Source organism: Paenibacillus sp. FSL K6-1318 (assembly GCF_037976905.1).
GTDB classification, from domain to species: domain Bacteria; phylum Bacillota; class Bacilli; order Paenibacillales; family Paenibacillaceae; genus Paenibacillus; species Paenibacillus amylolyticus_A.
Window position 1 is genome coordinate 6,428,614 of the sequence record NZ_CP150270.1, and the last position, 57,671, is coordinate 6,486,284.

A 57,671-nucleotide genomic window follows, 5' to 3' on the forward strand; every position below is an offset into this window, starting at 1 on the left:
TTGATGATTTTGACATAGCCGCCACCCGCATCGGTAATCTGCCACTGTTGACTGGCTGTTCCCCCATCTGCTCGCTGCTCCAGATCTGCACCGTTGGCGGAAGAACCCCCGATGACATTTAGCAACTTGTTACTTTTACGGCTAATCAGCTGATATGAGGCATTCGGGTCCCATACATCCGGTGTACTCACTCCGGTCACAGTCCCTGTTGCTGTATCAATCGTAATACTGCTGGCCCAGTTCATCGCCAGACTGGTTGCACTCGGGAATGAAAGTGGCAGCCAGACATACTTGGAATCCTGCACCGGTCCGCTCCATGCACCAGCCCAGCGATCACCCATGTAGAGATAGGATGTGGTCTGTGAACCCTCTACCGGAACAACATAGGTCGATTGGGAACCATACGTTGTGCTGTCTCCAAAGTTGCTGAGGCCGCTCCATGTGCCTGTAATGCTGGTGGCTGTGGCATATTTGGCCTGATTCGGATTCCAGCCGGTCGCACCCGAGGTGATCAGGAAGTAGACGCCGTCTTTTTTGAATAGGGCAGGTGCTTCACGATATTGTCCGGGCCACAGCGTTGTGACTAGGGATTCCACACCCAGGAAATCCGGGGTCAGTTTATATATATTCAGATCTGCATTCACTCTGGTCGCGGAGATCAGATAAGCGGTTCCGTTATCGTTGTATACCGTCATATCTCTGGAATCATACCCAAGTGGACGATAGCTGCCCACATACGTGTAGTTGCCGTCAACCGAATTCGAAGTAGCTACGGCCACTCTGGCCTCGCCATAATCCAGACCATTCTCTTTATGCATCCACAACACATATTTGCCAGTCGAACTGTTATAGATGACTTTCGGGCGTTCAATGTTGGAGATATTGAGCTCGGTTGCTGAGCTACTGGTCAGCACATCATTGCGATACTCCCAGTTCTTCAGATCCGATGAACGATACACGGATACCGCCTTGAACGTTCCATTCGGATTGCGGTTTTCCCCAAACCAGTAATAATACCCATTCGCCTTGATCATCCCGCCCCCATGAGCATGAACGACATTGCCATTGGTATCCTTGAACTGTACCCCGTTCGTTACACTGAGCGGAGCAGCTGAAGCATTCGGTCCAGGTGCGAGCAGCATACCTATTGATTGCAGCGCCAAGAGTAAAGCAAGCAAATAACTCAAGCGACGGGTAAAGCGACGTGATTGTATATTCTTTTTCAACCATCCATCGTTCATAGCCATATCGTAATGCACCTCCATGTTTTTTTGTGAAGCGCTTACATAAAATAAAATCGATATGTCTCATCTGCCTCCGATCGATGATGCATTTTAGCATTAGAATTCTTGGCAAAACTGGCTGGCATTCACCTCCCTGACTCTGATTGTATCCGCCACGTTCCTGCTCGCATAGTGAACAATCCGGCGGAAGATGTACAATTTCATACTCACTCTCTCTCCATAGACAGCAAAAAGACGCTTCCCCCGAAGCGTCCTCTGCTATACCTGCCCTGTCCTCCATGATGTGAATATCGCATGCTGTGTGTGACTTATCGTGGGCAGGTTCGTTATATGATGTGTTATCTGCATTACTCGCCTTTATTACTCAATCTTCGTCGTCAAAATCCTGGTCGAACGATAACACTTTGCCTGTGTTGGCATCGATATCTACATCTGCTTCACCTTGAGCGGTTCTCAGCTCAATCTCATAGACATAGCGACCGTCATCATGATCCAGCTCGACTTTGGTTACTTTACCACCCGTAACTTGTTTCAACGCAATGTTTGAAGCTTGGGATGCCGTCAATTTGACCTGCTTGGAAGAAGAGGTGTTAGACGTGTTGCCTGTTACATTATCTTGATAATCATCGTCATCATCGTAGTCTTCATCATTCACGACTGCCAGGATTTTACCTGTGTAAGCATCCAGACGAACAACAACATCATTGGTTCCTTTTCTGTCGATCTCAATTTCATAGAACGTTTGGCCGTTTCTGCGCTCCAGATCCACGTCATCCACTTTACCATCGGCTGCTTTCAACGCTAGCGCTTTCGCTTGGGATGCATTCAGCATTTTGCCTGTACTGTTCTGATTCTGTGTTACGGATTGTGTTGTTGACGTTGGTGTAGTTTGTACCGATTGTCCGTTCACATTCCCGCTAGCCGCTACGGCCGATCCACCTAGTAATACTGCTGCTGACAAGCTACCAATCCAAAGTTTATGTTTGTTCATCATCATCATTCATCTCCTCGTTTGTTGTTTCGTTCTCGTCTACATTTATAGAATAACCTGCAGGAATGAGAGATCAGCGAGAGTTAGATTAGAATTTGATGAGAAAATGAGGAGAGTACTCATTTAACGGGTATTCATGGTCCATGTAATTGAAAATAAATGAAAAAGATGACCCCTAAATTAGGAATCATCTCTCTAAAGCGGTTTAACTCTGTATTTGAAGAGTTCCTTCCGAAATGTTAATCCTCGTCCTCATCCCAAGTCACGGAACGAATCGCTCCCGAGATGGCATTCACCTGTACAATGGCCTCCCGGCCATCCTCCAGATCAATCTCGACCAGATAATACGGATTCCCGCTGTTGGTTCCACGCAGCTCGATATCATCCACTTCTCCAGGGACCTCCGCAAGTGCCTTCTGTTTGGCTTGTTTCTCGCTTAGAAACTGAGGCTTGGGATCTTCCTTTGTCGGTTCAGTTGTCGGCGCCGCTATTGTTTTGGAAGATATCGTCTCTCCGGTATATGGATCAATCGTAAGTTCTTCCCGGCTGTTATCCTTCGCCTTCACGACCGCGGTGTAGACCGGACTGCCTTGCTGTTCTACAAGTTCTAGCGAGACCAGTTGGTCATCCGTTTGTTGTTTTAACAACGCCGTTTTGATCTGCTCGCGGCTCCATAACGTCTTCTCTTCCGCTTGCGGGTTCGACTCCAGTCGTTTAATGGAATTCACAGCAGCTGTAACGGCATCCACTTGCACATCATATAGGCCAGTCTCCGAACGGAGCTGCATGATGTATGTCCCGTCCTTCAACGTGGAATTCACAATCTCACCTGGATATTGATCCAACACCGATTGGGCTGCCGCATCTGCCGTAAGTACCACACCAGTCGATTGCCACGGCTTCCACCACACAACGGCTGCCACAATCAGCACAACGAGAAGCCCTGAACCCCACCAAAGTGACCTTCGTGATTTGGCCCATCCACTGTTCGCCTGTTCATGCCGTTTCATCTCCGGTGGTCGCTGCTCATGCTCTGTCATCACGTTTCCCCCTTATAACTCTCCCCATAGCCCGAGTTCATCTGTTATATATTCGGTCTGAGTTCAGTTCCGATGGTTACTAAATAGATTGAACTAATCTTTTACACATTAACGGAGAGGACAGAAAAAACCTGAAAAAGCGAAGCGTTCGCCTTTATCCCCTGATTTTCCCTTTTAGAAGAGGGAATCAAAAAATCTGGGGATAACAGCGATTGGAAGGTTGTTCTGTCATCGTAGTGTCAGTGTGAACAATCTTTAGTTCAGTTTATTTAGTATATAAGAGAAGAATGAGAATTTCATGAGAGCGGACCGTTCTGAACCGATATTGGCAAAATAATTGAAGCCTCGGTGCCTTCACCCTCGGTGCTGGTCAGTTCGATCCGTGCTCCCACTGCACCTGCAAGCTCTTTGGCAAGGGACAATCCCAGACCTGAACCACTTGCGCCTAAGCTGCGTGTTCTGGCCGGATCAACGCGGTAGAATCGGTCAAATACCTTCTCCAGCTCGTCCTCGCGCATACCAATTCCGGTATCCACGATCCGAATACGGCACTCTTCTCCCTTGGCTTCCAGTCTGACTTCAATTGCATCTTCACTATACTTCCGGGCATTATCCAGCAAAATAAACAACAGCTGCTTCAGCTTGCTCTCATCGCTGATCGCCCAGATTGGACCTCGATCTTCACACCGGACTTCGCGGTGATAGGCTTCGCGAAACGCACGTGTGGAGTCTGTTGCAACTCTCGTGATATCTACACGCTCCAACTGCACATTCCATTGCTCTGGCTGCTTCGCAAGCAGTAGCAGTTGCTCGGTCATCTCCCGCATACGAACAGATTCGGACAGAATCGCCTCCACCGCTTCATCGAATACCTCGGGCCGCTCTTTTCCTCGCCGCTGTAGCAGACTGGCATAGCTCTCAATAATGGTCAGCGGTGTTTTGAGCTCATGGGATGCATCCGATACGAATCGCTCCTGTCGTTCAAAGTTGGATTCGAGCAGATCCATCATCCGGTTGAACGTCTGCCCCATCGTTTTCAGTTCATCCTTCGACCCTTCCTCCAGTGGAAGTCGCTTGAATTGGCCGCTGGACTGAATGTCACTCATCGTGCGTGTCATCTGCTGGATGGGCTTGGTCATCCGATTCGCCAGAATCCGGCTGGAGATAATGGCTGGAATGAGAGCAATAATCGTGACCGCCACAAGTACGGTACGCAGTACAGACAGACGATTCTCCGTCTCTGCAATGCTCTCGGTGACCTGCACATTCACCACCTCGCCATCAGGCCAGATGACCGGGACTGACACCCATACATAACCAATCTGTTCAACTTGGGTATACTCCGATTTCTTCTCACTTTCATACTTATAGGGCAGCTTGCTCAGCTGCTCGGAAGCTGCTGTTGTCGTCACCGGGGAACTGGTGCCGTCCTCATTGACGATCCGAAGCATGCCGTTCACAGGCGCGTAGGCCCGCAACAAGTCATCCGGCGGAATGGAGCCGGCAGACTGACGCACGCCTTTGACAATAGACTCGGCCTCCGCTTCCACCCGATTAACCTCGTTATCAATCGACATCCGCTCAAACACGATGTAGACCGACAGATTCACCGCGATTAACAGCACAGCAAATAATACAGACGAATATCCGTAGATTTTACTGCGCAGGCTCATGACTGTTCCTTCAGGACGTATCCAATGCCCCGTACGGTATGTATTAAAGGCGGTGTGAATCCGTTATCCACCTTTTTACGCACATAACGGATATACACATCCACCACATTGGTATCTCCATAATAATCGTATCCCCACACGGCCTGCACAATCTGATCACGACTGAGCACCTGACGTTGGTTTTGCAACAGATACACCAACAGGTCGAACTCACGCGGAGTAAGTTCAATGGGCACGCCATCTCGGGATATCTCTCGCGTTCCTTCATTCAGTCTCAACCCGGCAGCCGTCAACCAGCCTGCCTCAGCCTCATCCTTGTGCTCCAGTGAGTCATTCCCTGCATTAGGTGTGGATGAAGAAGCGGAAGAAGCAACAGACGCGACTGCACTAAGCCGTAAAGCCGCCCGAACTCGGGCAAGCAGCTCTTCAATCTGGAACGGCTTGGTGATGTAATCATTAGCTCCGAGGTCCAGTCCGGATACTTTGTCTTCCACGGAATCTTTGGCGGTGAGCATAATGATCGGAACTGTAGCATCTTTGGCCCGAACTCGCCGCAACACTTCAATTCCACTCAGACCAGGCAACATCACATCAAGCAAAATCAGATCCCATTGTCCTTCTGCATACTTCTCCAATCCTTCTGTTCCACTACCAGCCTTGCCCACCTGATATCCCTCATACTGTAATTCCAGTTCAAGCAGACGTGCTATTTTGGGCTCATCCTCTATGACCAGCACGGCTTCGTTCATGCAGCGCTCCCCCTCATCCCCATCAATTCATTCTCCCGTTATCTTACAATAATATCTATAGTTTGCCCAAGGCATCTTCAACCGGTTGCTCCCCGGCAATCAGATCAAAGGCCATCCGGTACGTCTTCTCTTCCTGTAAGGAAGCCACAATGACACGGGCCACATCTTCACGCGGAATGCTTCCCGGCTTCAGATCTGTTCCAACTGCAATCTTGCCTGTACCCGGTTCATTTTTGAGACCGCCTGGGCGAATAATCGTGTAATTCAGATCACTTGCAAACAGTGCACGATCCGCATAATGTTTCGCCACGTAATAAGGCTTAATGGACTCTGACCATTTCTCCCGTTGATCTGCGCCATACGCACTGACCAGAATATATCTGGAGATTCCTTGCTGCTCTGCGGCTTCCATCGTCTTCACTGCACCGTCGAGATCAATAAGCAGTGTTTTGTCCTGACCGGTAGATCCGCCAGAACCCGCTGTAAACACAATCGCATTATGATCCTTCATTGCCTCAGCCAAGTCCTCCACACTGCCCTCCAGATCACCGATTGCCACATCGGCACCGAGTTCCTTCAGTGCGTCCGCCTGCTCCGGTTTGCGAATCATGGCCGTTACTTTATGCTTGCCTTCCTGTACCAGCTGCTCCACCACAAACTTGCCGATTTGCCCATTTGCTCCTATAACTAATACGTTCATACGTCATTTCTCCTCTCGGTTGGACGGACAGCTTGTTGCTGCTAACCGTTCCTTTAATTTAGAGATGCTCATCCTATAATTTAAACGAAAGCCGGCGCTTCTAAGCGCCGGCTTCCAGGTTCATGTCCATGCAGTACATCTATGAAATGTGAAATCTTCCGTTATCCCATTAATATTCCATATACCCTATGTGGTTTATACGTGGCCTCACATCGACCCCTTCTGCCGCACCTTTTTCACGTCTGCAGAACTGTAATATTTTGTAACATCCACAACAAAAAAGGACGCCCAAAAGGGCGCCCTTGAATGGCATTAAGATTAGTAAGCCAGTGCGAACAAACCGTGAATATGAGCCAGGTAACGGATGTTACTTGCTTCTTTCATCATGGTTGCAGGCAGACCTTTCAGACGAGTCTGGTTGCCACCGATCATGCCGACAGCATCTTTACGACCCAGACTTCCCAGCGTACCGGAGAATACTGGTGTGAAGGATTCCATTGCGCCACCTTTGAACATTACGCCCAAGTTGTGACCGATGGTTTCACCCATTTGCCAAGCCAATTGTGCTGTTGGAGGGTAAGGGCGAGCGCCTTCGCTAGGGAAGACCACTGCGCTGTCACCAGCAACAAACACGTCTTTGTGAGAAGTCGATTGCAGAACTTCCGTAACTTTCGCACGGCCACGATCCACTTCAATTCCGCTGTTAGCAACAACAGCGTTGCCTTGTACGCCACCTGTCCATACGAGTGTGCTCGTAGGGATGGAGCTGCCGTCTTTCAGCAGAACTTCGCTTTCTTTCATCTCAGTAATCGCTACGCCAACGATGAAGTTAACGCCACGTTTCTCAAGACTCGATTTAGCACGCTCAACCAGTTCTGGCGGGAATCCAGCCAGAATGGAAGGACCAGCTTCAACCGTGTGCAGGGATACTTCTTTGAAATCGATCCCTTTTTCTTGACATACAGCAGGAAGCAGGTCAGCGAATTCGCCAACAAGCTCAATACCTGTCAAGCCGCCGCCACCAATAACAAACGTAGCGTCTGCTTTGTTGCCGGACTGTTTGTAAGCATCAAGACGTGCTTCAACGTGTGCACGAATACGGTTTGCATCGCTAACCGATTTGAGCGTGAAGCTGTACTCTTGCAATCCCGGAATTCCGAAGAATGCCGTTTCGCTGCCCAGGGCAACGACAAGTGCATCGTAAGAGTATGTGGAGCCGCTGGTCATCAGAACTTTCTTCTCGTCCGGCTTGATTGTATCCACCGTATCGATTTTCAAGTTCACGTTTTTGCCACGCAGCAATTTTTCGAGTGGAAGAGCAACTGCTTGTTCAGCAATGCTTCCTGCTGCAAGACGGTGCAGTTCCGTGATAATTTGGTGTGTAGGGTAACGGTTAACGACAGTAATTGTCGCTTCTTCCGGAGACAAGTATTGACGCGCAGTCAATGCAGTCAACAGACCGCCGTATCCTCCACCCAAGATCAAAATTTGCTTCGACATATCCATCCTCCGTTCTTCTAAGTCTTAACGTTTCGGTTGTTGACGCTCGTTCAGAATGCTCAAGAAAGATTGAGCAAAACGAAGCGATTGTTGTACGTTTGGATCTTTAAGCATTTTCAGCATAGCGAACAAGCCAACTGAAGTTTGCTCTGTTTGCGCACGATCATTGGCTTCGATGGCAGCAGAAGCTACACCTTTAGCTTTGTCTACAACAGGCTTAGCGAACTCGCCCATTGCGCTCATTGTGTCGCTGATCAGAACTTTGTCTGTTGCTACACTTTGTGCAAAGTCATAAGCTTTTGTCATAGCAGTAACCATTTCAGCCAATTTAGGCAGGTTCTCCACCAGAACGGTTAAAGACTCCTGTACCTCAGGCTTCATCAGTTGATCCAGAACGTCCAAGGACTGGCGCTCGGAAACGTTGGCACCTTCTGTAACTGGCACCTCTTGTTGAGTAGGCGATTGTGACATAAGAGAAAGTCCTCCTTTACTTTGGGATAGAAGTCCGCGACTTTCATGATGCCTGTCAAGCAGAGCCGAACCACAAAATACATTGAATACAACTAAATGTACCAAATTTCACACAATAGGGTGAGCGTAGCTCTGGGCCACTCCCACATCATGCATTGTATCTTGGATCTATTGCGGACAACATGTGTTGACGCACAAAACGACAAGCAGGCCGAAACCGAACTCTATACCCTTATATTACACCTCTTACACATGAACATGAAAAAGAAATTTTTTACACTTGTGAAGATATTGTGAACATTGTAACAAAATCGATTTTTTTGTCAACCCATGAAGGCAGGCTAACGCCGCCGATCCTCCTGTCCAAGATCCGTATTCCTACCACATGTGGTATTAAGACAAGATCTCATATGACCAGATGTGCGATATGTACACAAGGAAGGATTCGTTTATCCAAATGTTCAGGAATTGTTTTCCAATATCACGATAATCATGCAACGAAATTGGTCACTGTCGTTATTATGCAGCGTTGGGCTCAGCCTTATTCCATCATTGGGACATCTTTTCTATTTCAAGTATGAACCTCTTGCGTCACGAATGCAAAACTTGGAACACACCCTATGCGTTTAGAATGCAGACATCCCGGTTAATAAGGACTACACCAGAAACGAAGGAGATGTTCGATATGAGTAATTCAACTAGCGATAAAATTAAAGCAGGCGTAAACAAGGCCAAAGGCGAAGTGAAGGATCAGATCGGTAATGCAACCAATAACAGATCCCTTCAGGCTGAGGGTAAGAAAGACAAAGCCAAAGGTGCTGTACAGGATAAAATTGCCGACGTTAAAAAAGATCACTAAGATCCTTTTAATGAAAGGTCAACAGCACGATGATTTCGTGCAATAGATCGTTACAAACTAGCCTAACTGTCCGTGTTCGGATGAAATCTGAACATGGGACGGAGGCGCAAAAAAGCCAAGGAAGGTGTTACTCAATACACCCTTCCCTGGCTTTTTTTGTGCGTTCTATACGGCTGGAACTGCGTATCTTGCCATATCGATAATGAAACTGCGCGTTTCCCTTGTTGTATGGTATTCACGGCTGAACTGTCTTACCCACTCGGGATGTTCCTGATACCAACGGAAGGTTCTTTCCAATCCTTTTTCCAATGTGGTTTGAGGTAACCACCCCAATTCCGCTCGTAATCTGCCTGAATGCACGACCAGACTGGACCCTCTGGACTGGGTTGGTTCTTGCTCCCGAATCTCTACAGCAGCTAGAGATCGATCCATGGGTTTCAACATCTCCCCGATCTCCTGCATGGTTGTTCCAAGCCCTGTCGATATGTTGTAGACCTGTCCATCTTTGCCTTTCAGCATGATCAGTTCAATGGCCCGGAGAGCATCATCTACATACAGGAAATCACGCACTGCCGATCCCTGTATATCCAGAGGCAGTCCGTCCAGTATCCGACCAAAGTTTCGGGGAATAATACGGTCTGGCAATTGCCATGGACCATAGAGGTTGGTCAAGCGAAAGAGCTTAACTGGAAGCTGATAACATTGAGCGTAGGAGTGAGCAAGCATTTCACAGGCGACTTTGGATGCGGAATAAGGCGAGACGGGCGCATACGGATCGGATTCATGATAGACTCTGCCCCAATCGCCGCCATACACTTCAACAGATGAAGCCAGCAAAACAGGGATGTGATGTTCGGTCGCATATTGTAGAATAGCCTGTGTGCTGAGTGTATTATTACGAAAAACTTCCCCTGGCTGATGATACGAATAATCCACATGAGGCATGGCTGCCAGATGAATAATGTAATCTGTTCCTGAAGGCAGATGAATCCGGTCTGATGCAAGGTCACAACAGATGAACGGCATCTCATGTAGAGGAGAGACATGAACAAGCCTCTGACAATAATCATCCCGATCCACAAGGGTAATTCGATGCCCCTTTTGCGCCAAATACTGTGAAAGATTAAATCCCACAAATCCAGAAGCTCCTGTAATAACAATGTTCACACACGATTCCCCCTTGCGATTTATACAACGAGTGCATTGAAGAGAGTATATGTACTGAGTATAACCTTAAAATGATACATTTTGTATCATTTTACAATTGTTTTTTGTTCGTTCTTGAGGTTATCGGGTAATTTATAGGGAGGTGATATGAGATGAATGAACGGAAACAGGATATAGAGACGTTATTCCTTAAGGAGAACGGTGTAATTCCCAATCATCCGACCCTGCCTGTGCTCTTGTATAAGAACGTATGGGCAGAAGAGGCCCTTCATGCAGAATCGTTGTTGAACCGTAATGGATGGGGAAACAGCTGGTTGAATGGTGTGTTCAATTATCATCATTATCATAGTAATGCTCATGAGGCTCTTGCTGTGGTGAGCGGATTCGTGAAATTGATTCTAGGCGGAGAAAATGGACAGAAAGTTTACCTTCAGACAGGCGACGTTGTCGTGCTTCCCGCTGGAACAGGGCATAAACGTCTGGAGTCCAGCACGGACTTTCGTATTGCTGGGGCCTATCCCGGCGGCATGAGTTACAACACACGCACAGGTGAAGAAGGCGAGCTGCAGAAGGCTCTTCAGGAAATCCGAGAGGTTCCGATCCCGGATACCGATCCGGTCTACGGGGAACATGGACCGCTAATGGAAATATGGAATGGGAAGAAGTCATAACAGATATCATGAAGAGGAAAAAGAACTTTATTAGACAATGCACAGGAGAAAATGGTCCAGTATTCAAGCATGAACAAATAGACTGTCCCCCGGACAAGTAGGAGAATCATGCCGGAGTACAGTCTATATGTTTTTCTTCAATCTCTAATCTATCGCACGCAAGTAACTTTTAGTTCCGCTCCTTACTCGCAAGTCGGACACCATAGTATCTCATCGCATGTGGGATACCTTCCAACTCCAGTCGGCCCTGCAGCACAAGTTGACGTATTCGATATTCAATAAATGCGTCTCCCACAGTTTGTTCTAAATATCCAAGTACTTCACCTACAACACGAGCACATATTATAAATTCATCTGATTGTCTGGTTAATGTAAGATCTCTCACCTTTTGCATAATGAAATCATCAATTTCGTCCTCGGACACGCTATGAATCTTACTATCCTTCATTATTCGCAGATGGCCTTGTTGTTTAGAGAGAGAATCCCACTCTTGCTCCATCTGTTTGCGTTCTTCTGAAGACGCCGGCTCTGCATTTACACAGTGGTTCCACATGGCTAATAGCTTCTCAGAAACAATCTCTCCTGTTCTCCAAACATCATACTCAATCTCAGGGTTATGGAATAACTCCTGATACAGTTCACTTGTCTCGATCAGATAAACAGGACTCTTCCTGTTACGAAGCAAATGAATAGCATACAGAAGACCTGTCGTCTCATGGGCGTTATTAGCATACCAAATGGTTATTCTAGTCTCTTCATCAATGGAACTCATCACGTTATTTAATTGAATCAGTTCATCAATGCCTTTGATAGCGTAATTTCCGTGTTCACTTAAATGCAGTCGCTCCAGCAACCAGAGGTGTCTACGTTGTAGAACTATCTTATCAGTGAGATCCCCTAATGGGCCTATAGCATAGTAGTCATTCATAGAATAAAAACGTCGTCCCACGCGTCCAGGAACACTACCCATGGCAACCTTAATGCTACCCAACGGTGATTCACCAATCGCTAAATGAATTTCACGCGGCTTCTGTGTATCAAGCATTTGCTGCTCAGCTTGCTTCCGATTCCTCTCCTCGCCTAACCCCTCAAATATCCGCTGTACGCTCACCGCAAAATCAACTGAATGTTCTTCTGTCTGATGACTAACTGTCATGTCCGCGCTAAGATAGAGCATACGCAATAATGATCGAAGCTCTTCTTCGTTCATGCGATATAATTCTTTATCAAAATCAAAGACATTTTCAATCATACTAATCCCCCTTTAAAAAAGGTTCATCTCCAGGTAATTCATAAATACCACACAAATATACCACTGTATCCCGAAACTAGGAGGAAATCGATTTGCCAGTTGGTTGATTCAGATCATTCAGCTCTTCACCCTCTGACGATGACCGGGTAAAATGTCGCTCCAGTTTACGGCTTGCCCACAGGGATACCGCAATGAACAGCAATACGCCTACCCAGCGTACAGGATGCTCCAAAAATTGTTCCACATTGGAACCGATATACGTAACAGAGAAGATCATGATCGCTTTACCGCAGCCCACCGCAAGCAGGAAGGATAACAAGCGCATTCGTGCGATACCTGCTGCCACATTAATAATGACAAACGGACCTACCGGGAAGATACTCAGCAGGAAAACATAACCGAACGCGTTCCTCCGAATCCATACCATACTGCGCTGCACACGGGGTTTGCGTGCCCATCGTTCCACAAAAGCGGATTTCCCGATCTCCCGTACGATCAGAAATGTAACGGTGCAACCGAGGACCATGCCGATCCATGAATATAAAAACCCTGCCCACAGACCGTATACCGCACCGTTCACACCCACAATCAACAACGTTGGAAGTGGTGGCACAAATGATTTCATAAACGTAAGCAAAATTCCCGGTAACGGGCCCAGGGAGCGAAACTTCTCCAGCCAGAAACGAATATTTTCTTCCGTAATATAGGACATAATGTCCAATGCTGCCGGGGTCATCTGCATCCATCCAATCTATACAGTCTACCTTCTCAGGTTTGATGTTCACTATACATTTCATCATTCATATGGATGATGAAGCTTCTTTAGCAACTCCCTCCCAGTATAACGTACATCTTCGATGAACACCGTTGTCAATTTGAAGAAATTATTGCACAGCGAACTGACCTCCACTCCAATCAAAATTAAATCAAAAAAAGCACACCTCGACCTCTTGTGGTCTTGGTGTGCTTTTCATATCGAAACCCCGATCCTTCTTTGGGGGTATTTATCCTTCTTCCAGCTGCGCTTCCTGCATGGCCAGTTCAAGCAGTTCTGCCTGATGGGCAGCATTCCACTCAGGAATACCTGAGTTCATGAACTCTTCGGCATCCATAGCTGCTTTGGACTGGTTGCACAGATTACAGGCGCAGACACAGTTAAGCGGGGTGGTATGTCCACCTTTGGCACGCGGTAGCAGATGGTCGATCGTATCTCCATACGATCCACAGAAGTAACAGGTGTAGTGATCCCGGGTCAGAATATACCGCTTGAAATCCTTGTTGCTGAACAATCGGCGAATCGTGTACCGATTGACCACCACAGCAGCTTTTTCCTTGACCAGCGTAACCGCAAGCTCCATGTCCACTTCCTGATGCCAACGACGCCCCTTGTCCGTCTTGCCGCGCATCCGCACCATGCCTTGCCGGTTGGTCCGAAGCGAAGCCGGATCTTCCGGGTCGATGGCTACCGGGGTCGCCGGCGTCTGACGGCGGGGACGGCCGTCCATGCCAGCTGCGTGACTGCGGCTGGCATGCGCGGGTCGCTGCCCGGATGTACCGCGGGCAGCGTCTTCGCCGTTCGCCTTGGGCGCACGCTCCTTGCGCGCTTGGCGCGGCTTGGACCCTGGCGAGCCAGGCTGGCGCACGGGCGCAGGAGGCCCTGCCTCCGCAGCAGCCCCCGGCGCTTGCCCAGGCTCGCGCCTGGTGGCGGCAGGCTGTGCCTCCGCCGCCGAAGGTGCAGCGACCGTGGTGGCATCGCCACGGTCGCTCAGGGCCGGCGCATGGGCCTCAGCAGCTACGCTGCGGGCCTGCCCTGCGCCGGGCGCAAGCGCGGCAGCACGCTTGCGGCGCCGCTTGCGCTTGCGTTTGGCTGCGGTCGGTTGATCCGCAGCCATGGGCTCTGCTGCCGGGCCTTGCGGCGCAGCTGGCAGCAGAGCTTGGGCCGCCGCAGCCTGCTCGGCGGCCTGCACAGCAGCGGCAGCCTGCTGTGCAGTGCCCTTATCATTCGCAGCAGCATCGCTCTGCGAATGCCCTTCCCCACGCCAGCGCTTTACTGGCTGTGGCTCAACCAAGACCTCACCTGCCGAGCCATCATGCTCTAGGCTCGTCTCCGCTTGCTCATTGCCTGTCAGTCCTTCTGAACGCTTGCTCTTCCTCCGTCTTCTCCTCTTCTTCCGATTACCCGAAGAAGAGGCTGGGGAAGTCACCAAGTCAGCATGTTCATCGTCATTCGCAGACATCGAGTCTACTGAAGATTGAGACACCAGACGTCTGTCTGAAGACGACTCGGTAGCAGATCCCTGCTCCATGCCATGAGAGATCCGACCCGCTTCATTTTTCGCAGAGGCAGACGGTCTCGCAGTAACATCACGTGTCTCCAAGCCACCTCGTTGATGCCCCATCCGTTCATTCGTTTGCCCGCTCACGCTTGAACCCGCATCATGATCAGCCTGTCCACCAAGCTGACGACAGCTGCGGCAGGCTCCCCGTCTGGCTCCGGGACCTGCCCTCTTTCCGGTTCTGCGCCGGAATTCGGACATAGGTCGCTGTTGTCCGCAATACATACATGTCTTGGTCAGTCGCGCTTCTTGTTCCGTCTTTCCTTGCCGGAAAGGGGCTGGACCCGTCTCCATGTTGTCACCTCGGTTCCGTATGAATCCGGTTTCTTTCTATTGTATCACATCTGCTCGCGAACACCCTCATGGCCAAAGGCCTGATAATCTTTCGAATTGTACTCCTGAGTCTGTTCACTGCATTCGTGAAGAATGTGTTCCACATATTCCAATATATCTTGCATCGGTCTCCCGCATTTTTCGCATGTTGTCATTATTTTCACCTTAATCCTGTCGTCCATAATGTATTATCGTTCCGCCTTATGATTACCCCTCGTACATATAAAAGAAACACTCGTTCCCCACTTCTCGCATATCTGCATACATAAAAAAACCGCTTCCTGCTCTCCCCTAAGGTCGACCAAGAAACGGTTTATTATTCCTATATTGGAAATGTATCTTAACGAACGTCCAATTGCCCCGAGTTCTGTTGTGGTGCCAGACGTGGTTTCGGTTTTGGCAGATTGCCGAAGATCACCCATGCATATGGAACGAACCTTGCCGTCAATCCAACGACGATCCACGAAGCGATCAGAGCTACACCAAATCCTCCGGCATACCACAGATGCACTAACCAGGACACTCCTGTTTGCGGTGGATAATTCCGATACACCAGCAGGAAGAGCGGATGGATCAGATAGATACCAAAGGACAGTGCCCCAAGCCGATTCAGCGGCTTAACGATCAGAGACGGCCCTTTGCGGTAGAGTAGATAAGCAATCTGGATGAGTACCAGCGCACAAGCGAAGGTATGCACATTCCAGAAGAATTCATACCACAGCGTGTTATACGTTGCGATCTTCAGACGCAGCTGATAGTAGATGTACACATGACCCAGTCCGGCAAAGATCCACACCGCCCAGAGCAGAATCCATGAAGCTACGCGTCCTTTGGTCGCATTGGCGCGACTGATGACGAACCATTGCTTGATTTTAGGGAAATACACCCCGATGAATGCCCCCAGCATGAAATAGGAAAAGTAAGAGAACGCCCAGCTTCCCTTATTGGGTACCTGGAATCCATATTTATTGCTTACGATAAATGCCCATTGAATCAATAATCCAATCGGTACAGACCATTTGACCACGGAAGGATACTTCTTGAGCAGCCATAACACCAATGGGAATAACAGATAGAATTGCATGTTAATAAACACAAAGTACAGATGCGTATAGGCTTTACCCGTAAACAATTTCGTAATGAAACTTACAGCCGATTCGCCAAACGGTCGGCCCTGATAATGCGTGAAATGCAGAATAACAAAATACATCAATGAAAACAGGAAATACGGAAGTAAAATATACACAAATCTTTTCTTGTAAAAATTACTTACGAGTTTCTTGTCCAGCGGACGGGAATAATAGTTATAGAACAGCACGAAACTGCTCATAAAAATAAAGGTTGGCGTACCATATTTCATAAAGATATTAATAAAGTTGTACAGCCAATAATAGCCCGAACCGGTCATGTCCACCGTCGCGTAAGAAGTGGAATGCACGCTCAGTACGCCGATAATCGCCATGGCACGTACCAGATTCAGCTCCGGAATTCGCTCTCTTTTCAGTGTTTCACTCATGTTTAAAATTTCTCCTTCATTTGTTCGTCAATATGTCAGATATGACTTAATACGATAAAGCTCTCTATCTATTAAAAGGCATAATGCTTAAGATGGGTAGTCCATTTTCTTAACAATTCCTAAATTTTCATCATATTTCACACTATTTTCATGTCTATATATGTAAAAAAGACCGCGAGTACGCGGTCTTTGGAACATCCTGATTTCAACCAAATGATTGTTGGTTCAACCGGATGAGATTGGTATATTTGGGTGTGGGCATGAACCAGCCCCTGACTGAGTCTACTTCTGGCGGCTCGCCAGAATCTGTTTGTACACGTCAATAGCCGCCTGTCTCGATGCCTTCAGATCGACAATGGCATCCTTGCGCGGCTGATGGATGTCCTTGCTATGCAGATCCTTCAACTCAGGCAACCACTTCCGAATATAATCACCTTGCGGATCATACTTCTCGGATTGCGTTACCGGATTGTTCACGCGAAAATACGGAGCTGCATTCTCGCCAAGCGAAGCACACCATAGCCAGTTACCGCGATTCTGAATGTTATCATAGTCACGCAGCTTGCGCCTGAAATAGGCTTCACCCAAGGTAAACGGGCATTGCAGGTTTTTGGTGAGAAACATCGCCGTAAGAATCCGAAGCCGGTTCGGCATATGTCCGGTTTCGTTCAGTTCCGTCATCGCTGCATCAATAATCGGAATGCCTGTCTCCGCCTTGCACCAACGTTCGAAATGACCATCATGGAGAGTCGAGAGATCATACACCTTTTCATATGTAAAATAATGACTCTCATAGACCGCCCGATACAGGTAGAAGTCGCGGAAGCACAACTGTCTGATCCATTCTCCAGCCTCTGCTGTGCGATTCGCTGCATCATACATCTTGCGAATGGATACGGCCCCCACAGCTACGTAAGAACTGAGATGGCTCGGTTCGTAAGCCTCATATTCGTCCCGATGCTCACCATATTCAGCAATACGATGCGATAAGAATTGATCCAACAGCAGATGCGGGTCCTCATCATCCGAGCCACTGGACTCCAGCAACTCCGGAGGTACCTGCATCGCATCCGGCCATTCAATCTGTCGATCACTCACCTTCAGTTCTGCAACCGTTGTTGCCGAGGGAGGATTGGGATGTTCATTCATGAATTCCACCCACCGCCGATGGAAAGCCGCAAATACTTTATAAGGCTCCGACTTGCCTGTAAAATTAGCAAATCCATTTAGATCCATCAGCAAATGATCCGTCAGTTGCGTGAACGAAACCTCATGCGCCTCACTGACTTTACGTATACCCCTATCCCGCTCGATTGCATATGGTGTCATGTCCCGGTGGACCACAATCTCGTCAATCTCGCCATTGAATTCGTTCAGGATGAAATCAACCACTTCAGCTGGTTTGCCATAAGCAACATGCAGTTTTCGTTTGGCTTTAACATACTGCCTGCCTAATTCCGTTGCATGCTGCCTAAAATTCACACCGCTGTGTTCCTTCTCTCGGCCTTGCCGCAGGAGGAATGGATCATAGATGAGCACATGCACACTCTCTTCGTCGTGTTCCCGCAAATAATCGAATGCAGCCAGATCATCCGTACGCAGATCTTTGCGGTGTATGAATAACTTCATGCCTCACCGTCCTATCTGAAATTAAGGTTATTTGTCCGTCAGGTTCTGATATAACCTGCTTGTTTCGGGCTCCGGCTCATGTCCCAGATCTTCATCCAGGGTTAATGTAAATGAATGATATAAACGAAGTATGCCTTGTTGATCATCTATGGATGCATACACTTCCATCATGAGTCGACAGATTTCTTCCGAATAAGGTTCCCGTTCCTGCAATATCGTTAATTGCTCAATCGCTTCCCTACCTCGACCATGCATCATGTCCCATCTCGCGATATCCATTACCAGCCCTGTATACTTGCGTCTGAGTTCCCTTGCTTTGGCCTGCGCCCAATGATAATCATGCTCTTCCAGATAATCGGCACGATAGAGTGGAATCATATGCCTCAGGTCATCGACATTTTCTGGTGTAATGGCGTTGTAGACCATGGCTTTTTCGAATTGTTCCACATCACTCACCAGATTGCCTGATAACAGACGATAGCGGTTCATATTGTACTCCAGCTTGCCTGTCATGTTCCATTCCTTAAGCAGCTTTCGAATCTGGTACACGGAAGTATGTAGATGGGTTAGTCCCTTCTCCTGGGAAACATCACCCCACAGCTTATCCAGCAGAATCTCTTTGCTTACCCACTCTTCCCTGTGATGAAACAAAAAAGCAAACAATTCCTGCGATTTGGTTGTACGCCACTTATGCTTCTTGGCACCCTGATCCAGAGTTCTATAGATATCCAGATGTTTGAACGTAAGCAGCCCCGGCACTTCGGTATCCAACTCCACAGATACAGATTCCGATTCCTGCACCTCGGCGGTGGCTGCAACTTGGGAATGATGCGACATTATGCCTGCAATCCGATCGATGGTTTTGGCTAATCGTGTGGAGCTTACCGGTTTCAGTACATAATCCAGTGCATGCAGTTCGAATGCCTCTACCGCATGATCGGCGTAAGCTGTCACAAAGATAATACGAATACTCTGATCCAATTGCTGTATATATTCAGCCGCTTCCAGGCCATTCATCTCCGGCATTCCGATGTCCAAAAATACAACATCCACACGTTCGTTTGCCAGAAAATGAAGACCATCGCGCGCTGTTGAAAAACATTGCACGGGTGTAATTCGTCCGTCCGTTCGAAGAAGGCGCTCCAGATGAAGCTGCGCCGGCTTCTCGTCATCAATCACAATGGCTCTCACCGTTCATTCAGCCTCCTGCCATGAAAGATTCAATAGGAATACCGTTTTTATCGGCATCCGCTTATTAGTCTGTTAACCATAATTGCTCAATACGGCACATCATTTGGAATAATTCACCTTTTGCACAGGGATACGGAATCGGATCTGCGTACCTTGACCCACATGGCTATGAATCTCCAGTCCCTGACCATAGAGAGACATCAGGCGACGGTTTATATTTTGCAACCCTACACCTCCCGGACCTTCGGTTCGTCCAGACTTCACCTGAGCCATACGCTCAGGGGGGATACCGACGCCATCATCCTGAACCTGAACGACCACATGCTCGCTCTCTTTGAAAATTCTAAGATGAACTGTCCCGCCTGCTGCCCGCTCCATTACGCCATGGCGAATGGCATTCTCCACAAGCGGTTGGATGCTGAGAGGCGGCAGATACAGATGCACATCCGGTTCCACCTCATACTCGACCACCAGTCTTTCCTCAAATCTGGCCTGTTCCAAATGTACATACGACTCCACCAATTCCAGCTCTTTGGTCAAAGGAACAAGCTGCTCCCTGTTCTGGAAGTCAAAGCTTCCGCGCAGGTAATGACTTAATTCAATCAGCAGATCGGTTGCTTTGTCCGGATTCACTGCACAGGTCGCGATAATGACATTCAGTGCATTGTATAGGAAGTGTGGCTTGATTTGGGCCTGCAAAAAGGCCATCTCGGTCCGAATAGCCTCCTGCACAGAACTCCGCATCTCAATTAACGTCCGAACCCGGGCACGCAATTCACCGGCATCCACCGGTTTGCTCAGGAAGTCATTGGCCCCCGCCTGGAACCCATGCTTGATATCCTCAGGCAACCCCCGGGCGGTCAGCATCAGAATCGGTAACTCTGACAAGGAACTGTGCTCACGCAGTTTGCGACATAACTCAAGCCCGGACATTTTGGGCATCATCCAGTCCGTAATGACAAGATCAATCGACGGGAATTCTTCCCGAAGTTTCAATGCGGTGAACCCGCTATCTGCTGCGATAACCCGATATCGTTCCGTCGATAACAGGTTAAGCAATACCTGTCGATTCACGGGGTCATCATCTACAATCAGAATCGTGTGCTCCGCTTCCGTAGGATCATCCGGCTCATCCGATTCTCTTGTCACCAGCTCCTTCGCCCCTGCTCCATGTGCAGCAACATATCGGGCGGCAGTTGGTTTCAACTGAGACTGTAGCAGCGGTAACTTCATAACAGGCAAGGTAAAATGAAAGGTCGAACCTTGCCCCGGCTCCGATTCAACCCAGATTTCACCTCCGCCAAGCTCAACGAGTTTCCGTGTAATACTCAGACCCAGTCCGGTTCCATCATTTAATCGCTCGATCGTCCCGTTACTCTGCTCATACGCCTGAAAGATATCCTCCTGTTTGTCCAAGGCGATGCCTACCCCCGTATCAGCGACCGATACCTTCACCCAATCCCCTTCAACACTGGCGTACAACCGAATCTCACCTTGCTCAGTGTACTTATAGGCGTTACCCAGCAGGTTATACAGAATCTGCCGAAGGCGATCTTCGTCTGCCTCAACAAGCGGCAACGACTGGGGCCATTGCTGAATCAGTAAAACCGGCTTGTCCTCGAACGTGAATCCCGATACCTCGACCACGGTACGTGCAACGGATTCCAGATCGACAGCTACCCGTTTCAACTCAATCTCACTATTCTTTAACTTGGAAAAATCCAAAATGTCGTTAACCAATAGCGACAGCCGTTTGCCGGTTGAAGTAATCATGGACAGGTTTTTGGCTTGCTTGGGTGTGACCGCTCCAGCTGCCCCTTCCAGCATCGATTGTGCAATATTAATGATGCCGTGCAGCGGAGTTCGCAGCTCATGAGACGTGTTCGCCATGAACTCGTCCTTGAGACTGTCAATGGCAAGCAAACGCTCCGATAGAGCCTCCACGTCACGGAATGATTGTGCGAAGCGGATTGCCGTCACAATCATCTGGGCAAAAACAAATAATAAAAGTTCAATCAGCGCAAAGAACGCTGTATCTACGGTAGTGAACGCACCGAGCGTGTGCAATACAACAACCATCAGTATGCTCATCATGCTTACCAGTGCAAAATGGCTGTCATTCGGTCGTCCTTTTAACCAATAGAACATGGCTCGCAGCGTATAGAACATAACAACAAGTGAGATTAGCAGCATGGGAAGCTCAAGCATCGAGAATAGAGCCGGAGGGAATGTTAGGCCCACAATGGTCTGGGCAATGATTAGCACTACAGCGAGACGAACAAACCACTGATGAACTGCTCCTGGTACACGGGCATCCATATAGCGAAGCAAAAAGTAATAAGCAAAGGCTGAACTAAGGAGCTGAATCCGAAGCATCTCATTATTGGTCAGGAACGGTACAAACGTTCCCAATAACTTCTCCCCATGTGTCAGGGCGTATAACGCACCGGAAAGGCTGAACAATCCGAGAAAACGAAGCTCCTTCTCTGTACGCCGCAACCGGAACAGTAGCAGGAAGAAGGCGGCGGGCAAGATAAAGCCGAACAAGGTCATCAGATCCTTGAGCCAATCCTGCTGCTGGCTTTTCAGAATGCTATGCTCGTCTCCAAACAGAATGGGCGCCACAATGCCCCCAGACGAATAACTATAATTCGACACTTGAATGATAATGTCAGCCGTGTTGCCCTCAATGGATGTGAATCCCGTAAAGGGCAGATTTAATTGCACATCTGTATCCGGGGTCATTCCTGGCAGGCCTTTACCACCAATCTCTTTGCCATCGATAAACACCCGGTGAGCCATACGTATATTCTGCGTGCGGATACCATAATCGTTTTTCATCGTTCGGGGTGTAAGATGAACTTGCAAATGATAGGTTCCATACCCATGGGCTTGCCCCAAAGATTTGTTCCATCGTGCCGGAACTTGAGTGCCAGATGAAGCCGGCAATGGCTTGCGACCGGATACATTTGCTTCAATATCTGCCGGACTCAGCAACTGCCCAGGGTAGAAATCCCAGACACCCTTTAGAGACGCTGCACCCTTGCGATCAAAGTCCCACTGGGTCAAGTCAATGCTTCCATCCGTAGCCTGGGGGTTACTCCGTTCACTAATCAACGTTTGGGCAATCCAGCCCAGTGGAACAATGACAATGCATATGAAACTTATGGTCAGCATAATCCAGTGTTTTCTCATCTATGTATTCCTTCCATCCACAATGGCGATAGACGTCTAATTTTGTCGATTTATCACTATAATTCATGTTACACGTTTCTGGTGCTCACGGAAATAGTTTCCGTATCATAATCGGTCAACTTCATTATAATTTGAAGGATTTCTATCTGTTTCCGCCAGATCTTGGTACACCAAGAAACCTCAGGCCGAATTTCACCCGAATGAACGGGCGAAATGGCCTGAGGTTGATTAAATGAAGATTTATTTAACAACTTGAGCAAGCTTCTGAACGATTCCGACCCATCCCTGTTCCATACGTTCGCGTACGATGGCGTGGGCCTGTCCAAATTCAGTCAGTTTATCTGCATCCCAACCACTGTGAATCAGTGTGAAATCCGTACCTTCCGGCTGTTCATTCAGTTGAAACGTCAACGTCCAGTCCCTTCCCCAGCGAAATGATAATTTCTCTAGCGGTAGAACTTCCGTCACCTGACAAGGCGATTGACCGAAGGGGCCTGCTTCCAATATAAATTCGTGACCTTCCACAGGTTCCAGATTGCCTGGCATGAACCAGGAACCCAGTCCTTGCGCTGTCGAGACCGTCTCCCATACCTTCTCTATAGGTGCATGAAGCAATAGTTCCTGACGGATATCCGGCAGTGCACTTGATGAACTTGATGATGAATCCATTCGTATCACCTCCTTAATACATTTCATTTCGTATAACTACCCGAATAGAAGTTGACCTCCGCTTTATCCCCATCCTATAATTGGAACATATTACATAAAAGGTGCGTGATTCCTATGATAGTCTGCTCTGAAAAATCCAATTCCAACCGTTGCCGGAAGGGATAATCCCGCTCACTTCCCTTCCACGTTTTCATTTTAATACATTTAAATTGTGGGGGACACCTATACTATGTCATTCAGTTATTACGGTCCATTATGCACCGCCGTTTATGATCTAACGAAACCTGTGGGACACTCCTTGGGAGGAGACATTGAATTCTATCGCCGTTATCTTCAGGGCTGCAAAGGACGCATCCTTGAAGCCATGTCGGGATCAGGCCGAGTGCTCATTCCTTTGCTTGAAGCAGGCTTGAAGGTGGATGGACTTGATTATTCGACCGATATGATCGACTCTTGCCGTTCTCGTTGTATGGAGCGAGCATTACCCATGCCTGAGCTGTTCGTTGCCGATCTGGAGAAGCTTGACCTTCCATATCGATACGAGGCAATTATCATTCCCGGAGGTTCTTTGCTCCTCATTCAAGATAGAGAGGCATCCATTAACGCATTACGTAGTCTATTTCAACATTTGGAACCTGGAGGCAGGCTCGTATTTGATCTGTTTCTGCCCGATGTGACACAGCCCTCTTCGGTAGAAACATCAACCGTTTCATTACCTGACGGCGATACGATCACAGTAGAAGTGAGAACCATTGAAGTGAACCTTCTTCACCAATACAAAGTGAGTCTGATCCGCTACGAACAATGGCATCAGGGTGCTCTTGCTGCGACGGAGCTGCAACAACTTACCTTGCGTTGGTACGGCGTAGAAGAGCTACGTCTAATTCTCGAACACATTGGGTTCTCCGACATTAAGGTATATGCAGACTTTAAGCCGGATCAACCACCCACGCAGTCGAATCAAAAATTCGTATACGAAGCAACTCGAAGAGCGTAGCCATCCGTAATTTAGTCTACATGCTTCTCATCATACAAAATCAGGCCACAGCATGAGGTTTAACCATGCTGTGGCCTTTTTTTACTATATAAAATTTGCAATAACATTTACACGAAAACGAAGAGGACAGAAATAACTTGAAGAAGCGGCGCGGCAAGTGTAAATGTTAGAGCAAATTAGTATCCACGAGAATATTGCTCCGCAATGGCGGCTTGATCCTTGCTGACACCCAACTCCAGAGCCGCATGGTTCGCCCAGTACGGATCACGCAGCATGCCTCTGCCAACCGCAACCAGATCCGCATCGCCGTTGCCAATAACCGCCTGAGCCAGCGCTGCATCCTCCAGCATACCCACTGCAATTACAGGAACGTTCAGTTCTTCACGGAAACGACGGGCAAATGGCACCTGGTACCCCGGATAGTTCCCAGGTTTCCGTTGTCCGGAAGGTCCTTCTCCGCCTGAACTGATATGGAACATGTCCACGCCTGCATCTTGGTAGGTGCGAGCTATATTGATCGTGTGGTCGATGTCATACCCGCCATCTGCGTATTCTACAGCCGAAATCCGCAAAATCAGCGGCATGTCTGTTGGCATTTCTTTTTTCACTGCACGAATGACTTCAACGCCGAAACGGGAAAGATCCTGCCCATACACATCCTCGCGATGGTTCATCAGCGGAGAGTGGAACTGGTGAATGAGGTATCCATGTGCGCCGTGCAACTCAATGGCATCCACGCCAGCTTGTACCGCGCGGCGAACGCCGTCTGCGAACTTCTGTACCATAGCTTCTACCTCTTCTGTACTTAACGCACGAGGCTCCTTGTACTTTTCTCCCGGGAAAGTGACTACCGATGGGGCTACCGGTTGCGGAGCATCCTCTGCTTTTCGTCCCGCATGTGCGATCTGAATAGCTACTTTGGAGCCGTAAGCATGAATTCCATCAACAAGTTTGGTGAAGGCCGGCACATGCTCATCTGACCATATCCCCAAGTCATTATCAGTAATGCGTCCATCCGGATCGACATCCGTCATCTCGATTACAATCAGTCCAGTACCTCCAACCGCACGACTCACATAGTGAACCTGATGCCAATCGTTCGGAATGCCGTCCTTCGCCGTCACGGAATATTGGCACATCGGTGCCATGACGACACGGTTATTTAATTGCAAACTTTTGAATTGATAGGGCGAAAATAATTGCTCCGTCATGTATACTGCATCTCCTGTTCCTTGATCATGATATATATGAAGCCTTACTTATTGTCCAAATCCGAAAACATTTTTCCATTCTTGCCGTAGTTGTCCTTCTCCAGATCCTCAATGAAAATAAAGACCTTGCTCGGTTCAACATCCAGTGTCTCACAGGCTACCTGAGTCATACGTTCAATCAACTGACGTTTCTGCTCAGTCGTCTTGCCCTCCAGTACCTTAACGGTGATAAATGGCATGTCTTGAACACATCCTTTCTTCATCATTTATTATGAACCTGACGTATGGAAACACAAGTACGTACATTTTTGTGCCTTGGTACCCTTTTTGATACCTAGTCATCCTCATATTTCAGTTCTGCCCCATTCTGGAAATGCCTGCAAAACATGATATGATAACCATAGAGACATACAGGAAATACTATACCCCAAAAGAAATAAATCCAAGCTAGGGAGCGATACCGTTGAAAGATATATTAATTCAAAGACTGAGTACTTATGTTCAGATGGATACCCAATCCGATGAAAATAGCGAGACCTGCCCTTCCACACCCGGCCAACTGGCCTTGGGCAAACTGCTCGTTGAAGAATGTAACTCCATTGGTCTGCAAGAAGTGACGATGGATGAGAATGGTTATGTCATGGCTACACTGCCATCCAATACGGACAAAGATGTTCCCGTGATCGGTTTCCTGGCTCATCTCGATACAGCAACCGACTTCACAGGCAAAAATGTTAAACCGCAGGTTATCGATAACTATGACGGTGCTGACATTGTGCTGAACTCGGAACTGGATGTTGTGCTGTCCAACAAAGATTTCCCGGAACTGCACGAGTATAAAGGCCACACGCTGATCACAACCGACGGTACAACATTGCTTGGTGCAGACAATAAGGCAGGTATTGCCGAGATCATGACGGCGATGGCCTATCTGATTGACCACCCGGAAGTGAAACACGGTAAGATTCGGGTTGCTTTTACCCCAGATGAAGAGATTGGCCGCGGACCGCACAAGTTTGACGTAGCTGCTTTTGGAGCCAAATATGCTTACACCGTCGACGGTGGACCACTTGGTGAGCTGGAATACGAGAGCTTTAACGCAGCTGCCGCTAAAATTACCGTACGAGGCACCAATGTGCATCCCGGAACAGCGAAGGATAAGATGGTGAACTCTCTGAAAATTGCGATGGAATTGAATCGACGGCTGCCTGTAGAGGAAGCTCCTGAATTCACGGACGGTTATGATGGTTTCTACCATCTGCTGTCTTTGGAGGGTGACGTTGAGCTGACGAAGATGAGCTACATCATCCGTGATTTTGACCGGGCAAAATTTGAAGAGCGTAAAACGAATCTGCTCCATATCGCAAACGAACTGAAGACCAAGTACGGAGAGAAAAGCATTACTGTGGAATTGAATGACCAGTACTATAACATGCGTGAGAAAATTGAACCCGTACGCCAGATCGTCGATATTGCCCATGAGGCCATGACCCGACTGGACATCGAACCTGTTATTCGCCCCATCCGGGGAGGAACAGATGGTTCCCAGTTATCTTATATGGGCATGCCAACACCGAATATCTTCACTGGCGGTGAGAACTACCATGGCAAATTCGAATATGTGTCGGTAGACAATATGGTGAAGGCAACCCGTGTCATTGTAGAGATTGCTCAATTGTTCGAGCAACATGGAGATGTCTAATCTGCGTGAAGCGCAGTGTATAAAGAGCACCCTCTGGTATTTTTCCGAGGGTGCTCTTTATTGTGCCGTATTGTGCCGCGTCATGCCCCAAATATATGCACTCTTGGTGTTTATTTCAAAATACCATCACTCATATATATTGCCTCCTGCGATGACACGCAGCTGTTCCAGATCACAGATTATGAGCTTCCGACGCACTTTGCGAATAATATTTCGATCACACAGATCGTGAACGACCCTGTTGAGATGTCTGTAACTAGTGCCCAGCATATCCGCAAGCTCGGTCAGTTTGGAAGTCTGAATCTCTTCCGAGGAGGACTCGTCCTGCTCCATCGTGGACAACAGGTAACTGGCAAATCGACTCTCTACCGGATATAACATATTGAGACTCGAAAGGTTCGAGAAGGTGTACAATTTATGCGTTACTTGACTGAGCATGAAGTGGAGAAATTTAGGATTCTCTGCATATGTATTCTGGAGAACGCGATAGCTGATACCAAGCAGCAGGCTTTTGCTCACAGACTCTACCGTATTATTGGCCTCCTTGCCATTGACCAGCTCCAGATCGCCCACGAGCGCGAGCGGTGTACTGAAACGAAGTAACAGAGACTTACCGTTAGGCAGTGTGGTATAGATTTTGAGCTTACCCTGCACGAGAAAATACAATCGCTCCGGCCGCTCGCCTTTGGCACATATCATCTCGCCCTTCACAGCCTCCAGCAGTCGCAACTCAGCGAGTGCAGACTCGTCCAGCACCTGATCCAATCCATTCTCACGTGCGAGTTGACGCACAAGTCCAAAGTCCATAATTTCTTTCATTCCGACTTCCCCTCCGTTGCCGTATATAACGTATACAAAAGGACATATGTCCCATAATTGATATAGATCCGTACAAATATCTTGATATAAAAATAGTTACAACTAGCACTTATATCCAATAAATCATTTCACATGGAAAATATTTAAAAATTTAATCATAAAATGTTCATTCTTTCATGCAAAATGCCGTTCACGAAAAGCCATTTCCGTCCGATGAAAGATAGAGCATTCCATAGATCGTAAAAATAATTTATTCAGATATTGAAAGGATGAGCATATTCAATGAACGTTGTAGATGCACTGCTTAAAGTAATGCCTTATATTAGTCAGATTCTAAGAGAACCAGCTAGCTTATCCGTATATGATCACGAAAAGGTATTGGAAGTTATAACAACAGATAAATTTGATCTTGGTTTTGAAAAAGGAATGCCACTCTTGGATTCGTTCCAAAACTTTGCCGTCTTGAAAAACGGAAGAGAAGCTACCCTCTCCACTCTCTCCAAAGAGGTTTTTGGTATTGAGCTGGATACGCTGAACATTCCGATCTTTGATGATCAACAAAAAGTCGTTGCCGTTTTCTGTGTGTCTTATGACCAATCTAATCAGAATCAACTTGAAGATATTATACAAGAAAACCAAGCCATCAATGGTAATCTGGTTGATATGGTGCAACACGTTGCTGCTCATGCCGAAGAATTGCAGGCGACCAGTGAGCAGATCCTGCAAAACACACGACTTGCTGTTCAGAACTCTTCCCAAATCAACAAGGTAGCCGGGTTCATTCGCGAAATTTCCGAACAAACCAACTTGCTTGGCCTGAACGCTGCTATAGAAGCTGCCCGCGTTGGTGAAGCTGGTGCTGGCTTTGGTGTGGTTGCATCTGAAGTACGCAAACTCTCTGTAGATGCCAAACAAGCTACAAGTGATATCGATACCAGTCTGAGAGATGTACAACAGGTGATCAAACAGATGGAAGTTGAGGTTTCTCAGATTGCAGCCTCTTCACAGGAACAAGCCACGCTTGTATCTTCCTTCACAGATGTCATCGAGAAGCTCAATGACACGGGCGAGCGTATGAAAGCTCTGTCTGAACAACTGATCAGTTATTCCGTTAAAAATTAATCAAAATATATCTTTGATGAACTTTGGCTAGTGCAAAGATACATTTTATATGTAATAAACAGGACTCGGGTTGCCCATGATGGATAATCCAAGTCCTGTTTATTATGTCCGTTTGGTTATCATTAACCAAATTTAGTTGCAATCTTAATTTGCTACATGTAATGTTTTGTCCCCAATCACTTCTTCTTCGGATTCCCAGCACTCCACTTCACCCGGAATATGGATACGGTCACGGGTAAAGACGGGATCACGTCCTTCGGCCTTTTGCTTCTTATAGTCCTTCAGCGCTTCAAACGTCACCTTGGACAGCATCAGAATCGCAATCAGGTTCACCACCACCATGAGCCCCATGAACAGGTCCGCCAAATCCCATACCAGCTGTACTTTGGCTACCGCACCGAACACCACCATCGCGATAACGCAAATACGGTACACCCACAGCCAAATTTTGTTGGATTTGATAAACTCAATGTTGGTTTCACCGTAGTAATAATTTCCGATTAGCGTACTGAAGGCAAACAGGAACACCATGACCGCCAGGAATCCCGATGCCCATGGACCAATATGTACACTTAAAGCAGCCTGAGTCAATTCAATGCCACCCAGATTGGAACCTTTGTACACCCCGGATAGCAAAATAATCATGGCTGTGCTTGTACATATAACTAACGTATCTGTCAGCACACCAAAAGCCTGAATAAGTCCCTGTTTCACCGGATGTGTTGTATCCGCTGTAGCAGCGGCATTCGGGGCACTACCCATGCCCGCCTCATTGGAGAACAATCCGCGCTTCACACCGTTCATCAGCGCAGCACCCAACGTTCCGCCTGCCACCTGCTCGATGCCGAAGGCATTTTTGACGATCAACGCAATCATGGCCGGAAGCTGGGTTATGTTAGCCAGCACCACAAAAGCCGCTACCCCAATGTACAATACGGCAAGCACAACGACAATGTACTCCGATGCTTTTGCAATCCGTTTGACACCGCCCATAATAATTCCTGCAAATACCACAGCCATAATGATCCCCACCGTTAACCTATCCGTACCGAATGAGTTTTCGAATGCAACGGTAATGGTGTTGGACTGCACCGCATTAAATACCAAGCCGAATGAAAGCGTAATGAGAATAGCAAATAAAATCCCCATCCAGCGCTTCCCCAGCCCACGCTCCATATAATATGCCGGACCCCCGCGGAATCCGCCCTTATCCTTCACTTTATAGATCTGAGCCAGCGTGCTCTCCACAAAACTGGAGGCAGAACCAATAATCGCAATGACCCACATCCAGAATACAGCCCCAGGTCCCCCCAGTGCGATGGCTAGTGCAATACCGGTAATATTGCCTGTGCCTACGCGGGCCGCCATACTAATACAGAATGCCTGAAATGGTGAGATTTTGCCTGGTTCCTTACTTTTCGGCTCTCGAAGCACCTTCACCATATCTCCAATCATGCGGAATTGCATGAATCGGGTCTTGGTGGTGAAGTATATACCACATACTACCAATAGTATAATTAACACTTTGGACCATAGAAAATCATTGAAAATGACGACAATATCTTGTATTGTTTGCTCCATCGGTATGCCCCTTTTATATGGTGTATTTCAAGTACAGAGATGGGTCAGATGAAAAGTTTGTACCATTCTGCACAACACTAGCCCCAGACTTTGGGATGTTACTTATACTACAAGCGCATCTACGAAAATCGACAAATACCTACATGCAATCTCTACAATTATTTTAAAAATGGGCGTTGATCGCCCAATCATTGTCATTTAACCTGACATGTCAGGTTCTATGCAAGCAGGAAAGGAGATGACTGATATGCGTTATTTTATCGTGGATGATGATCCTGGCGTTCGTTCCATGTTGATGGATATTATTGAGGATGAAGGGCTTGGCGATATTGCCGGGGAAGCTGAGGACGGCGCACATATTCACGCGGAACTGTTGGAGCTGCATAAGGTGGATGTACTGCTGATTGATCTGCTGATGCCACAACGGGACGGGATTCAGACTGTCCGGGCGCTTGAAGGAAGGTTCGAGGGCAAGATCGTCATGATCTCCCAGATTGAGTCGAAAAATATGATCGGCGAAGCCTATTCACTAGGCATTGAATATTACATTACAAAGCCGATTAACCGGTTGGAGATACTGTCTGTTCTACGGCTGGTGAGTGAGAGGTTACGGATGCAGCAATCCATCGCAGATATTCAGAGGACATTGCAGGGATTGTCCGGTTTGCATCCTAACGAGCGCACTGCGGCTCCGGTTCCGGACAAAACGATTACTACAGCAGGACATTTCCTGTTGTCCGAGATGGGCATGATCGGCGAAGCCGGCAGCAGAGATCTGCTGGATATGCTCGAATATCTGGAGCAGGTAGAGACAGATGAGCATAAGCTGTCGCCCTATACGTTCCCATCCCTCAAAGACATCTTTCAGAACGTAGCGGTACGCAAGCTGGGAGAGAACGCCTCTCTGGCAGAGGTTAACAAGGAGATCAAGGCATCGGAACAACGTGTCCGCAGAGCCATCTTCCAGACACTCAGCCATGTGGTTTCACTGGGGTTAACGGATTATACACATCCCAAGTTCGAGAACTATGCATCCAAATTTTTCGATTTTACCGAAATCCGCAAGAAAATGCTGGAGCTGCAAAACAATGTGGAGCCTTCCCTGTCCCAGACCCGCATTAATACGAAAAAGTTCGTACAGGTGTTATATCTGGAAGCCAAACGATTGCTGCATTAAGCGTGATGCATGATGGAAACGTTGCAAAACAAACGGGCATGAATATTACGCCGGATGGCACCTCCTTCTTAACTGGAGGCTGTCCATTTCGGCGATATTCATGCCCGTCTGTATGACCAAGCGCTACGATCTATTTCTTCGTTCCGTATATTAAATTAAAATCCATTCGGGTTCAGGACCGTGAATGATTTCGGCTAATTCGGTTATACTCATTAATTAATTCGTCCAATGCCATAGACTGCCGAATCACATCGGGATGTCCAAGACCACCCTTGTTATGCTCTACCAGCATATGAAGGTTATGTCTGGCCTTTTCTATTTTATTTTTCAAATCCAAACTCATAACCATGACCCCTGATACCTCCTTATTCTGTGAACCATTTTAGTTTTTCCTGTCAATCTATAGTTGGATTAACATATGGCATAGGGGACAAGGATGTTTTGTATTCTTCTCCAAATTTTGATAAATACTATTCTATCACACAAGTGCGTATCCGAAAATGGCTGATTTAACGCTATTTTAGCAGTTAATCAAGGGTTCGATTTTATCGTTGTAGCTCATCATTCATAGCCAGAATGGATTGTGTCGTTATTGTGTATATTGAAAAAACAAAAGACTATTGACTTAAAAGGTAATAAAATCCCTTTCCATAACGGGGCCATTCAGGTACAATAGGGCGATGTGTGTGTCCGGACCCGGCGGATACAAATGATGTAATTTAGAGGACGGCCAACGACGGCCATTGATCCTGATTTGATATTATTGGAGGCTTATCATCACCATGCAGACCGATTCACAGACTAAAGTCAAAATTGTTAATGCCGATCCCAGCGCAATGGGATTATTTGGGTTGGCAATTGTAACCCTGGTCGCTTCTTCCCAGAAGCTCGGCATTACAGAAGGACTTAGCTACGCTATTCCTTGGGCAATCTTCCTGGGTGCATTTGCCCAGTTATTCGCATGCATTCAAGATTCCAAACGTAACAATACTTTTGGCACAACAGCTTTTGGCGCTTACGCATTCTTCTGGTTCGCTATGGCTGCCAACTGGATGATCAAAATGGGCGTATTCGGTTCCACGCTTGCTGAACAGGCCGATGGCAAGCAGCTCGGATTTGCTTTTGCCGGATACCTGGTGTTCACCCTATTCATGACGATCGGTGCTATTGAAGCGAATAAAGTATTGCTTATCATCTTCATTTTGATTGACTTCCTGTTCCTTGGCTTGACCTTTGACGCTTTCGGCGTAGCTCCTCACATTTTCCACACCATTGCAGCATACGCTGAACTGGCGATCGGAATTGTGTCCCTGTATGGTACAGGCGCTTCGGTACTGAATGCTCACTTCGGTTATGCGTTCTTGCCGATCGGCAAACCGTCCGGCATTTTCAAACCCAAGGCTTAATATACAGCAGTAAACCGCCAGCGCGCCGGTCCGCGCCTGGCGGTTTTTTTGCAGTCTGACTTCATTTGAATATGTAACTGACCGACACCTATACTAGGGATAATAGACCAAAATAGACCCTGTAACACATGAAATATCACAGCAGCCATACTGTAAGGAGGAAAAAGCATGAGAGAGATACCGAAACCAACGGAGATGGATCAGGTGGAGAAAAAATATGTACGCGAAACGCGTTGTTTCAAGACGGCACGGGTGTTCCCAACCGATGTCAACAATCATAATACACTATTCGGCGGCAAACTGATGTCCTACATTGATGATATTGCATCCATCGCCGCTTCCAAGCTATGCCGGGTCAATACCGTAACGGCTTCCACAGACTCTGTCGATTTCCTGTACCCGATTAACCCGACGGATTCGGTGACACTTGAATCGTTCGCGTCCTGGACAGGACGAAGTTCCATGGAGATTTTTGTGAAGGTAATCCGCGAGGATCTGAAGACGGGAGAGAAGAAAATTGCGGCAACCGCATTTCTGACCTTTGTGGCTCTGGACGAAAATAATCGCAAACTGATCGTACCCCGCATTATCCCGGAGACGGAAGAAGAGAAGAAACTATACGAGACCGCTCCGGATCGGGCGGCCATGCGGAAACAACGGCGGGAAGAGAGCAAGAAATTCGCTGACTTCCTAACCGTAACTTATCCTTGGGAATAAGAACACATTAAATAATCCCAATGTTGCACAAAAGGTTATCTGGACGATGCCGGATAGATGGACACTGCTCTGCTATCCGGCAGTTCGCCACCCATGGAGACACACCATTGCTGATAGATGCGATACGCTGAACCACTCTCCAGCAGCCCCTGACAAGTGTATATGCCCTCTTCGATGGAATTGACACGCCCCGCTGCGTACAAGCGGAACCCCCCATTTAACAATACCTGATTCACAAAAGCAATATGACCGTCGCCACTTAACACACTTTCCGCCACTTCAAGCTGCTTGGCAGCCGTCCAGACCAGTTCCGGCACAGGCATATCCAGTTCGTAGGCTGCAGGATCAACCAGTTCCAGCTTCATATCACCGTCTTCCACGGCATATACGCGGGTTGGCCGATCAATGTACAGATCCTCAGACCCTTCCATTCCCTGTACCACATAAGCACGGCGATAGTTAAACCGGGTGAGCAACTTCGCAATCCGATCCAGAAAGGTATTATGAAACACACCGAACACCAGATACGGTGAATGGTTATAATCGATGAGTTTCTCTGCCGTGTTAAACACCGTGCGGAAACCCAGCTCTTCCCGTAACGGACGAAGCTTGCGAAGAGGCTCGCACCATTCCTCGGAGGATACATACATGACGCCGGAACGCAACGCAGCCCCACGGGCATCTTCCCGATCCATTTTACGTGTGTCAATTCCCGCTTCCTTTAACAGAACCGACAGCGTAACTCCCCACTTGGGTGGTAAAGGATCGCTCCCATGTAAAGTCACCGGCAACCCGGCCGATGCGAGTACAAATGCAACCGGAAATGTAGCCATGAACGACTTTGTCCGTCCGTCATATGGACCAGCACAGTCCAATCCGTTCTGAAATACGGAGAACCGTTCCGCGCTGTTACGGCACGCATGAACAAAGGCTTCCAGTTCCTCGACGTTTTCCATTTTCATTCGTTCAGCCATTAGAAACGCAGCCGTCTGGGCAGGGGAAACCTCCTGTTTCAGGATTTTCTCTGCAACCGTCAGTGCCTCTGTATAATTCAGATCACGTGAGCCTCTTTTCCCACGTCCGACCTCTCGGAGTATCTGAGACATATCCATGGAGAATCCTCCTTCCAATTAAGACTGGAGCAGTTGATGTGCCTTCACAATCGCTGTAGCTACATCGACCATCCGTTTGCGTTCATCCATCGCTTTCTTACGTAACAGGTCATAGGCTTCAGCCTCGGAGATCTGCTTTAGATCACTAAGGATAGCCTTTGCCATATCAATCCACTTTCGATCCTCCAGCCTGGATTGCAACTGCTTCCGTTCCTGCTCCCACTGTTTGCGTTCCATGTAGCGCCGGGCTGCAAAGTGAAGAGTCCAGTGAATCTCAGGCCCGGTCATGGATGGTGTAAGTATTCCATCAAGTGAGGTTTCGACCTCGCAGGATTCTGCGGAGGAAGAGGCCGTATCTGGCGCACACCACCAGAGCAGCGGGGTATCCGATTTCCCCTTTCCCAGGCAGTTGCCCCAGTATTCCACATCAGTCAGGGATAGGTGCAAAATGGATGCTTCCGCCTCACGAGCCAACTTCAGCGCTTCCGTTTCACTACCTGCCACCTGTACATGGTACCCGTTTGCTCCCAGCAGCCTCTCCGGTGTCAGAGGGATTGCATCGGATGAGGCAGCTATCGTTGGTTGTACACGGATGACCAATAAAGATCGCATGATGGATCAATCCCTCCCTATTACGTATAGTCAGAGTCCATAAAATTTAAGGCGTTAATACATGAAAGCAATAAATGTGTTATATTACCTAACAAAAAGCAGGTAGTAACGATTTTTCGTCTTGATTTTAAATTTCGAATTATCGTTTCACGCCTCATCACCCTGTAATAAAAAAGGGTAAAACACCTTACATGGCACCTTTTCTACAATATTCATTGTATCCGGTATGCCAACTTCATCTAAATTCTTCATTCATATGAAGATATACTCGTAAAACTTCGTCGTCCATTCGATATTCCAATAAACTCATGTAAACATAATTAACTTTAAATTTCAAATACTTTTTTATGTTAACTATATTGACATGGGTAGATGGATCTTTTATAGTTAAGCCATAACAACTCCATATTTGAATCGATCACAGTTACAACGGCGTAGCTGGTTGAAACGGCAATGAAGCCTGTTTTGCAATCTCGGAGCAAGGGATGCGTATGTATATGCGCAGTCCTCCGAGGCATAACAGGCTTTTTCGATTTTAGAGACAAGGTTTTGAGGCAGTTTGCAGAATGGACCTAAGGGGGCTAATCATAATGAGTACAACGAAAAAACTGGTGCTGGTCGGTAATGGCATGGCGGGAATCCGCACAATTGAACATATCCTTAAGCTTGCTCCGCATGCTTATGAAATTACAGTCTTCGGTGCAGAACCGCATCCCAACTACAACCGTATCATGCTATCCTCTGTATTGGCTGGCGGAACATCCATCGAAGATATCGTAATTAATGAGTGGAGCTGGTACGAAGATAACGGCATTCGGGTGTACCCGGGTGACCCGGTCGTTCAGATCGATGCCGAGCGCAAGGAAGTTGTATCTCAGAATGGTATACGTGCATCCTATGATGAACTGATTATGGCAACGGGCTCACAGGCATTCATCCTTCCACTTCCCGGTGCTAATAAGGAAGGCGTTATCGGCTTCCGTGATATTAAAGACTGCGAGACCATGATGGAAGCATCGCAGAAGTATCGCAAAGCTGCCGTCATTGGAGGCGGATTGCTAGGACTGGAAGCAGCGCGGGGGCTGCTCAATCTGGGCATGGACGTCACGGTCATTCATATTAACGGTCATCTGATGGACCGGAATCTGGATCTCCCGGCAGGCCTGATGCTCCAGCGGGAGCTTGAAGAGCAGGGCATGAAGTTTCTTTTGAACAAACATACCGAAGAAATCACAGGCAAACAACGGGTAAAAGCCATTCGTTTTACCGATCAAACGGTGCTTGAAGCGGATCTGGTTGTCATGGCTGTCGGGATTCGTCCTCAGATTGAACTGGCTCGCAATACTGGCCTCGACGTGAATCGAGGAGTCATTGTAGATGATTATATGCATACCAGTATTCCTGGTATCTCTGCCGTCGGCGAATGTGCAGAACACCGCGGTATTGCCTACGGACTGGTTGCTCCATTATATGAACAAGGTATGGTGCTCGCGAAACGTCTGGCTGGTGCGGCAACCGAAGGATACGAAGGTTCAGTCACTTCTACCAAGCTGAAAGTATCTGGTGTGGACGTATTCTCTGCCGGACAATTCAAAGACGCTGCGGACACTCGCAGCATTCGTATTCAGGATGACGTCGATGGCGTGTACAAAAAGATGGTGATCAAAGACGGACAGCTGATTGGAGCTGTACTGTTCGGGGATACCACAGATGGCGCTTCTCTATTTTCCCTCATTAAGAGTGGTGAGAACATCAGCGGTCGTGAGAAAGAAATTTTGCTCGGCGTACCTTCCGGTGGTTCAGGCTCAGGTCCATCTGTCGCAGAACGCATGGCAAGTATGCCAGATGATGAGATCGTCTGCGGATGTAACGGTGTTACCAAAGCTTCCATTGGAGATGCTGTGCTGAATAAAGGCTGTAACACCCTCGGTGCAATTAAATCCTGTACCAAAGCCTCGGCTTCTTGCGGTGGATGCAAACCCATTATCGAAAACCTGCTCACGTATTATGCTGGTGATAATGTAGGCGAACAAACCAAAGAAGGCATCTGTGGCTGCACATCCTATGATCGGGATGAGATTGTTGCACAGATCAAGGAAATGGGTCTCAAAAGCGTTAAAGAAGTCATGAACGTTCTCGGTTGGAATGAGCCAGAAGGCTGCTCCAAGTGTCGTCCTTCCCTGAACTATTACCTCGGTATGATCTGGCCGGCTGAATATGCAGATGAGCGTGTATCCAAATTCACCAATGAACGTTATCACGCCAACATCCAGAAGGACGGTACCTATTCCGTTATTCCACGGATCTATGGTGGTGTCACATCCCCGGCGGAATTGATCAAGATTGCGACTGTCGCAGAGAAATACGATGTGCCATTGGTAAAATTCACGGGTGGACAACGACTCGATCTGCTCGGTGTACAAAAGGAGAACCTGCCGAAGATCTGGGAAGAGCTCGATATGCCTTCCGGTTTCGGTTATGGCAAGGCGCTGCGTACAGTGAAGACTTGTGTAGGTAATACGTTCTGCCGATTCGGCACACAGGACTCCATTGAGATGGGTATTCGTCTGGAGAAAAAACTCGACAAAATGGTTGCTCCAGCCAAAGTGAAGCTCGCTGTTTCCGGATGTCCGCGGAACTGTGCAGAAGCGACCATCAAGGATCTGGGTGTTGTCGCGATTGATGGTGCATGGGAGATTCATGTTGGCGGTAACGCCGGAGTCAAGGTTCGTGCAGCCGAGCTACTCTGTACGGTGAAGACCGATGCGGAAGTGGAAGAGTGGACTTACTCTTACCTGCAATATTATAGAGAGAACGCTAAATGGAATGAGAGAACAGCGGCATGGATTGAACGGGTAGGTCTGGATCATGTGAAGGAAGCTTTGGCGGATCGGGATGTACGTCTCGCTCTGGTCGAACGTCTGGAAGTTACACTGGGTCACACCGTTGATCCTTGGAAAGAGATCATTGAAGATGAGAAATTGCGTAAAAACTTCACCCCACTGTCCGGTGCCGAGCCGGTAACTCACTAGAAGCGGAGGAACAGCGATGAACAAATTCCGGATTGGACACCTTGCGGATATTGATGAAAAGGGAGCACGGACCTTCCTGATACAGGATACCGAAATTGCAGTCTTCAAATTGAGTGACGGAAGTCTGCACGCCGTCGAGAATCGCTGCCCTCACAAGGGCGGCAAGCTGTCGGAAGGCATGGTGTGCGGGACAGCGGTTCATTGTCCTTTGCATGATTGGAAGATTGATCTGCGTAACGGTAAGGTACACGAGCCAGATGAAGGCTGCTTGAATACCTACAAAACCGAAGTGGACGGCAATAGCGGAGAAATCTACATCACAATTGCGGGTTAAAGGCTAGAGATACCCTGACATCAAGGAGGCGTGCGCTATGGATTTTGTTAAACCTGCAGAAGTGCTGCAATCGATGGTCGAAGCTGGTGAGAGCAAAGCCAGAATGAACCGGGTACAGATGCTGATCCGCGGTTTTCTGGCAGGGGCTATTCTCGCCTTTGCAACCACACTGGCATATACCGCTGTATCTCAAACTTCCGTTGGTTTGGCAGGTGCACTAATATTCCCAGCGGGATTCGTCATTATTATTTTGCTGGGTCTTGAATTGGTGACAGGAAACTTTGCGATGCTTCCACTCGCAGTGTTGAAACGTAGAATTACATGGATGGATATGCTCCGGAATTATTTCTGGGTGATCACAGGTCATCTAATCGGATGTGCATTCTATGCTCTGTTATACGGACTGACCATTACGAAGATGGGTACGGATATGAGCAACCCTCTAATTCAAACGCTGATCCAGACCAGTGAAACCAAAACATTGGGATATCAGCATCTGGGCGGAGCAGGTATTGTTCTGGTCATTATCAAAGCGATTCTATGTAACTGGATGGTCACACTCGGGGCAGTGATGGCGATGACGTCCACTTCAACACTGGGTAAAATCGTAGCGATGTGGTTGCCCATTACGATATTTTTCGCCCAAGGTTTTGAACATGCTGTGGTGAACATGTTCGTCATCCCGGCAGGTATGATGCTCGGTGCACAGGTTAGTATCGCTGACTGGTGGCTGTGGAATCAGATCCCGGTGTTGGTGGGCAACCTCATTGGCGGAGCTGTATTTACAGGCCTCGGTCTGTATGCCGCTCACCACTGGGGAAATCCAGTGAAGCTCTCGTCCAAACTGGAAACTATTCAGGGTGGTCGTTCAGGATTGGCAAGTTCCGATGTTGCACCCAAATTGGGGACACGATCATGAGCCGGGGCCTGGTTAGTATTGTTGGCGCTGGTCCTGGAGATCCGGATCTGATTACGGTAAAAGCCTTGAAACGTATTCAGTCCGCAGATGTCATTATGTATGATCGGCTTGTGAATGATCAATTGCTCGCTGAGGGTCGTGAAGGAGCACTCCGCATCTATTGCGGCAAGGCTCCAGGCCTTCACTCCATGAGTCAGGAGATGATTGGACGGATGCTTGCTGCACACGCAGCAGAAGGCAAACAAGTCGTACGACTCAAGGGTGGCGATCCGTTCATCTTTGGCCGTGGTGGTGAAGAAGCGCTTGTGCTGGCAGAAGCAGGGATTGCATTTGAAATCATTCCCGGCATCACGTCAGCTGTAGGTACGTCCGCTTCCTCCCTTATTCCCTTAACCCATCGTGGCATTGCTTCATCCTTCGCATGTGTCACGGGAACCGGCAGTGATGGAAGTGTATCTTCGGTTCGCTGGGACTTGCTCGCTCATAGTGTAGATACTTTGGTCATCTACATGGGCATTAGCCAACTACCCCAGATTCAACATGAATTGCTTCGCCATGGCAAAAGTGGAAGCACACCCGCAGCTTTAATCGAACGGGGAACCACTTCGGAGGAACGGATTATTACCGGCACACTTGCCGAACTCCACTCCCTCGCCAAGTCGCATCAAGTGAATAATCCGGCATTAATTATGGTCGGAGAGTCGGTCCTGGTCCGCGAGCAGCTACTTCAGATGCAGCAGGCCGCTAATGCCTCCATGACAGGGTAATCCGGCACCTAATCCAACAGCATACGCTCATGAATAGTCCGACCCTTCTGCCCTGGTTCAATCAGCAGACGGGTCGGTTTGATGTTAATTAGCGCCGTAAGCTGCTCTCCCATATAATGCGCAGAATACTTGAATCCAATCTCCGCCCAATGCATGATCACTCCCACCGTAGCAGATACCAGATAACTTAACATGATGTCGTAATTAATGGTTTGCTCGCTATCTTCGGTCACCAATACAAAATCCTCGGTTAAATACGTTCTAAACATATTACACAGCCGGGAGCTCATATCTGAATGCATCGTGATTAATGCACGGAAAATATCCTGATGGGCCTCAATATATTCAAATACAGGCATCGTGGATGGCAGCAATGCAGTCATGTCCACTTCTTTGAGCTGTGCATACGGTTCTGCGTAAGCTTGCCCCACTCCCTGCATGAAATCATCCAGAATGAACTGCAACAACTCCGGTTTGCCGGGAAAATGTAAATAGAAAGTTCCCCGGTTGTAATCGGCCCGTTCCGTAATATCCCGGATTGTGAGGGCTTCTGCCCCCTTCTCTAATATCAAAGAAACCGCCGCAGCGATGATCGCATCCTGCGTTCTTCGTGCTCTCCGGTCCTGAGGATGTTCAATGATCAACATTTTCGCCTCCTTTGTTCATTATTGTAAACTAAATGAACACCGCTTACACCACTGTCCGATAGCTGACATATGCGATGTCAATGATTATTGTCACACGGCTATGTATATCTTAACATTGAGACAGGAAAGATAGACGACAGGTTGAAACTTTTTTTAAGAAATACCTGCCAATAAAGAATAAGGAGCGAGTATATCATGAGTACATCGTATACACATACAGCCGTTATTACAGGAGCAGCCGGGGGCATTGGTAAAGAATTGGCACGCCGCCTCGCAGAGCGCAAAATCAATCTGGTTTTGGTGGATCTGAATGAAGAAGCCATCCAGCAAACGATCACTGATCTGAACCTCGACAAAGAGCACGTAATTGCCGTAAAAGCGAACGTATCTCAGGAAGCAGACGTGAAAAACTATGTGCAAAAAGCACTGGATGCATTTGGCCGAATCGATTATTTTGCCAACAACGCCGGGATTGAAGGTCCAACAGGACTGATCGAAGACCTGAGTGTTGAAGCACTCGATACGGTCTATAATGTCAACATTCGTGGGGTATTCCTCGGTCTGCAGAACGTCATTCCAGTGATGAAAAAACAAAAATCCGGTGCGATTCTTAATACCTCTTCCCTCGCGGGCCTGATGGGTGCACCTGCTGTATCTCCATATATTATGTCCAAACATGCCGTGGTTGGTCTCACGCGTACCGCTGCCAATGAACTCGCACCTTATAATATCCGGGTGAACGCCGTATTGCCAGGCACAATCAACACACGTATGATGCGCCAGATCGAGGCGAATTCCGGTAACGTGGAAGATTACCAATCTGCTACGGTATCTGCCATTCCACTAGGCCGTTATGGCGAACCAGAAGAAGTCGCTGCGGTAATGAACTTCCTGTTGTCCGAAGAAGCATCCTATGTCACAGCTTCCCTCTACACTGTAGATGGCGGCATGATGGGTCAATAAGAAGCTGTATATGGTAGGAATAATAGGGATGACTGTACTCATAGCGAGACTCGACAAATGATCCTATAGTAGTTCGGTCCGATAGACTTCAAGTCCATCCTTATAAAAGTTATACCGACAGGTGTTCCCGAAGGAATGCCTGGTCGCTACAATCTAAAAAAGGCCTCAACACCACAGTATTGTGGAGTTGAGGTCTTTTTTATAGTACAACACTTGCCATGCATTAGGCCGCATCTGTGAAAATGTACTTTTGAAAAGCCAGTTAACGCCTCGTTGCATCTCGTGATCACTCTAACGAGCGAGAAATACCCGAATAGCGCGTATCAGGTTCGTTAGATTTTGCCTACGCCGAACTTAATCTACGTATCCCGCGTGACCCTTGTCCATCAAGTAGTCCATTTCAGCATCCAGAATGCTTTCCACGGTCAACTCATCCAGCTTCACATCTTTGCGACTAAGGATGTAGTCCGCCAGATCATCGCCATCAATATCGACATCATTGCCTTTGGCATTCTCATGCGCCTTGTTGATGTACGCTTGCTCATGCTTCAGCACAAGAGCGATATTCGCCTGGCTTGCCTTCGTTTTATCTGCAATATACTGCATCATTTCTTGTTCATTAATTGCGTTTGCTTCTGCCACGTTCAGTTCATCTCCTTGATTCATACATACTGTTGCCATTGTAGCATAGGTTAACCCATTACAGGCAGAACTTATGCCTGAAGAACAATTATAGAGTGGTAGCGAAGGGTTAGTGTGGAGCTAGATCATCAATCCGCCCCTACGACAATCGCACGTAAAATGTAGCACCCTCTCCGACCACGCTTCGAGCATACACCTCTCCTTTGTGCTGATCCACAATGGAACGAGCAATGGCCAGACCCAGACCATGCCCACCATGCTTGCGGGCTCTTGACGAATCCGTACGATAGAATCGATCAAAGATCCGGTCCAGGTGTTCCGGTGCAATGCCTTCCCCTGTGTTGGACACGGCCAGCATAACATCATTATTCTGTCTCTGGAGCGTAACGTTTACGGACCCTTTGGGACCGGAATACTTCACAGCATTATCGAGCAGGATCAGAATGACCTGTTTGATCTGTTCACTGTTCCCATGAACCGTAAGATTGGGCTCAATGTTGTAATCGAGGGAGATGTTTTTCTCAAATATAACGGCCTCCATCGGCAAAATAATACTCTCTACCGCATCGCTCATATTAAACTTCGCATGAATCATCGTGGAACGCGAGTCATCCATCTGAGTCAGATAGAGCAGATCATTCGTAAGTCCCGTCATGCGCTCGGTTTCCGACTTGATATAGTGCAGCCACTTCGCCTGGTTCGCTATGGTATCCTCCTGATTTGCCAGAAGCACGTCGGCATTCGTATTAATGATCGCCAGAGGTGTCTTCAGCTCATGTGAAGCATCTCCGATGAATTGTTTTTGTTTCTCAAACGCTTCTCTGACTGGCGCAATGGAGCGATTGGCAAAATAACGGCTCAAGAAGTAGATCACAATCAGCATCACCAGTCCGACAACTGCAAAGGTATAGATCAGATTCGTAAGAATACCTTGTTGTGCCGTCACATCAATGAATACGATCATATGCCCATCACCGCTCGGATCAACCACATAGGCCCAGTCCGTTCCATCCAACGCAAATTGCCCCGTCTGCCGTTCCGAATCACCAACTTTATTCTGGTCAACCTTTTGCAGTGCCTCGGTGTAGAACGTATCTTCCATATCAAATCGGGAATGCGTATCCGTAATCTTCCACTGGTCATCCGTCTTGATCATAAATGAAACGGAACGTGCCGGAGGTGAGTTGGGATCCCCTCCCGGGCCTCCATTATTACCACCCATGGCATCGGAGGGCAATGAATCTGAACCTGCGCCTGTACTTGAACCTGTACCAGAACCTGTCCCCATCCCCCCATCTTCCCCACGCGGCATCTTGGATGAATTATAAGGACTGTGGTAGAAATCAGACACCTTGTACAGCTCCATACTCGTCTCACGTTGCACATTCTGGTACGTAATTGTATAGATCGTCGCAAATGCCACCAGCATCATAATGGAGATGGACACCAGATTCACGATCAGGAATCGATTTCGAAGTTTCTTGAACATCAGGACGTCACCTCAAGTACATACCCCACACCCCGAATTGTGTTAATGCGGACGGCAGAGTTCAGGAAGGTTAATTTTTTGCGTAAAAAAGAGATATATACTTCCACATTGTTATACTCCACTTCCGAATCAAATCCCCATAACTTCTCTATAATCTGCTCTTTGGAGGTAATCGCCTGCTTGCGGGCAATCAACAGCTCCAGCAGTTCATTCTCCTTCAGATTCAGCTTGATCTCCTTACCCTGTACGCTCAGCTTCAACTGGGTTGTATTCAGCTCAATGTCGCCAAACTTCAGTCCATCCTCGGGAACCACTTCGCCCTTCCGTCGTAAGGCTGCTCGTATCCGGGCCAGCAATTCTTCTGTGGCAAAAGGCTTGGCGATATAATCATCGGCACCATAATCGAGGCCTGTGACTTTGTCCGATAGTTCACCTTTCGCAGTAAGCAGAATGACAGGCGTATGATTGCCTTCACTGCGAAGTTTCTTCAGGACGGTGATCCCGTCCATCTCCGGCATCATGATGTCGAGTAGTAACAGGTCGTAGATGCCGCTCTGCGCATAATCCAGTCCTGATCTGCCGTCGTGGACCATGTCCACGGAGTAATTGTTTTTTTTCAAAATCTGCGATACAGCCTCTGCCAAATGAACCTCATCTTCCGCAATTAATATTCTCATGCTCTATTCATTCCTCTGCTTGAATTATTCGTCTTCATTAAACTCTTTATGATATCACCTATTCTACCAATTAAACCTTGAATCAATCTTAATTCATTTTGTGCATGCGAACTATTATAGGAAGGTAAAAAAATGTTAACGCAATGTAAAACCATTTAAGATTCATTCAAGGTTGGGGCTCTAAGATACAGACATGGAAGCAATACACGATGCAACAAAACATACAACCCACCAACGAAAGGACTGAGTGCCACATGGCTATTGAAGTATTCAACCGATATGAGAGCAAGTACCTTCTGACGGATGAGCAGTATGCACACTTTTACAATGACCTGCTGAAATACATGGAGCTGGATGCCTACAACAAGAAACATGAGTATTACTCCATCAGCAACCTGTACTTCGACACTCCGCAGGATTCGCTGATCCGCGCCAGTCTCTCCAAACCGAAATACAAGGAAAAGCTGAGACTGCGGGCTTATGGAATACCTGAAGAGAATGCCAAAGTGTATCTGGAGATCAAAAAGAAAGTATTCGGCCTGGTGAACAAGCGCAGAACCGCCTTGAAGCTGGATGAAGCCTACGAATTCGTTCGTTCGGGACAGGCGCCGGAGCTGGCGGATTACATGAACAAGCAGGTTGTCGAAGAGATCAAATATTTCCTTCGCCTCTACGACCTGGAACCTAAAGTGTATCTGGCGTATGAACGAAAAGCGCTCTTCGACAAGAACAGCCGGGATCTTCGCATTACCTTTGACACCAACATTCGCAGCCGCAGATACGATCTGAAGCTGGAACAGGGAGATTACGGTGAACCACTGGTGAAGGACGGTCGATGGCTGATGGAAGTAAAAGCCGAGAAAACCGTTCCGCTGTGGTTGTCGCAACTGCTCTGTGAGCATGGTCTCTACCGCACCGGATTCTCCAAATACGGCAACGAGTACAGACATCTGGTGAGAACGACCAACCTGAATTACCAGACGGAGCGCATGCTTGTGCCAGGTACCGATTTCAACCCATCCATAGAACAAGATAAAACGATTATAGAAAGAGAGCGTGTCCTATATGCTTGATTCACTGTTTAGTTCAGCCCTAACCGATACCAACCTGACGTTTAACAACGCAGTCATCACCATTGGTCTTGCCATCATTCTGGGATTGGTCATCAGCCTTACCTACATGAAGACTAACCAAAGCACATACTCCCAGAGCTTCACCTTAACGATGGTCGTCCTGCCCGTCATTGTCGCCATCATCATCCTGCTGATCGGCAGCAACATCGCACGAGCTTTCAGCTTGGCAGGTGCCTTCTCGATCATCCGATTCCGAAGTGCCCCTGGTGATCCAAAAGACATTGCTTACGTATTGTTCACGATGGCTTCCGGTCTTGCCTGCGGTGTAGGCGCTTTTGGATACGCGGTGCTGTTCACCATTATCCTGTGTGTACTGATGTTTGTTCTGAGTCGCTTCAACTTCGGCGGCAAGAAAAGTCAGCTGAAAACGCTAAAAGTCACCATTCCCGAAAACTTAAGCTATGAAGAAGCCCTTAATGAAGTGTTCCATAAATTCAACGTACCTTTTGATCTGAAAAAAATCAGAACCACTGAACTCGGCAGTCTGTATGAGCTGGTCTACAGTGTAACCATTCACGAAAGTGTTAGCCAAAAGGAATTCCTCGATGCGATCCGTACACGGAACGGCAACCTGGATATTTCGTTAACCATGAGTCCAACAACGGAATATTAATTTTTAAATTGAAGGGAACGATCTAATATGAAGAAGAACATGATAACAGGTAGCAAACTTTGGTCCATCGCCATGATTACCAGCCTACTCGCAGCATGCAGTGCACCAGCAACCACAGGCACAACGGCCAATGCTGCAACGTCAACAACAGGAACAACCAAAACGGTATCCGTCAGCGAGCTAACTTCTGTAAAATACGCGGATCTGGTCTCTCTGGATGCTGACGATACCAATATTAGCTGGAGTGAGGCAGATTCCACAGCGATTAAGCTGAACGGCACAACTGCAACGGTGACCGGTTCGGGCGCCAAAGCAGCGAATGGCTCAGTAACCATCTCCGAAGCAGGCACTTATGTACTTAGCGGTGAGCTAACGGATGGCCAAATCGTGGTTAACGTTGCCGATAAGGGTACTGTGCATCTCGTATTAAACGGAGCAACAATTCATGATAACGACAGCGCCGCAATCTACATTCAGAAGGCGGGTAAAGCGGTGATTACCCTCGAAAAAGGAACCAAGAATACCGTTTCCGATGGTAAAACATATGTGTACGCCGACGCTACGACAGACGAGCCGGATGCTGCGATCTTCAGCAAAGCCGATCTTACATTCAACGGTGCAGGCCAATTGACCGTCACTGGTAACTATAATGAAGGTATTACGAGCAAGGATGATCTCAAAATCATTAGTGGTAGTATCAGCGTCAAAGCAGCCGATGACGGGATCAAAGGTAAGGATATGGTCGCCATTCAAGCCGGTACGATTACCATTGAAGCCGAAGGCGACGGTATTAAATCAACCAATGACACAGATACCACCAAAGGTTACGTTGCTATCGCAGGAGGTACCTTCGATATCCAAAGTGGCAACGACGGTATTCAGGCTGAAACTGCACTCGTTACGGATGGCGGCACATACAACATTGTAACGGGCGGCGGTAGCGCCAATGCACCAGCCAAAGTAGAAGAAGGTCCATTTGGCGGCGGTGGCGGTGGATGGGGTGGCGGCACACCACCAACCGATATGGGTACACCACCGGATGGCGAACCTCCTGCAGATATGCCGGAGATGCCTACTAACAGCGGTACGAATGCAGGTGCTAATACGAACGGCGCAGCGGCATCCAACTCTGCCAACACAACAACAACAGCTTCAACGGATAACAATGCTGATGCGGACACTGCAACAACAGCAACGGAGTCCACAAGTGCCAAAGCACTTAAAGCAGGTACAGACCTTACGGTTAATGGCGGTACGTATACCATTGATTCCATGGATGATTCCCTGCACAGCAATAATAACGTGACAGTCAACGACGGAACATTCAACATCGAATCCGGTGATGACGGCATCCATGCCGATCAGGCCCTGACGATTAACGGCGGAACCATCACGATTGCGAAGAGCTATGAAGGACTTGAAGGTGCAATCATCACCCTGAACGATGGGGATGTAGATGTAACGGCATCCGATGATGGCGTAAATGCTGCAGGTGGCGAGACGGAAACAGCTGCGAATACAGCGGCAAGTACAGATAGCGCTACTACAGCAACCGATGCAACAACGACATCGAACATCTCTGTAACCGAAACGACAGGCACAACATCGACTACCGATCAGGCATCCCAAGGTACAGCTGCTAATCAGCAAGGACGTGGACCGGGCGGTATGGGTGGTGCAGCAGCAAGTAATAACGAGTTCCACATTAACGGCGGCTCCCTCACGGTGAACGCAGGTGGTGACGGACTGGATTCCAATGGTTCCATTAACATGACTGGCGGAACAGTGATTGTGAACGGACCGACGGATAACGGTAACGGAGCATTGGATTATGACGGTACATTTGAAATCAGCGGTGGGTACCTCGTGGCTGCCGGAAGCTCTGGCATGGCACAAGGAACATCCGATGCGTCTACGCAAAATACCATTGTGATGACATTCCCTGCAACGCAAAAAGCTGGAACACTTGTACATGTACAAGATAGCGAAGGCAACAATATTCTGACATTTGCTCCGGCAAAAGATTATCAAACCGTGGTTGTCAGCTCCCCGGATCTGAAAAAAGATGGCTCCTATGTAATCTACTCCGGTGGTACGTCTACAGGTAAAGCGGTGGATGGACTCTACACAGACGGTACCTATAGTGGCGGAACTCAAGTGGTTGCATTCGAATCGACCAGTAATGTGACTTGGGTGAATGAATCCGGTGTAACCACAGCCAATACTGGTATGGGCGGTCCTGGTGGCGGCGGTGGACAAGGCGGATTCGGAGGCGGCAGAAACAGATCGCAATCCGGCACAACATCCGGCAGCACAGGCACTACGGATTCTGCAAAATAATCATAATTTGTAGTTAAGTGTATAATAAGAAGCACTAGGTCCCGAAATCACGATAATAGTGAATTCGGGGCCTAGTGCTTTCATTTTTTCAGGAAGAACATGAGTAACTGTTCATGCGTTCCTTTTATTTGTAAGAAACAAACTAGGGATTAGAATAATTACAAGAATAACGCTGGATAATAGAAATCCGGCATGGTACCCCTTCAACTCATTTATGACCGTTGGTTGCAACCCTTGTATGACCGTTGCAACAACCGTCGCGATAATAGCTGAGCCAAAGCTTGAACCAAGATTCTCAATCATATTAATGCCCACACTCGCTTCAGGGAGCTGTGTGCTATCAAGCCCAGTGTATGCTTCACTTGTTAACGGCAGACTAATCCCTCCAATACTCGCACCACGAATTAACAATATAACGGAAATCCAGATCATACTTGTTTTATCAGAGATGAAAATAAGCGGAATTGAACCAATGAGAGAAAGAAATAAACTGACAATCACTACATATTTGGGTCCAATTTTATCAATCATTTTTCCAAGTAAAGGCCGAGTAACAAGCATCCCCACCCCTTGGGGGATAAGAGCAACTGCTGTTTCAATCGCCGTAAAATGGCGAAAGTTTTGAAAGAATAGCGGGAGGATTAACATCGGGCCCATAAGAGCAATATTTGCCATAAACAAGCCGGCGCTTGAAGCAGCAAAACTTTTATAAGTAAACAGACTCATGGGCAGGACCGTTTGATTCTTGCGAATGAGATTATAAGCCATATATATGACAGCCAAACCCACACCAATACCCACCCATAAGATCGTTTCATTATTGTTAAACGTAGCATGTTCCGCAGCTCTCGTTATCCCGTAGATTAAAGCCCCGCTCATGGAAGACAAATTAATAATGCCAAACAGATCAAGCTTATTCTCTTTGTTGAAAGGTTCAAAATCAGGAATTGTTTTCATCATTACTGGCGCAGCAATCAACACGATGAACACGTTAATGAAGAAAATCCATTGCCAGGATGCCACCTGAACGATGAATCCTCCAAGGACTGGACCCAGAATAGGGCCGAAGATCATAGGCGTACTTACGATGGCCATCACTTTTCCCAAGTGATCTTTCCCTGCCGTTTTCACCAAGAGGGTAAACATGAGGGTCGTAATCACCCCTGCGCTGAACCCTTGAAGTAAACGAAAGAAGATAAAACTCGAAATGTTCCAGCTAACACCTACTAAAATAGAAATCACTCCAAAGAGGATAACAGCGCCAATGAAAATCTTCTTGCTATTGAACTTGTTCATAAGCCAACCGGAGATGGGAACTGCCATGGCAAGAGCGAGAATATAGCCTGTAATGGCCCATTGAATAATAGTCAAGGTTGTATTGAAATCATGTGTTAATTGATCTATGGCAATATTCACCATGGTAGAGTCAAGCAAAGGTGCAATGGCTCCAAGAGCTATAGCCCAGGCTGCCATGAGCACCTCTTTGGGTAATTCAGTGGTTTTGACGTTTTCTTTAGTCATATGTGTCTCCTCTTTGCATTATTGTTTCCTGTTCAACAAAAATGTAACTCTTTTTAGTTTCCTTGTCAACAATAATTATTCAAATAAAAAAGCAACCTACCCTCGATTAGAGTAGGTTGCTTTTTGTGTTACTCTTCATTACACACATTTATCTAAATGTCCAAACCCTGTTTCTTTATCTCTGCGTCCAAATGTTTGCTATATTGCTCCATAAACCTGAGCATTCCCTCCAATTGCGCTTCGGTTACCTGCTCAAACACAGCCTGATCCCGCTTTTGAAATTCTTGGTGAAGTTCCTCGTGAATACCGAATACAACGGTCCCTTTCTCAGTCAGTCTGAAATAGACTTCTTTCTTGTTCTCCGGCTTCTGGTAGACTTCAATCAGTTTTTTTTCGATAAGTTTCTTCGTCAATTTACTTATGGCGCCCTTGGTCATATACAGCGACTCTGCAAGCTTTGTCACATTGGGATCGATATTCTTTCCAATATATTCAATGCAATGAACTTCGGAAGACTTATAACCACGAAGACTGGCTTCCATCTTCGACTTGTTAATCCAGACCAGTTTATTAAATAATTCTTTGAAATGATCAGTCACTTGTTCTTGTTTATTCATAGCTATATACACCCCACGTGAGTTATAACATGCATTGAACGAAAGCAGAAACATGAGGGTCTCATTCCTCCGGTTTCTCCTGTCTCCAATCATAAGCTTCTTCATCAAAAAGCATACACATACACCTTGGTACGCAAGGCATCCCGGCATGTAATGGTACGTAGTGGTTCTTTCCCCGGGAGGGCGAAACAGACACTAATCACCCTGGCACCCGGCGGAAGCTCCCGACTGAACTTGTCCAGAAGCCGGGTCATGGCTCCTGGGTACAGATAACAGATCACACAATCCGCATGTTCATAGGAACTGGTGTAGATATCCCCACGCATGAAGCGCAGCCTGCCCTTGAGAGAGTGCTGTTTTCCCTTGGCTCGACGTAAGCGAACACTGAGATAGGCAATTATTTGGGAAGACCATAAGGGGATTCTCGAATTCTCAATCCCGGTCAGCCTTTTACCAGGACAATGCCTTACAATATCCAATCCCAGTGTGCCCCATCCGGAACCCGCTTCAAGCACATCTCCGTACCCTGGAATACGGTTCACTTCCTGAATGACCACCTGTCTGACGCGAATGGATGTGGGCATCGGGGAAATTCCGTTTTTCCAACTGACAAGTACGATGGATATGACACATATCAATGTCACCACGGCAATCAGCCATGGAATTAGATGAACGATGAACATAGCATCATCCCTTTGTTATCACGCATTCATTCGGGCACATGAGACTTCATGTATACCCCTTTTTTGTACACAGACTTAATCGTAAAGTGCACACCCAGCTTGCGATTCGTCCGATAGATTAGCGAGTTAATCTCGTCGATCCCTACCGCTTCACTCTCCAACATGCTCCGCTCCGGCCACACCTGAGCCACAATCTGTTCCCTTGTCACAAAATGGTCCAGTTGACTATACAGCAGCTTGAACAGCTGATACTCCTTCTTGGACAGCGGAATCTCCACTTCACCGATCTGCACGGTTTGCAGGTGATCCTGCAAACGCACACCCTCACCCAGCAGATCCGACACACGATATTCCCTCGTCTCTCCAAGATCGCCTTCCGTGCGAAGCTGGATCAGGCCATTGACCAACGTCAGGCTGTCTCCTTCGCCAAACGGATATTTCTCATAGGGAACGAGGCGCTGCCCGTTCAGTTCAGTTCCATTTTTGCTATCCAGATCCTCGATCCATAGCTGTTGCTGTACATCATAATGAATGCGGCAATGCCGCTTCGATATCATCTGATTATAAACAGACAAGTCCAATTCACTACCACCTGTATAACGCCCCACCGTAATGGAGCGACCCTGGCTTACATAAGCGAATGAGCCGTCACTTTCCTGTCCTGGCGTACGAATGACGATTTTTGCCGTCTCCCGCATATTATTCTCCCACCTTCAACGATCACTCGATCTCTATAAACATTTCATAATAATAATGATAAATTCATCAGATTTGTTCCATTGTTTGCCCCGCTATAGTTCAATATAGTGGTATACAGGAACGATTTATGTTTGGTTCTACTCACTCTACTATACCAGACGTTGTGCTTTTTTTCTCATGACGACCGGATGTCTACTTTAGCTCATTCAACAAGAGAGGTACCTTCCAATGAACAAAAAAAACATTTTCATATACGTACTACTCGCCTTCGCCCTGTCCATGACATTAACCGTGCTCTCCCGTATGAACGATGATGGCGGACAATCACTGAAAGGCACATCGGCTACCGAAACCTCATGGTTACAAATGAAGATCCAGCCCTAGTCTACTCTATTATAACGTGATCTCCGCGCAAAACGTTTCACGAATGTCATATTAGGCTAAGCCATAGACTCAAATCAATAAGGCCCCAGATTGCTGGTCACAGCAGCCCGGAGCCTTATTTTAATCCAAAGAATCTATATTACACAAAAGATCGTCTATCCGTTTGAACAACACAGATAACGACTTATTTGCCTAAGCGAAGTGAAGTCGACAGTGGACACTCCCACTAATCCACACTCATGTCAATGCCGTTTCTTTCTCACGCCGAATTTCCTCCACGCATACACGATAAGAGCTACAGGGCCAGTAAGCCATAACAGTTGCCAAAGCATGATTTTTAGGTCAAATCCCACTTCGAATCCCTCCCCATATAATCGCAAATGCTACTTCTATCGTTCGTATCCAAGTTAATCTTGATCTTCCTCAGGCACACTCGCTTCGTCATCAGGCTTCGATATCTCTCTGGACTGTATTTCCTCCATCCGGCTGGACACCTTCTGATACAGGTAAGAGATCCCAAGCAATAGTACGCCAAAGCTGAAATAGGCAAAGATTTTGCTGCCCGAGGTAAGCATCCCCACATCATAGAACACCATCTTTCCCGTAGCGAACAACGTTAGGCCAAGGCCCAAACGCCGAATCATGACATATTTTCTACGGAATCCATAGGCAATATAGAGAATCGCCAGCAGCAGATAGATCAGGCTGAACATCAGCCCCACATCACCCCAATGGAACTGGATCGTCAGGAATACGGTGATGACCCCTAGCAGATATATCCCTGCGATAACCGGGTACCATTCAATGCTCTTGAACTGCCCGCGGATGCCTGCAATCAGCAGATCCCTTCCTGCAAAGAATACCCCTACGTTAAAGATGATCAGCACCAGCAAACCAACAATCTCTGCCGCTGTATGCTGCTGAACTTCCGGCTGAAGCGCTGGCATGGTTAAGGTGACAGCCAGTGCAATACAGCAACCAATGGCATGCAGGAAGGTGGTATACATCTGTACGTATCGATCGTGCAGCAGCTTCACCTTGCTCAGTCCATAGGCCAATGCAATGGTGAGCGCTGCGAACATGAGCAACTTGTAGAACATGTATAACAGGAACATCCCATCGACAGCTCTGGTATACAATTCATTCGACTCATACAGCACGTATAACCACACATTCGCAAGTGTCACATACTTGAATCCGTTCAGGAAACCCAGCTCCAGCGCGCTGTAATTGAATCTCTCTCTGGAAGATGAGCTGCCGTGAGCTGCCCAGGCATAATACAGTGTAATAAGCACAGTCCCCAGCGTAATGCTGGTGTATTTTAACATAAAGTAAGAACGTTCCCCGATGAAGAATAGCGCCAGCAGGTCATAGTACACGAAAGTGAATAGACATAGAAGCACAATGCCCCATCCGGCACGTTCCACCGATTTGAACCGTTTCAGATGTCCGAGTGTGACCAGCAGAACGCCTTCAATTAACCAGCCCATCGATAACCACTTGGCCCCGAACTGGAACGGGATAATCAGAATGGCAAACGTCAGGGAAGTGACATAAAAGAGCAGAATCGTCTGTTTCTCCTGAGCCATATTGCGCTGGACGAATCGTGCGAGGCCCAGATACACCACGCAGAAGATCAAGGCCAGCAAGCCTTGAGCATCATTCCAATCCGCCACATCAAATAACACGTATAACATCAGACAGCTAATGCTCGTATTCATAGCGAGTAGAGCGAAATCCCACCAGGTTAACTTCATCCGGTGTTTGAATGAATATGCCAGCGTAATGCCCAGATATAATGCAAACGTCACAATGGAATACAACATGCCAATCTTCTCACTTGGCGACAGCCATAATAGGATGAGCATGGATGGTGTGTTGAACAGGAAACTGATATAGTGCACCACCGGCCACCTTTTGCCGAAGGATATGAATACAATAATGCCGTTTAAGAGCAGCAAATAGATCATGGCTACATAGACAGCAGGGCCTTCAAGCCCGAACGAGAACATGTAGGAGAATAACGGAAGATATCCGCCCACCAAACCTAGTGAACAGATGGTCTTCGACTGGTATCTCAAGGACAACAATACGGAGATTGCCGATACCAATACAGACAAGCCAAGTCCCGTATATAACCCGATAATATGCAGTAAGAAGTAACTATAGAAGATGGAGCCGAACAACACCGATATCCCGCCGCCGAGCAGCCCCATCGCAAACGTCTGCCTTTTCCGGCGGAACAGCCACTCTCCTCCGGCGAGCATCAGTGCACCGAGCAGGAAAAAGGCACCGCTCTTCATCTCGTCATTAAACCAGGTCGAGTACGAGTAACGGAACGCTGCTCCAACCCCCAGAATGAGGAGCAGGATGGCAACCTTGTTGATCCAGCTGAGTCCAATCTTCATCTCCATGCGATTCTGCTTAATCCGGCGTTGAATAGTCTCTTCGCTCAACCCTTCCTCCGCCATGTGCTCATATCCACGTTCCATGTGCCCACGCAGAGCCTCTTCTCTCTCCCGGACGGCTCGTCTGTGCGATTCAATGCGCTCGTTCACCTCAGCCGCAAGGTAAGCGATCCTCTCCTTCACCTCATGGGAATCCTCTTGCAACTCCTGTGCGGCCTGGTTGTATAGTACGTTCAGATTGGATTTGGTTCGATGTTCATGGAATGCAATTCGATCATTATGTACCGCTGTTTTCCCTTGAAAATAGGTCTCCATCTTCTCCCGCGATACCCGGATCAGATTCAGCTTCTCGTCCAGCATCTGTTCGGATAACGCCATGCGAAGACGTGCATTCTCTTCTTCCATCTTGCGCGAGCGAAGTTCAAGCTGTTGCAGCTTGAGCTTGTGGGCTTCGTACTGTTCCTGCAATTGTTCATTCTTAACGATCAGGTCATCGGACTGGTATTCCTGGAGCAAGGCATGATACTCCTTCGCCAGTTGCTTCTGCTGCTCCTGAACCTGCTCAAGCCGTTCCTTAAACTCCTTCATGAGCTTCCTCCGTTGGTTGATGTTTAATCTTTTCCCTATATTTTACTATATGTATGCCATAAAAAGAGGTTTAAACATTAGATATATCCGTACAATATTTCACCTGAAGGATTTCAAACGCAAAAAATCCGGGAAGCAACCGCTTCGCCGGACTTTTATTCATATGAGCATTTTGCACAAGAATGGATGCTTATGCTGCATCTGGTGTATCTGTCTGATCCGCTGACTCGGGTTCAATAATCTCGGTCGCATCCGGGTCCAGCCAACTGGCGATCATACCACGTACATATTGCAGATCGTCCTCCGACAGATCGTAGAACCATACGCCACTACGCGTCGCGCCTTCCCCCTTCAGCATGTAGTTGCTGATCGTGGGTGTACTGTCTTTCATATATAAGGACTCGGCAAACTTCACGATGAAGTCCGAAGTCATGTTGGTTGTAAAATTCGATCCGGCAATCTGGATCACATCCGGGATCTTGGTCAGATTTTTGACCTCCAGCGCACGATTCATGAAGGCACTTAAGAAAATCCGGTGACGCATCGTCCGATTGAAATCGGAATCTTCCCGGTAACGCACATAACCAAGCGCTTCTTCGCCGCTATAGATCGGTTTGTTCGCTTCAACGAACAGCTTCTCATGCGCTTTTGATTTGTTCTCGATGTTCTTCTTGATCGGCAGTTCAACGCCGCCTACCGCATCAACAATATCCTTGAGCCCGTTAAAATTAATCGCGGCATAGAAATCCACTTTGTTCTCCAGCAGATTCTCCACCGTATCCATCGCCATCTTGGCTTCACCGTGGGCATAAGCTGAATTGATCTTCGACTTCACATCCCGGCCCACAATTTCGGTATAGGAATCACGTGGAATGGACAGCAGCAGCACTTTATTGTCTTCTGGACGCACGACGGAATAGATGATGGTATCCGAACGGCTTGGTTCGTTATCGCGTTGGTCAATACCAAGCAACAACAGTGAGAATGGGTCCGTATGTTCTACAACAGGGGCATCCTTATCGCCAGCTGGCTTAAAGGAGTCATCCAAGGCTTCCTTCACCGTACCTGAGGCGAACATGTTAAAGGCAAACACGACGAGTTGCTTTTGATAGATAAATCCGAGTCCTCCCAATACAAGCAGCACACTTAGGGTGATGATCAATGGCTTCTTCCATTTCTTCTTCGGTTTCTTCGGCTTCCGTCTTGTTAAATGTGCGGCACTGTTTTCCATCATATCTCCTTTAATAACGGGTTCTTAGAATCATTTAACTATATTAATAACACGTTTTCAATAGATTGCGTTATAATCTGCTATACAAAGACTGACAGATAAGGAGCGATGACTGATGGAATATCGACGTTTGGGCAATAGTGGTCTGCGTGTGTCTGCACTGGGGCTCGGTACCAATGCGTTTGGCAAACGCGCGGATGAAGCAGCTTCTACCCGCATTATTCATGCAGCGATGGATCAGGGCATCAACTTTATTGATACCGCCAATATCTACGCAGGTACGGAATCGGAACGCATCATTGGACAAGCCCTTGCAGGTCGACGGGAAAACGCGGTGCTTGC

General features: G+C 47.6%; 51 protein-coding genes and 1 pseudogene (2 of these 52 only partly in view). 18 read left to right on the forward strand and 34 right to left on the reverse strand.

What is annotated here, in order from left to right:
- From NYE45_RS28800 to NYE45_RS28835, 8 genes are all read right to left on the reverse strand, one after another.
- A protein-coding gene (locus tag NYE45_RS28800) for an RICIN domain-containing protein (RefSeq protein ID WP_340014910.1) crosses the window boundary here: on the reverse strand, positions 1–1,247 show its 5' portion. 262 nt of this gene lie to the left of the window's left edge; the window shows 1,247 of its 1,509 coding nt (coding positions 1–1,247); its start codon is at positions 1,245–1,247; its stop codon lies beyond the left edge, outside the window.
- A gap of 361 nt (positions 1,248–1,608) precedes the next feature.
- The gene (locus NYE45_RS28805; RefSeq protein WP_340014911.1) at positions 1,609–2,238 is read right to left on the reverse strand and encodes a PepSY domain-containing protein; all 630 of its coding nucleotides are present in this window, start codon (positions 2,236–2,238) and stop codon (positions 1,609–1,611) included.
- 236 nt (positions 2,239–2,474) lie between these two features.
- On the reverse strand, positions 2,475–3,275 hold the full coding sequence (locus tag NYE45_RS28810) for a PepSY domain-containing protein (protein ID WP_340014912.1): 801 nt from the start codon (positions 3,273–3,275) through the stop codon (positions 2,475–2,477).
- Positions 3,276–3,571: 296 nt separating this feature from the next.
- A complete protein-coding gene (locus NYE45_RS28815) occupies positions 3,572–4,948 on the reverse strand; it encodes an ATP-binding protein (RefSeq protein WP_340014913.1) in 1,377 nt (458 codons plus the stop codon).
- The gene (locus tag NYE45_RS28820; protein WP_340014914.1) at positions 4,945–5,697 is read right to left on the reverse strand and encodes a response regulator transcription factor; all 753 of its coding nucleotides are present in this window, start codon (positions 5,695–5,697) and stop codon (positions 4,945–4,947) included. The genes NYE45_RS28815 and NYE45_RS28820 overlap by 4 nt, the downstream gene beginning before the upstream one ends.
- Before the next feature lie 55 nt (positions 5,698–5,752).
- The gene (locus NYE45_RS28825) at positions 5,753–6,397 is read right to left on the reverse strand and encodes an SDR family oxidoreductase (RefSeq protein WP_340014915.1); all 645 of its coding nucleotides are present in this window, start codon (positions 6,395–6,397) and stop codon (positions 5,753–5,755) included.
- A 318-nt stretch (positions 6,398–6,715) separates the two neighbouring features.
- Complete coding sequence (locus NYE45_RS28830; protein ID WP_062836730.1) at positions 6,716–7,897, reverse strand: NAD(P)/FAD-dependent oxidoreductase; 1,182 nt, start codon at positions 7,895–7,897, stop codon at positions 6,716–6,718.
- Between the two features lie 24 nt (positions 7,898–7,921).
- On the reverse strand, positions 7,922–8,368 hold the full coding sequence (locus tag NYE45_RS28835; protein ID WP_017691658.1) for a DUF1641 domain-containing protein: 447 nt from the start codon (positions 8,366–8,368) through the stop codon (positions 7,922–7,924).
- A gap of 685 nt (positions 8,369–9,053) precedes the next feature.
- Between NYE45_RS28835 and NYE45_RS28840 the strand changes: the two genes are divergently transcribed.
- Positions 9,054–9,227, forward strand: coding sequence for a CsbD family protein (locus tag NYE45_RS28840; RefSeq protein ID WP_076332039.1), 174 nt, complete (start codon positions 9,054–9,056; stop codon positions 9,225–9,227).
- A gap of 165 nt (positions 9,228–9,392) precedes the next feature.
- Here NYE45_RS28840 and NYE45_RS28845 read toward each other — a convergent pair whose 3' ends face one another.
- Positions 9,393–10,394: an NAD-dependent epimerase/dehydratase family protein gene (locus tag NYE45_RS28845; protein WP_340014916.1), complete on the reverse strand. Its 1,002-nt coding sequence runs from the start codon at positions 10,392–10,394 to the stop codon at positions 9,393–9,395.
- Between the two features lie 152 nt (positions 10,395–10,546).
- Between NYE45_RS28845 and NYE45_RS28850 the strand changes: the two genes are divergently transcribed.
- Entirely contained in the window at positions 10,547–11,065 is a 519-nt protein-coding gene (locus tag NYE45_RS28850) for a cupin domain-containing protein (RefSeq protein WP_340014917.1), read from the forward strand.
- A gap of 169 nt (positions 11,066–11,234) precedes the next feature.
- Here NYE45_RS28850 and NYE45_RS28855 read toward each other — a convergent pair whose 3' ends face one another.
- From NYE45_RS28855 to NYE45_RS28890, 8 genes and pseudogenes are all read right to left on the reverse strand, one after another.
- Positions 11,235–12,317, reverse strand: coding sequence for a DUF1835 domain-containing protein (locus NYE45_RS28855; protein WP_340014918.1), 1,083 nt, complete (start codon positions 12,315–12,317; stop codon positions 11,235–11,237).
- Positions 12,318–12,393: 76 nt separating this feature from the next.
- Positions 12,394–13,059 carry a TVP38/TMEM64 family protein gene (locus NYE45_RS28860; RefSeq protein ID WP_340014919.1) on the reverse strand — a complete coding sequence of 222 codons (666 nt, stop codon included), beginning with the start codon at positions 13,057–13,059 and terminating at the stop codon, positions 12,394–12,396.
- Between the two features lie 262 nt (positions 13,060–13,321).
- Positions 13,322–13,756, reverse strand: a pseudogene (locus tag NYE45_RS28865) (HNH endonuclease); the annotation flags it as partial.
- 1,570 nt (positions 13,757–15,326) lie between these two features.
- A complete protein-coding gene (locus tag NYE45_RS28870) occupies positions 15,327–16,502 on the reverse strand; it encodes an acyltransferase (RefSeq protein ID WP_340014920.1) in 1,176 nt (391 codons plus the stop codon).
- Positions 16,503–16,784: 282 nt separating this feature from the next.
- Complete coding sequence (locus tag NYE45_RS28875) at positions 16,785–18,131, reverse strand: deoxyribodipyrimidine photo-lyase (RefSeq protein WP_340014921.1); 1,347 nt, start codon at positions 18,129–18,131, stop codon at positions 16,785–16,787.
- A 27-nt stretch (positions 18,132–18,158) separates the two neighbouring features.
- On the reverse strand, positions 18,159–19,322 hold the full coding sequence (locus tag NYE45_RS28880; RefSeq protein ID WP_340014922.1) for a response regulator: 1,164 nt from the start codon (positions 19,320–19,322) through the stop codon (positions 18,159–18,161).
- Positions 19,323–19,421: 99 nt separating this feature from the next.
- Positions 19,422–22,517, reverse strand: coding sequence for an ATP-binding protein (locus NYE45_RS28885; protein WP_340014923.1), 3,096 nt, complete (start codon positions 22,515–22,517; stop codon positions 19,422–19,424).
- A gap of 240 nt (positions 22,518–22,757) precedes the next feature.
- Positions 22,758–23,186: an SRPBCC domain-containing protein gene (locus tag NYE45_RS28890; protein WP_340014924.1), complete on the reverse strand. Its 429-nt coding sequence runs from the start codon at positions 23,184–23,186 to the stop codon at positions 22,758–22,760.
- Between the two features lie 229 nt (positions 23,187–23,415).
- Here NYE45_RS28890 and NYE45_RS28895 point away from each other — a divergent pair, with 229 nt between their 5' ends.
- Positions 23,416–24,183: a class I SAM-dependent methyltransferase gene (locus tag NYE45_RS28895; RefSeq protein ID WP_340014925.1), complete on the forward strand. Its 768-nt coding sequence runs from the start codon at positions 23,416–23,418 to the stop codon at positions 24,181–24,183.
- Positions 24,184–24,359: 176 nt separating this feature from the next.
- Here the strand turns inward: NYE45_RS28895 and NYE45_RS28900 are convergent, their stop codons facing one another.
- Together NYE45_RS28900 and NYE45_RS28905 are read right to left on the reverse strand one after the other, a co-directional pair.
- Complete coding sequence (locus tag NYE45_RS28900; protein ID WP_340014926.1) at positions 24,360–25,394, reverse strand: NADH:flavin oxidoreductase/NADH oxidase; 1,035 nt, start codon at positions 25,392–25,394, stop codon at positions 24,360–24,362.
- Positions 25,395–25,438: 44 nt separating this feature from the next.
- On the reverse strand, positions 25,439–25,633 hold the full coding sequence (locus NYE45_RS28905; protein ID WP_340014927.1) for a 4-oxalocrotonate tautomerase family protein: 195 nt from the start codon (positions 25,631–25,633) through the stop codon (positions 25,439–25,441).
- Positions 25,634–25,857: 224 nt separating this feature from the next.
- Here NYE45_RS28905 and pepT point away from each other — a divergent pair, with 224 nt between their 5' ends.
- Positions 25,858–27,096 carry a peptidase T gene (pepT, locus tag NYE45_RS28910; RefSeq protein WP_340014928.1) on the forward strand — a complete coding sequence of 413 codons (1,239 nt, stop codon included), beginning with the start codon at positions 25,858–25,860 and terminating at the stop codon, positions 27,094–27,096.
- A gap of 126 nt (positions 27,097–27,222) precedes the next feature.
- Here pepT and NYE45_RS28915 read toward each other — a convergent pair whose 3' ends face one another.
- Complete coding sequence (locus tag NYE45_RS28915) at positions 27,223–27,915, reverse strand: cyclic nucleotide-binding domain-containing protein (RefSeq protein ID WP_062836717.1); 693 nt, start codon at positions 27,913–27,915, stop codon at positions 27,223–27,225.
- A gap of 282 nt (positions 27,916–28,197) precedes the next feature.
- On the opposite strand from NYE45_RS28915, the gene NYE45_RS28920 reads away from it, so the two are divergent.
- The gene (locus NYE45_RS28920) at positions 28,198–29,037 is read left to right on the forward strand and encodes a methyl-accepting chemotaxis protein (protein ID WP_340014929.1); all 840 of its coding nucleotides are present in this window, start codon (positions 28,198–28,200) and stop codon (positions 29,035–29,037) included.
- 144 nt (positions 29,038–29,181) lie between these two features.
- Here the strand turns inward: NYE45_RS28920 and NYE45_RS28925 are convergent, their stop codons facing one another.
- Positions 29,182–30,618, reverse strand: a complete 1,437-nt coding sequence (locus NYE45_RS28925) for an alanine/glycine:cation symporter family protein (protein WP_340014930.1) — start codon at positions 30,616–30,618, stop codon at positions 29,182–29,184.
- A 247-nt stretch (positions 30,619–30,865) separates the two neighbouring features.
- Between NYE45_RS28925 and NYE45_RS28930 the strand changes: the two genes are divergently transcribed.
- The gene (locus NYE45_RS28930; protein WP_017691637.1) at positions 30,866–31,795 is read left to right on the forward strand and encodes a response regulator; all 930 of its coding nucleotides are present in this window, start codon (positions 30,866–30,868) and stop codon (positions 31,793–31,795) included.
- A gap of 172 nt (positions 31,796–31,967) precedes the next feature.
- On the opposite strand, the gene NYE45_RS28935 is transcribed toward NYE45_RS28930, so the two are convergent.
- Positions 31,968–32,144: an aspartyl-phosphate phosphatase Spo0E family protein gene (locus tag NYE45_RS28935; protein WP_062836713.1), complete on the reverse strand. Its 177-nt coding sequence runs from the start codon at positions 32,142–32,144 to the stop codon at positions 31,968–31,970.
- A 433-nt stretch (positions 32,145–32,577) separates the two neighbouring features.
- Here NYE45_RS28935 and NYE45_RS28940 point away from each other — a divergent pair, with 433 nt between their 5' ends.
- Positions 32,578–33,201 carry a GPR1/FUN34/YaaH family transporter gene (locus NYE45_RS28940; protein WP_036671640.1) on the forward strand — a complete coding sequence of 208 codons (624 nt, stop codon included), beginning with the start codon at positions 32,578–32,580 and terminating at the stop codon, positions 33,199–33,201.
- A 204-nt stretch (positions 33,202–33,405) separates the two neighbouring features.
- Positions 33,406–33,918, forward strand: a complete 513-nt coding sequence (locus NYE45_RS28945; RefSeq protein ID WP_026081401.1) for an acyl-CoA thioesterase — start codon at positions 33,406–33,408, stop codon at positions 33,916–33,918.
- Positions 33,919–33,953: 35 nt separating this feature from the next.
- On the opposite strand, the gene NYE45_RS28950 is transcribed toward NYE45_RS28945, so the two are convergent.
- Together NYE45_RS28950 and NYE45_RS28955 are read right to left on the reverse strand one after the other, a co-directional pair.
- Complete coding sequence (locus NYE45_RS28950) at positions 33,954–35,030, reverse strand: anthranilate phosphoribosyltransferase (protein WP_340014931.1); 1,077 nt, start codon at positions 35,028–35,030, stop codon at positions 33,954–33,956.
- An 18-nt stretch (positions 35,031–35,048) separates the two neighbouring features.
- On the reverse strand, positions 35,049–35,642 hold the full coding sequence (locus tag NYE45_RS28955; protein ID WP_062836711.1) for an ANTAR domain-containing protein: 594 nt from the start codon (positions 35,640–35,642) through the stop codon (positions 35,049–35,051).
- A 590-nt stretch (positions 35,643–36,232) separates the two neighbouring features.
- Between NYE45_RS28955 and nirB the strand changes: the two genes are divergently transcribed.
- From nirB to cobA, 4 genes are read left to right on the forward strand one after another with little or no spacing between them, the layout of a single operon-like run.
- Positions 36,233–38,674, forward strand: a complete 2,442-nt coding sequence (gene nirB, locus NYE45_RS28960; protein WP_340014932.1) for a nitrite reductase large subunit NirB — start codon at positions 36,233–36,235, stop codon at positions 38,672–38,674.
- A 16-nt stretch (positions 38,675–38,690) separates the two neighbouring features.
- Positions 38,691–39,008 (forward strand): nitrite reductase small subunit NirD, encoded by a 318-nt coding sequence (gene nirD, locus NYE45_RS28965; protein ID WP_074092734.1) that lies wholly within the window; start codon positions 38,691–38,693, stop codon positions 39,006–39,008.
- A 37-nt stretch (positions 39,009–39,045) separates the two neighbouring features.
- Positions 39,046–39,927 carry a formate/nitrite transporter family protein gene (locus NYE45_RS28970; protein WP_340014933.1) on the forward strand — a complete coding sequence of 294 codons (882 nt, stop codon included), beginning with the start codon at positions 39,046–39,048 and terminating at the stop codon, positions 39,925–39,927.
- Entirely contained in the window at positions 39,924–40,694 is a 771-nt protein-coding gene (gene cobA / locus NYE45_RS28975; RefSeq protein WP_340014934.1) for a uroporphyrinogen-III C-methyltransferase, read from the forward strand. The genes NYE45_RS28970 and cobA overlap by 4 nt, the downstream gene beginning before the upstream one ends.
- A gap of 8 nt (positions 40,695–40,702) precedes the next feature.
- On the opposite strand, the gene NYE45_RS28980 is transcribed toward cobA, so the two are convergent.
- Complete coding sequence (locus NYE45_RS28980; RefSeq protein ID WP_340014935.1) at positions 40,703–41,341, reverse strand: TetR/AcrR family transcriptional regulator; 639 nt, start codon at positions 41,339–41,341, stop codon at positions 40,703–40,705.
- A gap of 195 nt (positions 41,342–41,536) precedes the next feature.
- Between NYE45_RS28980 and NYE45_RS28985 the strand changes: the two genes are divergently transcribed.
- A complete protein-coding gene (locus NYE45_RS28985; protein WP_340014936.1) occupies positions 41,537–42,304 on the forward strand; it encodes an SDR family oxidoreductase in 768 nt (255 codons plus the stop codon).
- Between the two features lie 354 nt (positions 42,305–42,658).
- Here NYE45_RS28985 and NYE45_RS28990 read toward each other — a convergent pair whose 3' ends face one another.
- From NYE45_RS28990 to NYE45_RS29000, 3 genes are all read right to left on the reverse strand, one after another.
- Complete coding sequence (locus tag NYE45_RS28990) at positions 42,659–42,985, reverse strand: hypothetical protein (RefSeq protein ID WP_340014937.1); 327 nt, start codon at positions 42,983–42,985, stop codon at positions 42,659–42,661.
- A gap of 100 nt (positions 42,986–43,085) precedes the next feature.
- The gene (locus NYE45_RS28995; protein ID WP_340014938.1) at positions 43,086–44,435 is read right to left on the reverse strand and encodes a HAMP domain-containing sensor histidine kinase; all 1,350 of its coding nucleotides are present in this window, start codon (positions 44,433–44,435) and stop codon (positions 43,086–43,088) included.
- Positions 44,435–45,112, reverse strand: a complete 678-nt coding sequence (locus NYE45_RS29000; RefSeq protein WP_036612327.1) for a response regulator transcription factor — start codon at positions 45,110–45,112, stop codon at positions 44,435–44,437. Before NYE45_RS29000 ends, NYE45_RS28995 begins: the two co-directional genes overlap by 1 nt.
- A 254-nt stretch (positions 45,113–45,366) precedes the next feature.
- On the opposite strand from NYE45_RS29000, the gene NYE45_RS29005 reads away from it, so the two are divergent.
- From NYE45_RS29005 to NYE45_RS29015, 3 genes are read left to right on the forward strand one after another with little or no spacing between them, the layout of a single operon-like run.
- Complete coding sequence (locus tag NYE45_RS29005) at positions 45,367–46,185, forward strand: polyphosphate polymerase domain-containing protein (RefSeq protein WP_340014939.1); 819 nt, start codon at positions 45,367–45,369, stop codon at positions 46,183–46,185.
- A complete protein-coding gene (locus tag NYE45_RS29010) occupies positions 46,178–46,858 on the forward strand; it encodes a DUF4956 domain-containing protein (RefSeq protein WP_062836702.1) in 681 nt (226 codons plus the stop codon). The genes NYE45_RS29005 and NYE45_RS29010 overlap by 8 nt, the downstream gene beginning before the upstream one ends.
- A gap of 27 nt (positions 46,859–46,885) precedes the next feature.
- Positions 46,886–49,198 carry a carbohydrate-binding domain-containing protein gene (locus NYE45_RS29015; RefSeq protein ID WP_340014940.1) on the forward strand — a complete coding sequence of 771 codons (2,313 nt, stop codon included), beginning with the start codon at positions 46,886–46,888 and terminating at the stop codon, positions 49,196–49,198.
- A 111-nt stretch (positions 49,199–49,309) separates the two neighbouring features.
- On the opposite strand, the gene NYE45_RS29020 is transcribed toward NYE45_RS29015, so the two are convergent.
- The 4 genes from NYE45_RS29020 to NYE45_RS29035 all read right to left on the reverse strand — a co-directional run bounded on the left by NYE45_RS29020 (position 49,310) and on the right by NYE45_RS29035 (position 52,717).
- Positions 49,310–50,719, reverse strand: a complete 1,410-nt coding sequence (locus NYE45_RS29020; RefSeq protein ID WP_340014941.1) for an MDR family MFS transporter — start codon at positions 50,717–50,719, stop codon at positions 49,310–49,312.
- A gap of 152 nt (positions 50,720–50,871) precedes the next feature.
- Positions 50,872–51,336, reverse strand: a complete 465-nt coding sequence (locus NYE45_RS29025; protein WP_340014942.1) for a MarR family transcriptional regulator — start codon at positions 51,334–51,336, stop codon at positions 50,872–50,874.
- A 104-nt stretch (positions 51,337–51,440) separates the two neighbouring features.
- Positions 51,441–52,019 carry a class I SAM-dependent methyltransferase gene (locus tag NYE45_RS29030; protein WP_340014943.1) on the reverse strand — a complete coding sequence of 193 codons (579 nt, stop codon included), beginning with the start codon at positions 52,017–52,019 and terminating at the stop codon, positions 51,441–51,443.
- Positions 52,020–52,045: 26 nt separating this feature from the next.
- Positions 52,046–52,717, reverse strand: coding sequence for an FHA domain-containing protein (locus NYE45_RS29035; protein ID WP_169480002.1), 672 nt, complete (start codon positions 52,715–52,717; stop codon positions 52,046–52,048).
- Positions 52,718–52,946: 229 nt separating this feature from the next.
- Between NYE45_RS29035 and NYE45_RS29040 the strand changes: the two genes are divergently transcribed.
- The gene (locus NYE45_RS29040; RefSeq protein WP_167350922.1) at positions 52,947–53,102 is read left to right on the forward strand and encodes a hypothetical protein; all 156 of its coding nucleotides are present in this window, start codon (positions 52,947–52,949) and stop codon (positions 53,100–53,102) included.
- A gap of 407 nt (positions 53,103–53,509) precedes the next feature.
- On the opposite strand, the gene NYE45_RS29045 is transcribed toward NYE45_RS29040, so the two are convergent.
- Both NYE45_RS29045 and NYE45_RS29050 read right to left on the reverse strand, forming a co-directional pair.
- Entirely contained in the window at positions 53,510–56,098 is a 2,589-nt protein-coding gene (locus tag NYE45_RS29045) for a DUF2339 domain-containing protein (protein WP_340014944.1), read from the reverse strand.
- 190 nt (positions 56,099–56,288) lie between these two features.
- Positions 56,289–57,332 (reverse strand): LCP family protein, encoded by a 1,044-nt coding sequence (locus tag NYE45_RS29050; RefSeq protein WP_340014945.1) that lies wholly within the window; start codon positions 57,330–57,332, stop codon positions 56,289–56,291.
- A 112-nt stretch (positions 57,333–57,444) separates the two neighbouring features.
- Between NYE45_RS29050 and NYE45_RS29055 the strand changes: the two genes are divergently transcribed.
- A protein-coding gene (locus NYE45_RS29055; protein WP_340014946.1) for an aldo/keto reductase crosses the window boundary here: on the forward strand, positions 57,445–57,671 show its beginning. 748 nt of this gene lie beyond the right edge of the window; the window shows 227 of its 975 coding nt (coding positions 1–227); the start codon lies at positions 57,445–57,447; the stop codon falls past the right edge of the window.

Coding starts and splice junctions, on each gene's coding strand:
- NYE45_RS28835 (WP_017691658.1), bottom strand. CDS start 8,368: ATGTCACAATCGCCTACTCAACAAGAGGTGCCAGTTACAGAAGGTGCC.
- NYE45_RS28830 (WP_062836730.1), bottom strand. CDS start 7,897: ATGTCGAAGCAAATTTTGATCTTGGGTGGAGGATACGGCGGTCTGTTG.
- NYE45_RS28855 (WP_340014918.1), bottom strand. CDS start 12,317: ATGATTGAAAATGTCTTTGATTTTGATAAAGAATTATATCGCATGAAC.
- NYE45_RS28970 (WP_340014933.1), top strand. CDS start 39,046: ATGGATTTTGTTAAACCTGCAGAAGTGCTGCAATCGATGGTCGAAGCT.
- NYE45_RS28810 (WP_340014912.1), bottom strand. CDS start 3,275: ATGACAGAGCATGAGCAGCGACCACCGGAGATGAAACGGCATGAACAG.
- NYE45_RS28955 (WP_062836711.1), bottom strand. CDS start 35,642: ATGCGATCTTTATTGGTCATCCGTGTACAACCAACGATAGCTGCCTCA.
- NYE45_RS28825 (WP_340014915.1), bottom strand. CDS start 6,397: ATGAACGTATTAGTTATAGGAGCAAATGGGCAAATCGGCAAGTTTGTG.
- NYE45_RS28885 (WP_340014923.1), bottom strand. CDS start 22,517: ATGAGAAAACACTGGATTATGCTGACCATAAGTTTCATATGCATTGTC.
- NYE45_RS29045 (WP_340014944.1), bottom strand. CDS start 56,098: ATGAAGGAGTTTAAGGAACGGCTTGAGCAGGTTCAGGAGCAGCAGAAG.
- NYE45_RS28850 (WP_340014917.1), top strand. CDS start 10,547: ATGAATGAACGGAAACAGGATATAGAGACGTTATTCCTTAAGGAGAAC.
- NYE45_RS28870 (WP_340014920.1), bottom strand. CDS start 16,502: ATGAGTGAAACACTGAAAAGAGAGCGAATTCCGGAGCTGAATCTGGTA.
- NYE45_RS28940 (WP_036671640.1), top strand. CDS start 32,578: ATGCAGACCGATTCACAGACTAAAGTCAAAATTGTTAATGCCGATCCC.
- NYE45_RS28935 (WP_062836713.1), bottom strand. CDS start 32,144: ATGGTTATGAGTTTGGATTTGAAAAATAAAATAGAAAAGGCCAGACAT.
- NYE45_RS28925 (WP_340014930.1), bottom strand. CDS start 30,618: ATGGAGCAAACAATACAAGATATTGTCGTCATTTTCAATGATTTTCTA.
- NYE45_RS28920 (WP_340014929.1), top strand. CDS start 28,198: ATGAACGTTGTAGATGCACTGCTTAAAGTAATGCCTTATATTAGTCAG.
- NYE45_RS28900 (WP_340014926.1), bottom strand. CDS start 25,394: ATGACGGAGCAATTATTTTCGCCCTATCAATTCAAAAGTTTGCAATTA.
- NYE45_RS29025 (WP_340014942.1), bottom strand. CDS start 51,336: ATGAATAAACAAGAACAAGTGACTGATCATTTCAAAGAATTATTTAAT.
- NYE45_RS29010 (WP_062836702.1), top strand. CDS start 46,178: ATGCTTGATTCACTGTTTAGTTCAGCCCTAACCGATACCAACCTGACG.
- NYE45_RS28895 (WP_340014925.1), top strand. CDS start 23,416: ATGTCATTCAGTTATTACGGTCCATTATGCACCGCCGTTTATGATCTA.
- NYE45_RS28985 (WP_340014936.1), top strand. CDS start 41,537: ATGAGTACATCGTATACACATACAGCCGTTATTACAGGAGCAGCCGGG.
- NYE45_RS29015 (WP_340014940.1), top strand. CDS start 46,886: ATGAAGAAGAACATGATAACAGGTAGCAAACTTTGGTCCATCGCCATG.
- nirB (WP_340014932.1), top strand. CDS start 36,233: ATGAGTACAACGAAAAAACTGGTGCTGGTCGGTAATGGCATGGCGGGA.
- NYE45_RS29040 (WP_167350922.1), top strand. CDS start 52,947: ATGAACAAAAAAAACATTTTCATATACGTACTACTCGCCTTCGCCCTG.
- NYE45_RS29050 (WP_340014945.1), bottom strand. CDS start 57,332: ATGATGGAAAACAGTGCCGCACATTTAACAAGACGGAAGCCGAAGAAA.
- NYE45_RS28930 (WP_017691637.1), top strand. CDS start 30,866: ATGCGTTATTTTATCGTGGATGATGATCCTGGCGTTCGTTCCATGTTG.
- NYE45_RS28990 (WP_340014937.1), bottom strand. CDS start 42,985: ATGGCAACAGTATGTATGAATCAAGGAGATGAACTGAACGTGGCAGAA.
- NYE45_RS29030 (WP_340014943.1), bottom strand. CDS start 52,019: ATGTTCATCGTTCATCTAATTCCATGGCTGATTGCCGTGGTGACATTG.
- NYE45_RS28805 (WP_340014911.1), bottom strand. CDS start 2,238: ATGATGAACAAACATAAACTTTGGATTGGTAGCTTGTCAGCAGCAGTA.
- nirD (WP_074092734.1), top strand. CDS start 38,691: ATGAACAAATTCCGGATTGGACACCTTGCGGATATTGATGAAAAGGGA.
- NYE45_RS29035 (WP_169480002.1), bottom strand. CDS start 52,717: ATGCGGGAGACGGCAAAAATCGTCATTCGTACGCCAGGACAGGAAAGT.
- NYE45_RS28980 (WP_340014935.1), bottom strand. CDS start 41,341: ATGTTGATCATTGAACATCCTCAGGACCGGAGAGCACGAAGAACGCAG.
- NYE45_RS28905 (WP_340014927.1), bottom strand. CDS start 25,633: ATGCCATTTATCACCGTTAAGGTACTGGAGGGCAAGACGACTGAGCAG.
- NYE45_RS28915 (WP_062836717.1), bottom strand. CDS start 27,915: ATGAAAGAAATTATGGACTTTGGACTTGTGCGTCAACTCGCACGTGAG.
- NYE45_RS29005 (WP_340014939.1), top strand. CDS start 45,367: ATGGCTATTGAAGTATTCAACCGATATGAGAGCAAGTACCTTCTGACG.
- NYE45_RS28875 (WP_340014921.1), bottom strand. CDS start 18,131: ATGAAGTTATTCATACACCGCAAAGATCTGCGTACGGATGATCTGGCT.
- NYE45_RS28860 (WP_340014919.1), bottom strand. CDS start 13,059: ATGCAGATGACCCCGGCAGCATTGGACATTATGTCCTATATTACGGAA.
- NYE45_RS28840 (WP_076332039.1), top strand. CDS start 9,054: ATGAGTAATTCAACTAGCGATAAAATTAAAGCAGGCGTAAACAAGGCC.
- NYE45_RS29000 (WP_036612327.1), bottom strand. CDS start 45,112: ATGAGAATATTAATTGCGGAAGATGAGGTTCATTTGGCAGAGGCTGTA.
- NYE45_RS28995 (WP_340014938.1), bottom strand. CDS start 44,435: ATGTTCAAGAAACTTCGAAATCGATTCCTGATCGTGAATCTGGTGTCC.
- NYE45_RS29020 (WP_340014941.1), bottom strand. CDS start 50,719: ATGACTAAAGAAAACGTCAAAACCACTGAATTACCCAAAGAGGTGCTC.
- NYE45_RS28815 (WP_340014913.1), bottom strand. CDS start 4,948: ATGAGCCTGCGCAGTAAAATCTACGGATATTCGTCTGTATTATTTGCT.
- NYE45_RS28820 (WP_340014914.1), bottom strand. CDS start 5,697: ATGAACGAAGCCGTGCTGGTCATAGAGGATGAGCCCAAAATAGCACGT.
- NYE45_RS28890 (WP_340014924.1), bottom strand. CDS start 23,186: ATGGATTCATCATCAAGTTCATCAAGTGCACTGCCGGATATCCGTCAG.
- NYE45_RS28950 (WP_340014931.1), bottom strand. CDS start 35,030: ATGGATATGTCTCAGATACTCCGAGAGGTCGGACGTGGGAAAAGAGGC.
- cobA (WP_340014934.1), top strand. CDS start 39,924: ATGAGCCGGGGCCTGGTTAGTATTGTTGGCGCTGGTCCTGGAGATCCG.